The 43,389-nt window shown below is 51.3% G+C and carries 33 protein-coding genes and 1 other RNA gene (1 of these 34 cut by a window edge); 17 read left to right on the forward strand and 17 right to left on the reverse strand.

From position 1 onward, the window contains the following. The 5 genes from KP814_RS11200 to KP814_RS11220 all read left to right on the forward strand — a co-directional run. On the forward strand, positions 1-564 hold the 3' portion of the coding sequence (locus KP814_RS11200; RefSeq protein ID WP_216736850.1) for an ABC transporter substrate-binding protein. The gene continues 222 nt to the left of window position 1, outside the view; 564 of the gene's 786 nt are visible here — the last part of the coding sequence; the start codon falls outside the window, past its left edge; its stop codon occupies positions 562-564. A 141-nt stretch (positions 565-705) separates the two neighbouring features. Next, entirely contained in the window at positions 706-1,098 is a 393-nt protein-coding gene (locus KP814_RS11205; protein ID WP_216736851.1) for a response regulator, read from the forward strand. Next, entirely contained in the window at positions 1,088-2,749 is a 1,662-nt protein-coding gene (locus KP814_RS11210; protein ID WP_216736852.1) for a diguanylate cyclase, read from the forward strand. The genes KP814_RS11205 and KP814_RS11210 overlap by 11 nt, the downstream gene beginning before the upstream one ends. 23 nt (positions 2,750-2,772) lie before the next feature. Next, positions 2,773-5,247, forward strand: coding sequence for an EAL domain-containing protein (locus tag KP814_RS11215; protein ID WP_253938306.1), 2,475 nt, complete (start codon positions 2,773-2,775; stop codon positions 5,245-5,247). A gap of 78 nt (positions 5,248-5,325) precedes the next feature. Next, positions 5,326-5,958: an MBL fold metallo-hydrolase gene (locus tag KP814_RS11220; protein ID WP_216736854.1), complete on the forward strand. Its 633-nt coding sequence runs from the start codon at positions 5,326-5,328 to the stop codon at positions 5,956-5,958. 36 nt (positions 5,959-5,994) lie between these two features. On the opposite strand, the gene KP814_RS11225 is transcribed toward KP814_RS11220, so the two are convergent. Further along, positions 5,995-7,686, reverse strand: a complete 1,692-nt coding sequence (locus tag KP814_RS11225; RefSeq protein WP_253938307.1) for an amidase — start codon at positions 7,684-7,686, stop codon at positions 5,995-5,997. A gap of 176 nt (positions 7,687-7,862) precedes the next feature. Here KP814_RS11225 and KP814_RS11230 point away from each other — a divergent pair, with 176 nt between their 5' ends. From KP814_RS11230 to KP814_RS11240, 3 genes are all read left to right on the forward strand, one after another. Next, positions 7,863-10,421 carry a S8 family serine peptidase gene (locus KP814_RS11230; protein WP_216736856.1) on the forward strand — a complete coding sequence of 853 codons (2,559 nt, stop codon included), beginning with the start codon at positions 7,863-7,865 and terminating at the stop codon, positions 10,419-10,421. Between the two features lie 238 nt (positions 10,422-10,659). Then, positions 10,660-12,552 carry a DNA topoisomerase IV subunit B gene (gene parE, locus KP814_RS11235; protein ID WP_216736857.1) on the forward strand — a complete coding sequence of 631 codons (1,893 nt, stop codon included), beginning with the start codon at positions 10,660-10,662 and terminating at the stop codon, positions 12,550-12,552. Beyond that, the gene (locus KP814_RS11240; RefSeq protein ID WP_216736858.1) at positions 12,542-13,018 is read left to right on the forward strand and encodes a hypothetical protein; all 477 of its coding nucleotides are present in this window, start codon (positions 12,542-12,544) and stop codon (positions 13,016-13,018) included. The genes parE and KP814_RS11240 overlap by 11 nt, the downstream gene beginning before the upstream one ends. Here the strand turns inward: KP814_RS11240 and KP814_RS11245 are convergent. The 4 genes from KP814_RS11245 to KP814_RS11260 all read right to left on the reverse strand — a co-directional run bounded on the left by KP814_RS11245 (position 13,015) and on the right by KP814_RS11260 (position 17,721). Further along, a complete protein-coding gene (locus KP814_RS11245) occupies positions 13,015-13,839 on the reverse strand; it encodes a RimK family alpha-L-glutamate ligase (RefSeq protein ID WP_216736859.1) in 825 nt (274 codons plus the stop codon). The genes KP814_RS11240 and KP814_RS11245 overlap by 4 nt on opposite strands. 50 nt (positions 13,840-13,889) lie before the next feature. Beyond that, positions 13,890-14,360: an RDD family protein gene (locus KP814_RS11250; protein ID WP_216736860.1), complete on the reverse strand. Its 471-nt coding sequence runs from the start codon at positions 14,358-14,360 to the stop codon at positions 13,890-13,892. A 160-nt stretch (positions 14,361-14,520) separates the two neighbouring features. Then, positions 14,521-15,927 (reverse strand): S28 family serine protease, encoded by a 1,407-nt coding sequence (locus tag KP814_RS11255; RefSeq protein WP_216736861.1) that lies wholly within the window; start codon positions 15,925-15,927, stop codon positions 14,521-14,523. A 303-nt stretch (positions 15,928-16,230) separates the two neighbouring features. Further along, positions 16,231-17,721, reverse strand: coding sequence for a YdiU family protein (locus KP814_RS11260; protein WP_216736862.1), 1,491 nt, complete (start codon positions 17,719-17,721; stop codon positions 16,231-16,233). A 276-nt stretch (positions 17,722-17,997) separates the two neighbouring features. Here KP814_RS11260 and KP814_RS11265 point away from each other — a divergent pair, with 276 nt between their 5' ends. Further along, on the forward strand, positions 17,998-18,651 hold the full coding sequence (locus KP814_RS11265; RefSeq protein ID WP_253938308.1) for a DUF4360 domain-containing protein: 654 nt from the start codon (positions 17,998-18,000) through the stop codon (positions 18,649-18,651). 192 nt (positions 18,652-18,843) lie between these two features. On the opposite strand, the gene KP814_RS11270 is transcribed toward KP814_RS11265, so the two are convergent. From KP814_RS11270 to KP814_RS11280, 3 genes are all read right to left on the reverse strand, one after another. Continuing rightward, positions 18,844-19,062: a WGR domain-containing protein gene (locus KP814_RS11270; protein ID WP_127968804.1), complete on the reverse strand. Its 219-nt coding sequence runs from the start codon at positions 19,060-19,062 to the stop codon at positions 18,844-18,846. Between the two features lie 324 nt (positions 19,063-19,386). Continuing rightward, positions 19,387-19,719: a M48 family metalloprotease gene (locus KP814_RS33395; RefSeq protein WP_216736864.1), complete on the reverse strand. Its 333-nt coding sequence runs from the start codon at positions 19,717-19,719 to the stop codon at positions 19,387-19,389. After that, positions 19,685-20,350, reverse strand: a complete 666-nt coding sequence (locus tag KP814_RS11280; protein ID WP_216736865.1) for a M48 family metalloprotease — start codon at positions 20,348-20,350, stop codon at positions 19,685-19,687. The genes KP814_RS33395 and KP814_RS11280 overlap by 35 nt, the downstream gene beginning before the upstream one ends. Before the next feature lie 191 nt (positions 20,351-20,541). Between KP814_RS11280 and ssrA the strand changes: the two genes are divergently transcribed. From ssrA to KP814_RS11320, 8 genes are all read left to right on the forward strand, one after another. Then, positions 20,542-20,895: a transfer-messenger RNA gene (gene ssrA, locus KP814_RS11285) on the forward strand. 573 nt (positions 20,896-21,468) lie between these two features. Then, positions 21,469-21,672: a helix-turn-helix domain-containing protein gene (locus tag KP814_RS11290; protein ID WP_216736866.1), complete on the forward strand. Its 204-nt coding sequence runs from the start codon at positions 21,469-21,471 to the stop codon at positions 21,670-21,672. Positions 21,673-21,678: 6 nt separating this feature from the next. Further along, the gene (gene hsdR, locus KP814_RS11295) at positions 21,679-24,144 is read left to right on the forward strand and encodes an EcoAI/FtnUII family type I restriction enzme subunit R (protein ID WP_216736867.1); all 2,466 of its coding nucleotides are present in this window, start codon (positions 21,679-21,681) and stop codon (positions 24,142-24,144) included. Positions 24,145-24,168: 24 nt separating this feature from the next. Beyond that, complete coding sequence (locus tag KP814_RS11300; RefSeq protein ID WP_216736868.1) at positions 24,169-25,950, forward strand: N-6 DNA methylase; 1,782 nt, start codon at positions 24,169-24,171, stop codon at positions 25,948-25,950. After that, complete coding sequence (locus tag KP814_RS11305; protein ID WP_216736869.1) at positions 25,947-26,993, forward strand: YhcG family protein; 1,047 nt, start codon at positions 25,947-25,949, stop codon at positions 26,991-26,993. The genes KP814_RS11300 and KP814_RS11305 overlap by 4 nt, the downstream gene beginning before the upstream one ends. Continuing rightward, a complete protein-coding gene (locus tag KP814_RS11310; protein ID WP_216736870.1) occupies positions 26,993-28,981 on the forward strand; it encodes a restriction endonuclease subunit S in 1,989 nt (662 codons plus the stop codon). The genes KP814_RS11305 and KP814_RS11310 overlap by 1 nt, the downstream gene beginning before the upstream one ends. Before the next feature lie 26 nt (positions 28,982-29,007). Beyond that, entirely contained in the window at positions 29,008-30,633 is a 1,626-nt protein-coding gene (locus tag KP814_RS11315) for an ATP-binding protein (RefSeq protein ID WP_216736871.1), read from the forward strand. Continuing rightward, a complete protein-coding gene (locus tag KP814_RS11320) occupies positions 30,630-31,487 on the forward strand; it encodes a hypothetical protein (RefSeq protein WP_216736872.1) in 858 nt (285 codons plus the stop codon). Before KP814_RS11315 ends, KP814_RS11320 begins: the two co-directional genes overlap by 4 nt. Positions 31,488-31,672: 185 nt before the next feature. Here the strand turns inward: KP814_RS11320 and KP814_RS11325 are convergent, their stop codons facing one another. The 9 genes from KP814_RS11325 to KP814_RS11365 form a co-directional block, all read right to left on the reverse strand. After that, positions 31,673-32,521 carry an immunity 49 family protein gene (locus KP814_RS11325; protein WP_216736873.1) on the reverse strand — a complete coding sequence of 283 codons (849 nt, stop codon included), beginning with the start codon at positions 32,519-32,521 and terminating at the stop codon, positions 31,673-31,675. 9 nt (positions 32,522-32,530) lie between these two features. After that, complete coding sequence (locus KP814_RS11330; protein ID WP_216736874.1) at positions 32,531-33,670, reverse strand: hypothetical protein; 1,140 nt, start codon at positions 33,668-33,670, stop codon at positions 32,531-32,533. After that, complete coding sequence (locus KP814_RS11335) at positions 33,667-34,632, reverse strand: DUF4123 domain-containing protein (RefSeq protein WP_216736875.1); 966 nt, start codon at positions 34,630-34,632, stop codon at positions 33,667-33,669. Before KP814_RS11335 ends, KP814_RS11330 begins: the two co-directional genes overlap by 4 nt. Positions 34,633-34,707: 75 nt before the next feature. Beyond that, positions 34,708-35,259: a hypothetical protein gene (locus KP814_RS11340; protein WP_216736876.1), complete on the reverse strand. Its 552-nt coding sequence runs from the start codon at positions 35,257-35,259 to the stop codon at positions 34,708-34,710. Positions 35,260-35,267: 8 nt separating this feature from the next. Next, positions 35,268-39,548 carry an RHS repeat-associated core domain-containing protein gene (locus KP814_RS11345; RefSeq protein ID WP_216736877.1) on the reverse strand — a complete coding sequence of 1,427 codons (4,281 nt, stop codon included), beginning with the start codon at positions 39,546-39,548 and terminating at the stop codon, positions 35,268-35,270. A gap of 638 nt (positions 39,549-40,186) precedes the next feature. Then, positions 40,187-40,768 carry an RNA 2'-phosphotransferase gene (locus tag KP814_RS11350; RefSeq protein WP_216736878.1) on the reverse strand — a complete coding sequence of 194 codons (582 nt, stop codon included), beginning with the start codon at positions 40,766-40,768 and terminating at the stop codon, positions 40,187-40,189. A gap of 421 nt (positions 40,769-41,189) precedes the next feature. Then, entirely contained in the window at positions 41,190-42,074 is an 885-nt protein-coding gene (locus KP814_RS11355; protein WP_216736879.1) for a competence protein CoiA family protein, read from the reverse strand. Positions 42,075-42,344: 270 nt separating this feature from the next. Then, positions 42,345-42,566, reverse strand: coding sequence for a JAB domain-containing protein (locus tag KP814_RS33140; RefSeq protein WP_256445996.1), 222 nt, complete (start codon positions 42,564-42,566; stop codon positions 42,345-42,347). A gap of 170 nt (positions 42,567-42,736) precedes the next feature. After that, entirely contained in the window at positions 42,737-43,210 is a 474-nt protein-coding gene (locus KP814_RS11365) for a hypothetical protein (protein ID WP_216736880.1), read from the reverse strand. Between the last annotated feature and the right edge of the window lie 179 nt (positions 43,211-43,389).

Below are 43,389 nucleotides of genomic sequence, written 5' to 3' on the forward strand. Positions count from 1 at the left end.
TATTGGGTCTCCAACAAGGAGAGAGACGCGCTGGTCGGCGTCTATGGCAGCCGCAAGGAAGTCATGCTGATACCTGACTTACATTTCTGTGTGGATGATCCAGTGGTGGCGCTGTTTCTGCGAGGATTGCAACAGGAGTGGCGTGGCGTCGGGCGTGTGCGCAGTGGAGAGGCGGCCTGGATACGCGGCTACGATTTCAAACAGTGGTTCAACCCGGATATAGAGCCTGTGGAGCTGGAAAGCATCGAGCAGGGCATTGGCTTGCTGGTGCGGCGCAGAGTTAAATATGTGATTGATTATTCGGTCAATATTCGGCGCGCCATGCAAGAACTGAAGCTGGATGAGCAGAACTACAAATCAGTGACGGTCAAAAGCGGCGAGAAGCTTTATGTGGGGTTTGCGGATAACGAGCGCGGGCGCTTGTTTGAGGCAATTCTCGCCCGCAAACTGCCGCAATTGTATGAGTCTGGAGAACTGGAGCGCATATACAAAAAGTGGGGCATGAGGCCGCAGTGGCGACATCTACGGGAATCCTGGCCGCAGTCCGCGGAGGAATTGGATTAACACCTTTAAAACAAACAAAAAATTGTCCCGCATCGCAAACGGGGTCTATGCTTTTAGCTAAGGTTCAAAGAAAAATGTCGACGTGCGTCCGGTCTTCGTCCCTGTTGGCTGTGGCGCGCGTGAATGAGCAAGGAGATACCTGTGGCTCCGCCTATTCGGAAAATTGTCTACGTGGAAGATGAACCTGATATTCAGGCTATAGCGCAGATGGCCTTGGAGGCGATCGGCGGTTTCGAGGTCATATTGTGCAGTTCAGGCAGAGAAGCCCTGGAGGTGATTCCTCAGGAAATGCCGGACTTGGTGCTGATGGATGTGATGATGCCCGAGCTGGATGGACCCTCCACATTGCAGGCCTTACGGGAAGTGACGGAATGCAAGCATCTGCCCGTTGCGTTTATGACCGCCAAAGTGCAGAAGTCGGAAATTGACGAATTTATCAGTCTGGGGGCGGTCGGCGTGATCCCCAAGCCCTTTGACCCGATGAAGCTTTCCGATGAGGTTAAGCGGCTTTGGGAGAAGGTGCATGCGGGATGAGCGGGAGAATGCGAAGGAGGATTCACGCTCGCCGATGGAAAAAATGCAGGCTCTGCGCACGGCGTATGCCAGTGCGTTGCCGCAAAAGCTGACCAATGTGCGCGATAGTTGGAGCTCCGTCAGAACGCTGCAAAATTTCAACCGGGAAATTCTGATGCCCTTTCGGCATCTGGTGCATCGTTTGGCTGGCTCCGGCGCCTCCTACGGGTTCGCCCGACTCTCCGCGCTGATGCAGAAGATCGAACAAAAAATCGATCAGCTCTCGGACTTTCCCGAGAACGCCAAGCGTTTGGTGCTGGAAATCGATAACCTGCTGACTCAGGTTGATTCCTCCGCGCAACCAGACGAACAAAGCAACGAAGAGCTTTCTCTGATTTCCTCCCAACGCATTCAACGGCCGGCGGCGCCTAAAGCGTTATTGGCTTTGTCGAAACAGAGCGCCTGCAATTCGCTGCCGGAACAATTGAAACATTACGGTTATGAGGTGCGCGCCTGTTCTGCGGAGGAAGTGATCGAGAGCGCGCTGCGGTTTGAGCCGGATATCGTCGTCTATGAAGAGCTGGGCGCATCCCAGCTTTGTCCGGCTCCCATTGAAATGGGTAAAACCAAAGTACCTTTTGTGTTCGTCTTACATCAAACGCCAAACCTGTTTTTGCGCGTGCAGGCGTATCGGGCGGGCATACGCGAAGTGTTGCAGTCGCCGCCGGATATTTCCCAGTTACTGAGCAAATTCGATCAATGCTTCATTTCTGAGGGAGATGTGCCTTACAGAGTGCTGTTGATCGACGACGACAGTGAACTCGCCATGTATCACGCACAGCTGCTGGAACAGGCGCAGATGAATGCGAGGGTGGTGTCCCAGCCTGAGGATATTCCTGAAGTATTGCTGGAATTTTTTCCTGATGTGATTCTGATGGATTTGTATTTGCCTGGGTATAACGGCATCGAGCTGGCTGTGGCCATACGCCAGGACGCCACGCTCTATGGCGTGCCGATCATCTTTGTTTCGGTGGAGCAGGATATCGCCCGCCACTTGGGCGCCATTCGCGCTGGCGGCGACGATTTTCTTATCAAACCGGTGCCGGCGCCCTTTCTGCTTGCGTCGGTGGAGAGTCGGGCGCGACGGGGCAGGGAACTGCGGGGCATGCTGAGCCGGGATGGCCTGACTGGGTTGCTCAACCACGTCAGTGCGGAAGAGTATTTATCGCAGCAATTGTCCCGGGCTCGCCGTATGGATAGCAGTCTGGCGTATGTCATGGTCGACCTGGATCACTTTAAAAAGGTGAATGATAATTACGGCCACTTGATGGGCGATCGTGTATTGGTGAATTTCGCGCGTTATCTGCAGGGGCGTTTGCGGCGTAGCGATGTGATCGGGCGTTACGGCGGCGAAGAGTTTGTCGTCATATTGCCGGACACCACCAAAGAGCACGCCCGTTTTGTCATCGAGTCCATGCGCATGAGCTTCGCCTCCATCAATCACAATACTGCGGAAGACCCTCTACGGGTGACCTTCAGCGCGGGCATCGCCGCCTTTCCCGATATCGACGACATGACGATGCTCACCAAGGCGGCGGACGACGCTCTGTATGACGCCAAGCAGCAGGGGCGTAACAAAGTCTGCATATATAAACCTAAGACCTCGGATTGATGGACAGGAGCAGTGATAAAGGCATGGACGGTGCACTGATAAACAAGCTGGCGCAGATCCAGCGACATTATCGGCAGTCGTTGGGCGCCAGGGCGGATGCGCTGGAAAAATGGTGGGACGAATTGCTGAAAAAGAGCGATCGTCAACGCCTGAACGATATTTGTATGACGCTGCACAGCCTGGCGGGATCGGGAAAAACCTTTGGGCTTCCCGAACTCAGCGCGGCGGCGGCGGAGTTGAATGCTTATTTGCAGGACTTAATCAGAGAAGGCTCGACTGCGTTTGACAAGCACAACGAACGCATGGGGCTGCTTTTACAACTGATGCGCCGCCCACACACCGGCGACGCCGCGCCTGGAGCTAGCGAGATGGAGAGTAACCCTCGTCCGGGACGCTTGGTCTACATCGTCGAAGACGATCAGATGCTGGCGCAGTGGATGAAAACCCATATCGAACAGCATGGTTACAGCGCGCGTATCTTCAACAGCCTTACGGCGCTGGGGCAGCGCCCGCAAGACGAAACGCCGCCGGCGATTCTGATGGACGTTATTCTGCCGGAAGGGGAAAACGCCGGGCTGGATTTCGCCATCAATCAGAACTCATCGGAGATGTGCGGCGTGCCTTTGGTGGTTATTTCCAAGCGCACTGACTTTGATGCGCGTCTGCAGGCGGTGCGGGCCGGAGTGCGTCACTATCTCACCAAACCTCTGGATTCAGAGAGTCTGCTGGCCAGTATTGAAGACATGGTGGAAGAGACGCCGGCGGAGCCGTATCGCATTCTGCTGGTGGATGACGATGAAGACATTACCGCCTTGTATCGGGCGCATCTGGAAGCGGCTGGCGTGGAGGCCCGCACGCTGAGTGAACCGAGAAAAGTGCTGCAGGTAATCACGGAGTTCAAACCGGAACTCATCGTTCTTGATCTGCATATGCCGGAATGCACAGGGTTAGAAGTGGGGCAGATCATCCGCCAGCATGTGCAATTCGCCAACGTGCCGTTGGTGTTTCTCTCCGCGGAGTCCGATTCCAGCGCGCAACTGACCGCCATCGAACTGGCTGGCGATGATTTTCTGATGAAGCCCATCGACCCTGAAGTGCTGCGTATCAATCTGATAGCGCGCGCGCGTCGGGCCCGCATGGTGAGCATGTATGTGCGCAGCCTGATCAAGGAAATGTCCTTTAAAGAGCAGCACGATGCGCTCACCGGGCTGCCCAATCGATTGCATCTGGAGCGCCGCCTGGAGCTGGCGATTCGCAACGTGCGTTATGGCGTGCGGGATCAGTTTTCACTGTTTCTGATCGACGTGGACAACTTCCAGCATATCAACGACGCCTACGGGCATGAGCTGGGCGATCAACTGATCGTCGATTTGTCCAAACGACTCGAATCCCTGATTCCTCACAGCGCGGTCTTGTGTCGCCCGGGAGGGGATGAATTCGCCATTCTGTTCAAAGGCGTGCGGGATAAGAAACAGGTGATTCAATATGCCGAGCGGCTGCTGGAGGCCTGTGAGACGCCGTTCAATATCGGCATGGATGAAATCAGCATTGGCCTCAGTATTGGCGTCGCCACCTACAGTCGCGAACACAAATCCAACTTCGGCATTGAGCTGTACAAAGAAGCCGACATGGCGTTGTTCACCGCCAAGAAAATGGGCAAGAACGACTTTGTGATCTTTGAAGAGCACATGGCGTCAGAGCTGAAAGCCCAGGTGAGCATGACCAGCGATCTGCGCAAGGCCCTGGTCAACCGGGAGTTTCATCTGGTGTATCAACCCCAGGTTAATTTGTACAACCATCGCATATTCGGCGCGGAGGTGCTGTTGCGCTGGAACCATCCAGTGCGCGGACCGGTGTCGCCAGCGGAGTTTATTCCTGTGGCGGAAGCCCATGGCCTGATCGATCAACTGGGCGAATATGTGCTGCGCTGCGCCATCAAACAGATTGCCGACTGGAAGCGTCAATATGGCCGCGCGGTGCGTTTGGCGGTGAACGTGTCGCCGCGTCAGTTCGGACGATTTGATTTTGTATCCCAGGTTGGCTTGCTGTTGGAGGAGTTCCATGTGGACGGGCGTCTGCTGGAGCTGGAAATCACAGAAAGCGCCCTGGCCAAGGATATAGAGACGGCCGTGTCCAAACTGATGGAGCTGCGTTGTCTCGGAGTGGGCGTAGCGGTGGACGACTTTGGCACCGGCTTTTCCAATCTGGCCTCATTGAAGCGTTATCCGGTGGATTTACTGAAAATCGACCGGTCCTTTATTCGCGATATCCCACATGATCAGGATAATCTGGCGATCGTTACTGCGATTGTGCAAATGGCGAAAACCCTGGGTTTGAAGATTCTGGCGGAAGGGGTGGAGACCATCGATCAGATCCGCGTCATGCGGCAACAGGGTTGCGATCTCATCCAGGGCTTTTATGTTGCTCGTCCCATGCCGGTGGAGCAGTTTGAGGGAGACTACCTGAGCGGCGCAGGTCAAGAGAGCGGGGCCTTATAAATCCAGCGGTTGCGTCGGTGTCCCGGTGTAATAGAATGGGGCAGCGCCTGTTGTAGGACTTGGATTTAGTGAGTAGTCATGAAATACGAAATAGTGCCCGTTACCCCTTTTGTGCAGAACTGCACCGTACTCTGGTGCGAAAAAACGCGTCAGGCCGCCGTGGTGGACCCAGGCGGAGACCTCGCCAAGATTGAAGCCGTGTTGACGCGTAACGGTCTGACGCTGGAAAAAGTGTTGTTGACCCATGCGCATATCGATCATGCCGGCGGCACGGCTGAGTTGGCGGATTCTCATGAAATTCCGATCGAAGGACCGGAGTATGAGGACAAGTTCTGGATCGACGCCTTGCCGCAGCAAAGCATGATGTTCGGTTTCCCCAACGCCAAGCAATTCACCCCGAGTCGCTGGTTGAACGATGGCGATGAAGTCAGCGTCGGTGAGGAAACCCTGCAGGTGTTCCACTGCCCGGGGCATACGCCCGGACATGTGATTTTCTACCATCAAGGCGCACGTTTGGCGCTAGTGGGAGACGTCCTGTTCAATGGCTCCATTGGCCGCACTGACTTTCCCAAAGGCGATCACGCCACGCTGATTCAATCCATCAAAACCAAATTATGGCCACTGGGCGATGATGTTTCTTTCATCCCTGGTCATGGCCCCATGTCCACCTTTGGCGTGGAACGTAGAACCAATCCTTTCGTGAAAGACTAGTCGCGTCTTTTCTGCGCAACTTTTTTCTTGCGACGCTCAGGGCTTTAACAGATCGAAGTACAGCGCTGGACGTCGCAGCTCCACCTTGCTTTCCAGCGCCCGTCCTACGCGCAGCAATGTATGTTCGCGCCAGGCCCCGCCCATCAGTTGCAGTCCGATCGGCAGGCCTTTGGCGTCGTAATCCACCGGCAAGGTCAGCGCCGGCAGGCCGGTAAGATTGGCGGAGAAGGCGAAACGCATCAGCTCCGTCAGCACCTGCAAGTTGGACTCGCCGCTGGGCTCTTTCTGCGGTCGAATGCGCGGAGCGGTCATGGCGGTGGTGGGCGTGACGATAATGTCCACTTTCTGCAGGAGGTTGTCGAAGTCGCGCATGGCCTGGGTGCGAAAGCGTTGCGCCTTGATGTAGTCCGTACTGGAAAACTGCTGCGCCACGGCCAGATTAAGGCGCGTGTCCAGGCCGAAGCTTTGAGGATTACGGCGATACTCGGCGTCCACTGCCGCCAGCATTTCCGAACCGATGGTGATGGCGTGACTGACCCGCTGCAGATCCAGGCCTTCGAGAGTGATTTCCTGCACCTGAGCGCCCAGACTTTTCAGCTTTTCTACGGCCAATTGACAGGACTGCGCCACTTCCCGGTTGGCGTGCCCGAACCAGGGAGAATAGATACCGATGCGCAGGTCGGACAGGTCCTGCTTCATATAGTCGGAAAGATGGGGCGGCGGCTGATCGATGGAGAAGGGGTCCATTAAGTCTGCGCCGGCGATGGCGCTGTATGCCAGGGCCACATCGTCGACGCAACGTCCCATGGGACCGACATGGGCCACGCTCCAACACAGTGGAAAAGCGCCATGCTCGCTGACGCGTCCCCAGGTCGGCTTGAGTCCCACTACGCCGCATAACGCAGCGGGAATGCGGACGGAGCCGCCGCCGTCGGCGCCGAGGGAGATCGGGCACAGACCCGCCGCTACCGCAGCGGCGCTGCCGCTGGAGGAACCGCCAGCATAGTGGTCGAGATTGTAAGGGTTACGGCAGTGGCCATGGTGCACGTTGGCTCCGGTGACGCCAAGGCCGATCTCATGCATGTTGGCCTTGCCGATGATGATGGCGCCGGCGGCGCGCAGCCGCGCTACGGCGGTGGCGTCCTGGTCGACGGAGCAGTCCTGCCCGTAAATCTGGGTTCCTACGGAGGTGGCGTAGGGCGCTGCGTCGAGTTCGTCTTTGATCGCCACCGGCACGCCGTCCAACAAACTCAGGGGACGTCCTTCCTGATAACGTTGCGCGCTGGCTTTCGCCTGCATCAGGATGTCTTGTTCCGAGCTAAAAATGACGGCGCGCAGCGGCGGCTGACCAGAGTCGCTTTGCTGTAGCGCTGCGATGACCTGGCGCGCAACATCCAGCGGCGTGGTCTGGCCTTTGCGATAAGCCTGGATAAGGTCTCTGGCTGAGGTCAGCGGGAAGGCGTCCTGTACGTTTTTAATCGCTTCCTCCGCCATGGCGATGCTGGCTCGGGCGTGGGCCGCTTCCGGCGCGCGTCCGGGAGGATGTCTGGGAAATAGCGTCGGCGTGGTGTTCAGCTCCGCCTCGCGCAGCTTGTAGGCTCCGCCCTCGCGCAGCAGCGCCAGTCCCAGAATACGACGGGAATAGTTGCTTTCGAGCAGGCCCACCAGGGTTTTCAGAGGCGTACCGGCAAGGCGGGGAAACTTCAAAGACTTCAAATCGTAAGACATAAAACTCATTCCGGGGTGAAGCTGCGTTTTTATGCTCTGACGCAATTGGTTATATTTTATATAGAACGCTTTAGTATAAACGCCAAATGATGACGAAGGCGCTGCAATTGGCGCTCACGTCCTCCTGTCTCCTGCTAGGATATACATATATGACCCATTTGCGTTGTGGAATTTATATGCGAAGCCTCTCATTTACCGGCAAAGCTTTCATGCTCACTCTGGCGACGACGTTAACCGCCTGCGGAGGCGGTGGAGGAGGGGGCGGCGATAGCGGTGATACGCCCGCCGCTTTGACCTATACGTTGTCTGGCTCTATCAGTATTCCGTCGTTTACGCAGGTGGATTCGGATTCTTCTGACGTTTCAGTGGGCACTACTTCTAACAACAGTGAGAGTGAAGCGCAGATCATTTCGAATCCGGCAATCGTCGGAGGCTACGTCAGCGATTCATCTGGCGCATACGACGGTGAGCATTCATATCGCCGAGACTTGGTTGATTACTACCGAGTCAAGTTGTTGGCTAGTCAGACGGTTAAATTAAACGCGGAAGCGTCTGCAAAAGGGATTGCATCCACTCAGCGCTTAACCCTGTCTCGGGTCGACGGCGCTACAGACCCTTTAGTTGCAACGAATATTGGCGTTAAAACGCTTACAGTACCCGCTGACGGTGATTTTTATATCAAAGTTGAAGGTTTCTCAGGCCCTTCCAGCTACATCCTGGTAGTTGGCGAGGCAGCTTCAAGCAGTGCGCTCAATAATTATTCTGCGCTATCGATACCGACCCAGGCGGAGTTTGCGCCGGGTGAGGCGATTATCCGCTACAAGGCTGCGAAAGGATATTCCGCGCAGGCGCTGCCGGGATATTTTCTGGAAAGATTCGGCGACGCTAATACAGGCTTGTTCCGCTTCGATGACGCCCAGATAGTGCAGGGACCTGCGCTAAAGTCCTTGGCGCAGAAAGTGGATGAAAGACAGCGCACAATTGAGCTGATAGAAGCTTTACGTCAGCGGCCGGATATCGAGTTCGCCGAGCCCAATTACATTCGCAAAGCGCTGGAAACGCCATCAGACCCACTTTATGGACTGCAATGGCATTATCCTTTGATCAGTTTACCCAGTGCGTGGGATGTCACTCATGGTTCTGGAGTTGTTGTGGCGGTTTTAGATACTGGCGTATTACTAACCCATCCTGATTTGTCTGGGCGTTTAGTGAGCGCCAACGATGATTTCGACTTTGTCAGTTCCCTGTCCTCGTCTCTAGATGGCGACGGCATTGATAGCGACCCCACAGATCCTGGCGATAGCGTGTTTGGAAGCAGCAGTTTTCATGGCACGCATGTCGCCGGAACCGTCGCAGCCGCCTCGAATTCCATCGGAGGGGTAGGCGTCGCCTTTGAAGCTAAAATAATGCCGATACGAGTGCTCGGGCAGGGTGGGAGTGGTTCTGATGCGGATCTGGTGCAGGCGATTCGTTTTGCTGCGGGACTTTCCAATTCTTCGGGGACTATCCCCAGCCGACGTGCTGACATCATCAATATGAGCCTTGGCGGCGCTGGGTTTTCTACAGCTTTGGGCGTCGCTGTTCAGGATGCATTAAATGCCGGTGTGATCGTGGTGGCGGCCGCAGGTAATGAAAACACCTCGTCTCCGTTTTATCCGGCGGCCTACCCTGGCGTGATTTCGGTCAGTGCGGTGGGGTCCGATGGACTGAAAGCGCCTTATTCAAATTATGGCTCCACGGTTGATGTCGCGGCCCCTGGCGGAAACTTCTTCCTTGATCTGGATGGAGACGGCCAACAAGACGGCGTGCTAAGCACATGGGGGAATGACAGCTCAGGCTCTGTCCAGTTCGCTTATTCGCAGATGCAGGGCACGTCCATGGCGTCGCCTCATGTGGCGGGAGTTTTCGCATTAATGGAGTCCCTCCGTGATGTGACGCCATCGGATATCGACAGTTATCTGACAAATGGCGAGCTGTCGGTTGATATCGGCGCTACAGGGAGAGATGACATCTATGGTTACGGTTTAATAGATGCAGCCAAAGCCGTGACGGCGGCAGGAGGCTCGCCGCCGCCAGTTGTGAAAGCATCCGCCAACAATTTGAAATTCACCAATACCAGTTCGACGGTCATCACCCTGAGCATTCCGTCTGGCGTTAGTGGCGTGACCGTATCCACGTCCGCGTCTGGTGACGTCGTATGGCTGAGCGTGGATGACAATGGCGACCTTGATGACTCAACTTATCGCATCAGTGCGGACGCCACCGGTTTGGACGTGGGAGTCAGCTATCCAGGCGAAATTACAGTGGATTATGTGATTGATGAATCGTCTAAGGCGGTCAAACTGTCGATCCCCGCCACGCTGACCCTGGCTGATCCAAATGCTAAGCCGGATGCCGGCAAGCATTATATTTTGTTGGTTAACCCAGAAGACATATCAGATGTTCCATATCAGATCAGCGCCACTGCTTCGGGCGGCGTTTACAACTTCGCCTTCAGCGGTGTGGAAGCAGGAACCTACCTCTTGGTGGCTGGCACAGATTTGGATAATGACGGCAAAATCTGCGATTCGGGCGAAGCCTGCGCCGAGTATCCCGTGCGCAATGCCCTGGAAACGATAGAGATGAATGAGTCCAAGTCAGGATTTTCATTCGCCACCGGCTTTCAAGGCGACATTGGTAGCGCCGGAGCGGGCGACTCACAGGCGCATAAGGAATATCACCTTCTTAACAAGTGAGGACGGGCGGGTGAAAGGAATTTCACCCCTTCCCAGTTGATCTTTGGCGGCATTCCTATAAATTAATGCCCAATTCCAATCTCCGGCGATTGGCCCCTGCGCCCACCGGAGAAAGTCACAAGCGCATGCAGGCGCGTTTCCGGGAAAGGCCGTTGTCCGGCCCAATCAGTCAATAGCGGGCAGGGAGCGCCGCCCGAAAGCGCGTCGGCAAGTAACGAGTTGTATTCAGGAGAAGCTTTTGTCAAACAACTACAACGCCGACTCCATTGAGGTCCTCAATGGCCTGGACCCGGTTCGCCGCCGTCCGGGTATGTATACGGACACCTCGCGCCCCAACCACCTCGCCCAAGAGGTCATCGACAACAGCGTTGACGAGGCGCTGGCGGGACACGCGCGACAAGTGGACGTCGTACTGTACAAAGACGGCTCTCTGTCCGTAACCGACGACGGTCGCGGCATGCCGGTGGACATCCACAAAGAAGAAGGGATGCCCGGCGTTGAGCTGATCCTGACCAAGCTTCACGCAGGCGGTAAGTTCTCCCATAAAAACTACCAGTTCTCCGGTGGTTTGCATGGGGTGGGCGTATCTGTTGTGAACGCACTGTCCCTGAATCTGGAAGTGTTGATCCGTCGCGACGGCAAAGTGCATCGCATTACCTTCGCCAACGGCGATAAAGCTTCAGATCTGGAAGTGATCGACACCTGCGGCAAGCGCAACACCGGCACCACGGTGACTTTCCTGCCTGACCCCAAGTACTTCGATTCTCCCAAGTTTTCCGTTCTGCGCCTGCGCCATGTGCTGCGCGCCAAAGCGGTATTGTGCTCCGGTCTGAAAGTCACCTTTAAAGACGAAAACACCGGCGAGAAAGACGAGTGGTATTACGAAGACGGTCTGAAAGACTATCTGAGCGGCGCCACCAACGAATTCGTCACCTTGCCGCAGCAGCCTTTTATCGGGCAGATGGCGGGCAATACGGAAGCGGTGGACTGGGCGGTGCAGTGGCTGCCGGAAGGCGGCGAACTGATTGCAGAAAGCTATGTCAACCTAATTCCCACAGCCCAGGGCGGCACCCATGTCAACGGTCTGCGCACTGGCCTGCTGGAAGCGCTGCGGGAGTTCTGTGAGTTCCGTAACCTGCTGCCGCGCGGCGTTAAGTTGTCCCCGGAAGACGTCTGGGATCGCTGCGCCTATGTGCTGTCGGTGAAGATTCAGGAGCCCCAGTTCTCCGGTCAGACCAAAGAGCGTCTGTCCTCTCGTGAATGCGCCACCTTCGTTTCCGGTGTGGTGAAAGACTCTTTCAGCCTGTGGCTGAACAAACATACGGCGGAAGCGGAGCAACTGGCGGAACTGGCCATCAACAACGCCCAAAGCCGTTTGCGCGCCGCCAAGAAAGTCGCGCGTAAAAAAATCACCAGCGGCCCGGCGCTGCCCGGCAAGCTGGCCGACTGTAGCGGCAGCGATGCGATGCGCGGCGAACTGTTCCTGGTGGAAGGGGACTCTGCAGGCGGTTCCGCGAAACAGGCTCGCGACAGGGAATTTCAGGCGGTGATGCCCTTGCGCGGAAAAATACTTAATACCTGGGAAGTGGATTCTGAGCAGATTCTGGCGTCACAGGAAGTACACGATATCGCTGTGGCTATTGGCGTCGACCCGGGCTCCAGCAATCTGGAAGGGCTGCGCTACGGCAAGATCTGCATTCTGGCGGACGCCGACTCAGATGGCCTGCATATCGCCACCTTACTGTGCGCGTTATTCGTCAAGCACTTCCGCCCGCTGGTGGAAGCCGGCCACGTCTTCGTCGCCATGCCCCCGTTATACCGCATCGATGTGGCGAAAGACGTCTACTACGCCCTCGACGACTATGAAAAGCAGGGGATTCTCGACCGTATCGCCGCCGAGAAGAAAAAAGGCAAACCCAACGTCCAACGCTTCAAAGGCCTGGGTGAAATGAACCCCCTGCAACTCCGCGAAACCACCATGGCCCCCGACACCCGTCGTCTGGTGCAACTCACCGTGGAAGCCGCCGACGACACCGAAGAAAAAATGGATATGCTCCTGGCCAAAAAACGCGCCTCCGACAGACGCGAATGGCTCGAAAGCAAGGGGAACCTGGCTGAGATTGCAGTTTGATTCTTGGCTAGTCACCTCGGAGTGGAAAGCGGATTACCCGCTTTCCACTCGACACTTTTTCTGCTTGTTCAAGCATCCAACAGAAAAACGAATAGCTACCCTGTTTTTTTCTATGAAATCAAAGACTAGATTAATAACCGTCAACGACGCTCGATATGTCTGGTTGGTCGATGAAGTAGAGTGGAACCTGCTCAAGTTAAAAGTCTGGCGGGAAGGGGAAAAGAGCGCCCCTTGGTTTACATTGGATAAAGACGTGAATATTCCGTGGCGATTTTCCCCTGAGATTGCCGAGACTACTCCTGACATTGCTTTTTCAGTGGCGCCCAAGCTGGTGGCGGAAGCTATCAGGCAGATCGGCTCGCAATTTGGCTTCCCTGGCGAAAATAGCAAAACTTTAAATCTGTGCGTCAGCGCTGACGGCAAGTCCATTTTGCCGTTATCAGCAGAGGCGTCGCTAAGCTTCTAAGCACCCTCAACTCTCTCCCTCAAAATCCTCGCCAGCGCTTCCAGAGCGTCTTCTGGAAAGCCGCTTAAGCCGGGGATATCGTTGCTTTCCAGCAGGATAAATTCGCCGTCTTCGGTTTCCAGAAAGTCCAGGCCGAGTATGTCCGCATTCAGGTGGTCCATTGCGATTTGGGTTTGTTCTCGCAAATTGTCTGGGACCGGCATCAGTTGAAAGTCCAAGGTTTCGATGTTGGCTTTCCAGCGGGCGCCGCGGCGGGACATGGCCCACATCCTGTCGCCGATAGCGAGACAGCGGATGTCGCGGACGTAAGGGATGTAGTCTTCCAGCGTCACGTAGTCATTGGATATGAATGTCAGGTCCTTGATGTCCGACCAGGAGGTTGCGTTTTCCGCCAGGGCTTTGCCGTAACCGCCGTGGAAATTGCCGACCTTAACCACCGAGGGCAGGGGAGGATCGACTTTATCCAACAGGCTCTCGCCGATGGCGATAGTATGCGGCGACACGGTCAGGCCTGCTTCCTGCAGTTCCGCCAGCATGGATAAACGATCATAGCCACGCAGCAAGGTGCGTGCTGGATTTACGCAGGGAACGCCGGCGAAACGAATCAGTTCAAGGACGCTACGATGGGACTCGTCCGGCTTAACTGCGCCAAGACGCCACAACACCGCGTCCGCCCGCACGACGCCGGAAGCGTCAAACACCCAAAGCCGGTTGTCGTGATACAGCCATTTGCTGGTTTGCAGGCGCCGGTAATGCACCTCATGACCGGTCAGGTATTTTGGCCAGTATTGCTCGCCGTTCACCACGATGATGGAAGCCATAGAGTCCTCGAAACTTAGTCAATAACACTAAATTGGATGGTTGGATTTATTTAGCTGGAACGCACAACGACGGTGCCGGCGAGCTTGTCATGGAAGCCTTGCTTTTTCGGGTCCCAGGCGACCCACAGAAAACCCAGGCCCAGAGGCAGTAATGACAGGTAGTAAGCGAAATAACGCCCGATCATTTGGCCCTTAGATGGCTTGGCGCCTGTTTTTGCGTCGACGATGACGGCGTTAACCAGCATTTTTCCTGGCGTGGCGGAGCGGTAGATCCAGAATAAAATGACCGCGAGCGCCGGGAAGACATAGTTGAGCAGCACATCAGCCGTGCCCGCGATAAACGTCTCACCATCGAAATAACTGAAGCCGTATAGAGAGATCAGAATCGGATAGGAGATCGCCATCATAATCAGCGTATCGATAATGCTGGCGCCGGTTCTCGCCCAGAAACCGACATAGTCCATATCTTCCTGGTGAATTTCTGGAGTCAATTCCGCCTGAGGAGCTTGGTAGGGATTCATTGAGTTACCTTATACATCCGAGTATCTAAAATTGAAGCTGTTTAGGATAACAGGTAATGAATCTCGGTGGATGGATTGTAGGAGAGGGGAGAGCGCCTTTATTAAGGTATGAGGATAGAAAAGCCCCCGGCGGACCATGCCGCCGAAGGCTGAGGATAGATTACAGAGGACGGCGTTGCAGTCCCTCTTCTTCCGATTCAAGGGCGCTGTCTTTGCTGATCGACAGGCTTCTCAGCATTAGAGGCGGATCTTGCGGGGTTACGCCGGTCCAGTCCTCCAGCATGGAGTAGGCTCGGCCCTTATCACGCTCGTTCAAAGTGAGGATGTCGGAGCCGTGATTGCCGCCTTTCACCATAAAGGTGCGAGTGCCGCGACGGTTGGAGTCCGGGATAAAGAAGGCCGCCGCAGACCATGGGTCGATTTCACCGTAGATCATGATCACGTTTTTGCTTCTCATCGTCGCAAATTCGGCGATATCCCACATGGCTCTGTGATCGAAGCGCTGGGTCGGCCATTCGCTGACATAAGCGCTGTAATCGTTTGGATCGTACATCAGCAAGTTACGCATATGGCTGGTGAGCAGACGGGGATACCCCAACTGGGTGATCGCTTGGTAGAAATAGGCTTCATATTGCTCAAGGCCAGAATCCGTAACGAAGGTCAACGGACCCCAGGCCAGCATGAAATCGAACAGCTCCTGGTCACTGGCGTCTTTAGCGGGAATATCTTTGCAGTATTCCAGATCTCCGTACTGATAGAACTGGAAGTACAACTCGCCGATGGTCAGGTCCAGTACGCGATCCAGACCGCCTTCGAGATTGAACTCCAGGCCGTTTTCAGTTGCATAGGTCTGGATGTAAGCCTTCATGGTTTCCCGGCGCTTCAACACTTCGCGCTGGTAGCGCTTGAGCGTTTCACGACAGGCGCGTGGGCCGACTTCTTCCTGGAACGTCACATAGCGGGGGTCCAGACGGCCAAAGCTCTGCGGCGCTACATTGGCCACGGTGCCGTCTACGTCATTGGGGAAAAAGCGGCGGTGATACATGGCTGTCATACCGCCTTTACTGGCGCCGCGAGAAATCCACTTACCACTGTAGAACGGACGAATCGCCTGCACGATGCGATGATGATCTGAAGCCGCCTGCTTGATTGTTAGATACTGCCAATCCAAAGGATCTGGTCTGGATTCCGCAAAGTAGCGGTGCTCAATTTTTAGCTGGCTGGCGTTGAGCACTTTGGTGAGGTTGTAGCGGTAGGTGCTGACGGAAATGTTATAACCGTTTGTGGCCAACACCATCGGCGCTTCCGCAGATTTATGCAGCAACACCATGCGCTGCTTGAAAGTTCCCATGGCGGGGTTAGCGTGATCGATGGGCTGCTCGTAACGGATCAGAATGTAGCGGTAGCCTTCCGGTGGGTTGTCCAGCTCTTCCGCTTCCATTCCAGGCACGCCATTGAGGTATTCCAGAATGTCCTGGTCGGGCGCTTGATTGGCGTAGCCGGCGCTGGATAGAAAAAGGGAGATGAGAAACGCGAAAAATAACGAATAAGGTGATTTTCTAAGCATATCCTTTGTCGCCTTGAAAAATGAGTTCCTTTTCCAGGCAGGGAGGCGGCTGTTTTAAACCTGCTCCGAGGCGGTCTAACGCGCTAAGCGCTCGTCATTCCTGCAAGAGTGGTTAGATTATTATTCTTAAGATTAAGAATCCTCAGCTGATCCGTGCCCGGGATTTATTATTGAGAGTAGGGTCCTTGGTTGTCTGGGTAGCCATGCTCCTTTAGCTGCGCGATAGGAACGCCATTATAGCCATGAAGAACGACGGATTTAAACGAGTAAGTCAGTAAGCGGCCGCATACCATCGCGGCTGCTTCATGATGAGCAGGTTAGACAAATGCCTCCCGCCCAGTCTGGCGGCGCGTCGGCGTATCGTTCTGCGCCGGGTTGTGCGTTGAAGGGATTTTTAACGATGCGAAGCAGGTTTTGCACCAGCAGGTAATCGCCCTGATGCGCTTCCCGGATGGCTTCTTCAAGCATGTAATTACGCAAAATGTACTCAGGATTAACCTGCTGCATGGCCTGTGTTCTGTCCGGAACAGTGGCGGCGGATGTCTCTACCTGTTTTCTATAGTCTCTCTTCCAGTTTGAAAAAGCGCGGCTATCGCAACTCAGGTCAGACATGAAAGCGAGACTGCTTTCGCTGCCATCGTAGCCACCCAAGGCTCGCATAAAGCGATTCATGTCAGTGCTGTGAGTAGTGAAGAGAGTAAGCAGTTCGTCTATGAGTCGACGTTGCTCACTATCTTGAGCTCCCAGAGTCGTCGCACTGAAGCCCAGACGCTGCGCCATTTTTCCGTAAAAGGCGGCGCTGTAGCGCTCGGCGAAACCATCAAGCGCCGACTTTAATTCTTCCAGCGGAATCAACGGCAGTAACGCTTGAGCCAAGGCGGAGAGGTTCCACAAAGCAATACCGGGTTGTTGCTTGAACGCGTAACGCCCAGCGGTATCGTTTTTATTGCTGATGTAGTTGGGATCGTAGCTATCCAGAAAGGTGAAAGGGCCGTAATCAAAGGTTTCCCCGATGATAGACATGTTGTCCGTATTCATCACCCCATGTACGAAGCCATAGCTTTGCCATTGCGCGACTAAGTCAGCCGTGCGGTTGCGGACTTCATTGAACATGGCGAGGTAGGGATTCTCCGCTTCTTGCAGGCCGGGGAAATAGCGCTCGATACAATAATCCGCCAACAATTTGAGGTCGTCATGCTGGCCTAGATAATAAAAATGCTCGAAGTGACCAAAGCGAATATGGCAAGGGGTGACGCGCAGCACCATCGCGCAAGGTTCCATGCCGTTACGCATGGTGTATTCCTCACTGCCTACCAGACATAGCGCGCGGGTGCTGGATATGCCGAGGCCGCTCATCGCGGCGCTGACCAGATACTCTCTGATACTGGAACGCAGCACGGCGCGACCGTCGCCGAAGCGGGAGTATGCAGTACGCCCGGCGCCTTTCAGATGCAGATCCAGACGTTGGTTATCCGCAGCCATGACCTCGCCCAGCAGCAGACCGCGCCCATCTCCCAATTCCGGGTTGTAATGCCCAAACTGATGCCCTGCGTATTTCATCGCAATGGATTCACCAGCCTCAAGCGCGTCGCCGCCACCGCAATAGCGCGCCAGTTCTTCAGGATTAATGTGGCGCCGGTCCAGCCCAAGAGTCTCCGCCACGTCTCCGTTAAAGCTGATTAAATGCGCGTCTTCCAGCGGCGTCTGCGCTACTTTTTGATAAAAGTGCGAAGGCAGACGGGCGTAGCTGTTATCGAAGGTTAGAGCGTTCAGGGACTTGGCGGCGGACGACATATGCAGACTCAGAATGGGCTTGGGGTGATGGCGCTTACCTTAACATAAGCGCATTTTCCGCGCGCCCTTCCGGGAAAAACAACTAAGTAAATTTAACTTGGTAAAATTAACGGAGGCGCCTTTTTACCCTAACGGATTATGCTGGCGTTGAAAGTAAACGTAGCGTCAAGCCTCGCAGGGTGCGCAGGCGAACACTGCGCCTGCGCAACGCCTCCCTGTACGCCTTTCTCTGCGTACTTTCAAAACATACCGATATCAAAAAATGGATTACATAATATGAAAAAAGGAATCATGGCGGCGCTGACTGCGGCGGCATTTTTTTCTGGCGGCGCAACGGCGGATAATGCTCTCTTAACCACTCACCCCAACCTCATTAATGAGGATATTGAAATCTACGACTTCGCCTATGGCGGCTCGGGTTGCCCATCCGGTTCCGCCAGTGCGGTAATGTCCCCCGACTACTCCAAAATCAGTATGTTCTTTGACCAATATACTGCAGACTCCACCACCGCAGATTCCGGCCGCGTCCGTAAGAGCTGTAACCTGGGCGTCGCCGTTCGCGTCCCCCATGGTCTGACCGTGGCGCTGGTGGCGCTGGACTATCGTGGATACGTAGACAACGCGCCGGGCGCTTATGCATCGCTACAGGCGAGTTACTTCTTTGCGGGCGAGTCCGTCGGCTCACGCCTGAACAAAGAGTGGATGGACCCGGAAAATCCGGTTGTAGAGGACTTCCTGGTCGAAGATAACTTCCGTATTGGCTCGATTTCCTGGTCCCCCTGTGGGGAAGACGCGATTATTCGCGCGAATACCAGCATCAAAGCCTATAAAGCAGCGGATGGCGGCAAAGCGGAGATCCAGCTGGATACTGTCGACGCCTCTTCCAAGATTGAGTATCAATTGCAGTGGGATACCTGCCAGCAGCCTTGAGGGCGCTTGCGGGACATAACGCTGAATAAGCGCGGTTTCTGGCATTAGAAGATCAGGAACGAATTGATCCGCCCGGGGCGAAACTGCAGGAGCAGTCTTTCGCCCCGGGCGGTCTTGCCTTTGGCTCGTCAGTCATGAATGTGACGGCCGTGCGATGGCTAGTACGGGATTTTATGGGGACAGTAACGGACGTTAGGGGAAAAGCTTGTAACCGCTTTTCCTTCTGGCGCGAAATATTTTTCTCAACTCTTCCTTGAGATGATCTGGATTATTGCAGTAAATGGGTTTACAGCTTCCGTTGCGCGCATCCAGTTTGCCGGACACGCACAGAATCTCCAGGCGGCCGAACAGGTCCCGTTGAATGCTGGCCCGGTAAAATCGACGTTGTTTCGGGTGTTCCCATCGAATCATCTTAAATACTCTAAAGTCGGTTATATTCGGCGGATTTGTATCGGCGACATTCGCCGGATGTGCATAATCTTTCCCTTTATGCATCATCGGCGCCGCTCCGATATCCGGCTGATCTAAGCCTGACGTCGCTTGCGGACAAGGCTCATCAACGCAACTGAGGAGCGTTCCCAACAGGGTCCTGTCTATGGACCATGAAAAGGGTTGCGGAGTTTATCTAAACCGGGGCGAAAAAGACACCCTCTCAACGCTTAAACCGCTTAATTTTTATTTGCTTTGGTTACTCCATAAACAGCCTGCCAGTCACTTCAGCAAAGGGACAATAGCTCAATACCAATAGCCATGCCAATACCGTTTTGGCCGATTGGCGCGACCTCTTAACAAGCCCTGTGGACAGGGCTCTGAGTGGGAAAATACCAAACCTTCCTCAGGACTTTGCTGCATCAGATCAAGCAGGCGTTGTATTCTCTTTTCAGTCGGTGGATGCGTCCTGAACAGGGAGGGCTGAGACTCCCCACGCCCCGGAGCGAAGATACGCTCCATCCAGCTTCCCTGCCGCTCCTCAATGGCCCGTAAAGCGGAGGCCAACCCGGCAGGGTCTCCGGTCAATTGAGCCGCCGTAGCGTCAGCCAGGTACTCGCGGGTGCGCGACAGGCCCAATTGCAGTAGAGAGAAGGAAAGGATAAAAGAGCAGAGTCAAAATGATTGTCCAATCGACGGACATCGCCCCCAGCCAGATCAGAGGAAGGTTAATCAGCAGTAAAAACTGACCAATATGAGTCAGCAGAAACACCAATCGGCTGATACTGTCGGCAATCATCATGACCCGCACATCGCCATTGCGAATATGCGCGATTTCATGCGCCAACACACCAGCCAGCTCCCGCTGAGAAAGAGAGTGCAGCAGGCCCTGTGAAACCACAATCGCAGCGTCGTCCCTACCGCCTATTGCAAAGGCGTTCAGGACACTGCTGGGCGCAATGTAAAGCTTGGGCGTATTCGATAGCTCCGCGCGTTCGTTCAGAGCCTGAATCAATCGATACAACCCCGGAGCCTGGGCGAAAGGCAGATATTGCGCTTTGTAGGCGTGAATCAACATGTCCGGGGCCAGCCTCGGCGTAACCAATAGCGAGACGATGACGACGCCCGCCAAAGCATAAGCCGCCATCGCCCCAAAAAACCAACTCGCCAGCACCCAGGCCAGAAAACTCATGCCACCAAGAATCAGCACGGAATGAACGGCATTAATCATCCGATGCCGTTTAATCCGCCAACTATCCACGGAAAGCACTGCAACGCCTCCTATTTATAGCGAACCGTTACTTAACTTGAGAGCCTTACCTATATATCAGGCCGACGAAGCGGAATGAAAAGTCCCACGATTGAAAAACAGACGACGAAGACAGAATAAGGCGCAATGCAAATGGGGACTGGAAAAGCGCTCTTGAAATCGGGTAAAGTACGCCCCATATTACGATCATCGGGGACGACTTGGTTTCGACGCCGGTTACAAACCCTGAGGTGCATGTCGAGTGGACAGTAACACTCGTACTCCAATTACTGTAAAAAATAGTCGCAAACGACGAAACTTACGCTCTAGCAGCCTAAGGGCTCTAGCACTCATGCCAAGGTGCTTGTACCGCGGTTTTTATGAGTGTCACCCATAACAAGCTAGCCTGTGCAGCTGCTCCAGTTGTACACGCGAAACTTCAGGAGATCGCCTTTTACACCCTGCCCTTCGGGTCGTAACGGGTTAACTGAATAGAGGGTCCTAAGCATGTAGAGCCAATGGCAGAGGACTGGCGGACGCGGGTTCAATTCCCGCCGTCTCCACCAAATTTGAAAGGCCAACCTTCTCGGGTTGGCCTTTTTTATTGCCTGCTCCTGCGTACTGTCGCGGGCTCCTGCGGGTTCTCGCGGACTTGGCGGCTCATCCCAAAACCGGGTGTTTGCCCCTGTTTCGCTCTCTCCCTGCCATTTCTCTCTCCACCCTCGCTCTCCGCTAACCTTGAAGTCCGCGACTTCCCCAAACCACTTTTCCTTTGTAAACAGCTAGTTACGCGGCGGACTAATCGAGCGGTTTGATTGCGGCATTGGGTAAGCGGGTTCAACAGCCGCAAAGTAAGAAAATTGTCCAACTCCATTCCACTCAGCGCTACCAATATGGACGGCGCGACTAGCATCGATAGTCATCAAGCGATAGCTACGCCGAGTCACACTAGCTCCCCCCATGGTAACGCTGGCGATAAAGACCTCCTACTTTGTTGGCGAGCAAGCATAGCATTACAATAGCGATAGAATTCGCACTGATAATGGCAATCTGCTCTCGGCCATAGCCTATTAAATGCGTGCCAGATAGACTATTAACGATTATAAGCAACTTTAGACCACCAGCCAGATACGAATCCCATGAACACCGAACCCTGGGTCACCGCCCTCGACGTTGCCCAACACTTGGGCGTCGCCAAAGATACCGTCTACCGCTGGCGCGAACGCAAAGGTCTTCCCGCCCACAAAATCGGCCGGCTGTGGAAGTTTCAGCTCTCCGAGGTGGATGAATGGGTGCGGTCCGGAGGCGCTGATGAAGACGGCAACGAGCAAACGAAGGAATGAGCAGCTATGGATAAACACCAGCTCAGCGAACGCGATATTTGCACAAAATTCATCACACCAGCCATTTTGCAAGCCGGTTGGCAGCAGAATCAGTTTCGTGAGGAAGTAAACCTGACGGACGGTCGCGTCATGGTGCGCGGCAAGATGGCGGCGCGAGTGAAAAATCCTGAAGCCAAAGGCGGTCCCAAGCGTGCTGATTACGTGCTTTACGCCATGCCTAATGTGCCGATTGCAATTATCGAAGCCAAGCAAGCCAAGTTTTCCGTGGGTCATGGTATGCAACAGGCATTAACCTATGCCGAGATGCTCGACGCGCCTTTTGCCATCAGCTGCAATGGCGAAGGCTTCTTATTGCATGATCGTACAGGCCTTACCCAGCCCGTTGAGCGCGAAGTTGATTTAACCGAGTTTCCATCGCTTGCGGATCTTTGGCGGCTATACCAGCAGTGGAAGGGGCTAACCGAACCTGAGGCGGTGAAATTGATTGAGCAGCCGTTTCACACTGATGGCAGCGGCAAAGAGCCTCGTTATTATCAGCGGGTTGCCATTAACCGCAGCATTGAAACTATTGCCAAGGGCCAACAGCGCATATTGCTCGTCATGGCGACTGGCACCGGCAAAACTTACACGGCCTTTCAAATTATCTGGCGCTTATGGAAGGCTAAAGCCAAAAAGCGCATTCTGTTTCTGGCTGATCGCAACATTCTGGTCGATCAAACCATGCAGCAAGATTTCGCCCCTTTCGGCGAGGTCATGCACAAGGTCACCAACCGCGAAGTCAAAAAGAACTACGAAATATATCTGGCACTATATCAGGCCGTTACTGGTCGCGAAGAGTGGAAGCAAATCTACCGTCAGTTTCCTTCCGACTTTTTTGATCTGGTTGTCATCGACGAATGTCACCGTGGCAGTGCCGCCGATGATTCTGCCTGGCGTGATGTATTGGAGTATTTCAACAGTGCCACCCACTTGGGCCTCACGGCCACACCCAAAGAAAAATCTCGACTCGACAAGAACAAAGAAGTTCGCGTAATCGACAATCCGGAATACAACTACAAGTACTTTGGCGAACCCATTTACACCTATTCGCTCAAGCAGGGCATTGAAGATGGTTTTCTTGCTCCCTACAAAGTGATTCGCATCGCCACCGATGTCGACGCCGTGGGCTACACGCCGGAAAAAGGCAAGGTCGATAAGCTGGGCCAATTAGTGGAGCAGCGCCAATACAACACCAAAGATTTTGATCGCAACTTGGTACTGGAAAAGCGCACCGAACTAGTGGCCAGTAAAGTCTGGGAATATTTAAAAGCTACCGACCCCATGGCCAAAACCATCGTCTTTTGTGACGATCAAGACCATGCCGAACGCATGCGACAAGCACTGGTCAAACTGATTCCAGCCGCCGCCAGCAACCGCCGCTATGTCATGCGCATTACCGGCGACGATAACGAAGGCAAAGCGCAGCTCTCGTATTTTATTGATAACGACGAGCCATACCCGGTCATTGCCACCACCTCCAAATTGCTCACGACCGGGGTGGATGCCAAAACCTGCAAGCTCATCGTGCTCGACCAGAACATCAACTCCATGACCGAGTTTAAGCAAATCATTGGTCGAGGCACCCGCCTGCGCGAGGATTATCAAAAGCTCTACTTCACCATCATGGATTTTAAGGGCGCCACCCGCCTGTTTGCCGACCCGGACTTCGATGGCGAACCGGTGGTGATTTACGAACCCAAGCCCGATGAACCCGTAGTGCCGCCTGAAGATATGCCGCCCGATACCACTCCCGGCATTGGTGAAATAGACCCGCCCCCATACGATCCCTGCACAACTGGCGATTTTGACGATGGCAGCGATACGAGAGGTGGAGGCCAAGGCCGTACCAAATACGTTATCGATAATGTGAACGTGCGCGTGGCGGTTAGCCGCGAACAATACCTGGATGCCGACGGCAAGCTGATCACCGAAGACTACCGCGTACTGTTAAAAGCCGATATTAAAAAAGCTCTACAGGCCGAATTTGGCAGCCTTACCGATTTCTTGCGCCGTTGGAATGAAGCCGATCGCAAACAGGCTGTATTGGAAGAACTGGCCGACCACGGCGTGCTACTCGATATTCTGCAACAGGCTGTACCCAACGGTGGAGAGCTGGACGCTTTCGATTTGGTTGCCCATGTTGCCTTTAACCAAAGGCCACTGACCCGCCGAGAGCGCGCCAACAAAGTCAAAAAGCGCGATGTCTTTGGCAAATACGGCGAGCAAGCCCGCGCCGTGCTCGAAGCCCTATTGGAAAAATTCGCCGACCACGGCGTGCAAGACATTGAAGATGCCAAAGTGCTTGAGCTGCCGCCGTTTGATCAGTTCGGCAGTAAAACCCAAATTCGCCGAGGCATTTTTGGCGGTGTTGATCAATACACCCAGGCCATCCATGAATTAGAACAAGCGCTTTATGACGATCAAAGCGCCTAAAAGAACTATTAGATAGGAAACACCATGAACCTCAGCAGCACCATTAAATCCATTCAGGACATCATGCGCAAAGACGACGGCGTCGATGGTGACGCCCAGCGCCTAGGCCAGCTCACCTGGATGTTATTTTTAAAAGTGCTCGACCAGCGCGAAGAAGAATGGGAAGACGATAACCCTAAATACACATCTCCACTGCCCAAAGACTTTCGCTGGCGCAACTGGGCCGCTTATGTGCCGGGTGCCAATGGCAAGAAAGCCCCACAAAAAGCCGCCAGCGACATCATTGGCTTTGTAAACAACCAGTTATTCCCTGCCTTAAAAGAACTGGATGCTAATGCCAGCGCCCAACACAAAGTCATTCGCAGCGTGTTTGAAGATGCCAACAACTACATGAAATCCGGCACTCAATTACTGGCTGTAATTGAAAAGCTCGAAGAAGCCATTAACTTTCACGACTTTAAAACCCGTGCCCAAATTGGCGATGTCTACGAGCAACTACTCAACGACCTGCGCGGCGCCGGTAATGCCGGTGAGTTTTACACCCCACGCGCCATCACCGCCTTTATGGCCGACCGCGTTAACCCACGCCTGGATAAACGCGAAACAGTCATGGACCCAGCCTGCGGTACCGGCGGCTTCTTAACCGCTGCTATTGACCACCTTCGTAACCAGCGAACCACTAAATCTGGTGCTGACGACCAGAAAGCAATTGAAGCAATGATTCGCGGCATCGAGAAAAAACAACTACCGCACCTGCTCTGCACCACCAATATGCTGCTTCACGGCATTGATGTCCCAAGCCAAATTGAACACAAAAACACATTAGGCAAGGGGTGGAATGAGTGGAGCAACAACGACAAAGTGGAATGCATTATCACTAATCCACCCTTTGGTGGTTATGAAGATGATACGGTGGGCGGCGACTACCCAGCCGACCTAAAAACCCGCGAAACCGCCGACATGTTTATGGCGCTGATCATCAAAAAACTGTTGAAAGAAAACGGCCGAGCCGCCGTGGTTCTGCCCGATGGCTTCTTATTCGGCGATGGCATTAAAGGCACGCTAAAAAAACTGCTGCTGCAAGAGTGCAAGCTGCACACCATTATTCGCCTGCCCAAAGGCGTGTTTGCCCCTTACACCACCATTAAAACCAACCTGCTGTTTTTTACTAAAGGCGCGCGGGTAGACGATGGTAGCGAACACTTTCACACCGACACCATCTGGTTTTACGAGCACCCCTATCCACCAGGCTATAAAAGCTACAGCAAAACTAAGCCCATTCGTTTGGAAGAATTTAAACCCGAGCAAGACTGGTGGGGTGATGAAAGTGACGACTTTGCCAGCCGCGAGGAAAACGAATTCGCTTGGAAAGTGGATTTCAAAGCCAAACGCGAACAGGCTGAAGCCGCCGCACAGCCACACTGGGCCAATGCTGAAAGCTTAAACAATGAGGCCAGCGCTCTGGATAACCGCATCCGTTATTTGCGCGATTCCATAAAAGGCGTCAGCGATAAAACTCAGCGCCAAAGCGTGGAAGACGACATCGAAATCTTAAAAGCCGAAAGCGAAGGCCTTCGCCTGAAAGCCCGTGATGCCCAAGCCGCGGGCGACCGCCTCTATTGGCCGATTTTTAACTTGGATTTAAAAAACCCCAAGGCGCCGGAAGAAGAAAGTCACGACCCGGACGAGCTGCTGATTAAATACAAAAAATTACTAGGCGAAATTGAAGAAACCGAAAACCAGCTCAAAAGTGAGTTGGCGGCGGCTTTAGCTCATCACTTTAGTGCGGAGACCGAAGACGCATGATCAAGCAGGTATTACCCGACAATTCGCCGTTGCTGAGTGATATCCGCACGCTGATCGAGCAAAGTCGCCAGCAACTCATCAGCACGGCGAACAGCGCCCTCACCAACCTTTATTGGCACATTGGCCAGCGCATTCACAATGAAATACTCAAAGGCGAGCGCGCTGCCTATGGCGAGCAAATTGTCTCAGCACTGTCGAGACAATTACAAAGCGATTATGGTCGGGGTTTTTCCAGCAAAAACCTGCGCCATATGCAGCGTTTTGCCGAAGCCTTTCCCGACGCCGAGATTGTCTCGACACTGTCGAGACAATTGTCCTGGAGCCATTTCTTAGAAGTGATCTACCTCGACAACCCTCTGCAACGGGATTTTTATTGCCAAATGTGCAGCCAGGAACGCTGGAGTGTGCGGCAATTACGCGAGCGTAAAAACTCCCTGTTGTTTGAGCGAACGGCGCTGTCCAAACAGCCCAAAGCCTTACTGGAACAAGAGCTAGAACAACTGCGTGAAAGCAAACAACTTGCATCTGCATTCGTTTTAAAAGACCCCTACCTGCTGGATTTTCTCGGCCTGAATGACCGCTATTTAGAAAAAGACCTGGAAGACGCCATTCTGCGCGAGCTGGAGCAATTTTTATTAGAACTGGGGGCAGGCTTTAGCTTTGTCGCCCGCCAAAAGCGCATCCAACTGGATAATGACGATTTTTATATCGACCTGCTGTTCTACAACCGCCGCCTAAAACGCCTGGTGGCCATCGACCTGAAACTGGGCGACTTTAAAGCCGAATACAAAGGCCAGATGGAGCTGTATTTGCGCTGGCTGGCCAAACACGAACAAGAAGAAGGCGAAGCCCCACCGCTGGGCATTATTTTATGCAGCGGTAAAAAACAGGAGCAAGTTGAATTGTTGGAACTGGATGCCAGCGGCATTCACGTAGCCGAGTACCTCACCGTGTTACCACCCAAAGAAGTATTACAAGCCAAACTGCACCAAGCCATAGAACGCTCGCGGGCGCGGTTGGAAAACCGTGGGGAGCAAGACTAATGGACGCACAACAGTTTTTGGCGGAGTTTGGGCATATTGCCAATGCGCTGAACGGGATAGTCAAACTTCGAGAGTTAGTCCTGCAACTAGCGATCTCAGGCCGTTTAGTAGAGCAAAATAGCAACGACATTTCTTCCGATGAATTAATCAGCGTTAACAAGAGAAATAAGCGAGAGTTAATAGAAAAAAAATTGCTAAAAAGAACGGCGGATCCAAGATCTATTCAGAAAAAGGAACAACCTTGGGAGCTTCCTGAAAAATGGACTTGGGTAAGGCTGGGCGCTGTTACAAATTATGGCGATGCACCAAAAGTTGAATTTAAAGATGTAACGCCAGATACATGGGTATTAGAGCTGGAAGATATTGAAAAAAGCTCGTCAAAACTTTTAAAGAAAGTTTTTGCTCATGAACGAAAATTTAAAAGTACGAAGAATGGGTTTCCTATTGGAGCAGTTCTTTACGGAAAACTTCGACCCTATCTCGACAAGGTATTGATCGCTGATACTGAAGGAGTTTGCTCGACGGAAATCAGCCCAATTTCATTTTATGAAAATATTAATGCGTATTATTTGAGATGGTATTTGAAATCGCCGTTCTTTATCTCTTATGCAAATGGATCAACCTATGGCATGAACCTTCCGCGTCTTGGTACTGATTCAGCACGTGAGGCTCTATTTCCTTTTCCCCCACTCGAAGAACAATCCCGCATTGTCGCCAAAGTCGATGAGCTGATGGCCCTATGCGATCAGCTAGAAGCGCAGCAACAAAAACGCCGCACCCTGCAAAACCACCTGCGCCAAGCCACCCTGCAAGCCGTCGCCGCCAGCCAAAGCCCGCACGAGCTGCAAGAAAGCTGGCAGCGCCTGCAAGCCAACTTCGGCCAACTATTTTCTGCGCCGGAGGATGTCGTTGCTTTCAAAGGGCTAATTCTCGACTTGGCCGTTTCCGGAAATTTATCCAATATAGAACACCGGCATGACTCAACAGGCGAGCAGCTACTGGAGGCGATTGCGCAGCGAAGAATTGCTTGGTTACATGAAGCGGAAGATCAGGAGAAAAAAGAAGCGCAGACCATGCTTAAAAAACTGCGCACCCAGCAGGTAAATCTTCCTGAGATAACTCTACCAGAGCATTGGGCTTGGGCAACCTTTTTGCAGGTTTCACAGGCCGTGGTCGACTGCCACAATAAGACCGCCCCTTATGTTGCAAACGGTATTCACTTGGTTCGAACAACCGATATTCGAAACGGGGAGATGAATCTAACGAACACGAAGAAAATTACCGAAGAAACTTTCGACTACTGGGCGAGGAGAATGCCACCGAAAGCTGGAGACATTTTTTTCACCCGTGAGGCACCAATGGGTGAAGCTGCAATCGTTCCCAAGAACGAAAAAGTATGTCTTGGCCAGCGCACAATGCTTATCCGCTTGTTTCCAGAGTTTTTTAACAATCGCTTTTTACTTTATGTGATTCGAAGCCCCAGCTTTCAAGCTCGAATGATTGAGGCGGCTATCGGAATGACCGTAAAACACCTGCGCGTTGGTGGTGTTGAGGATCTTGTAGTACCAGTTCCTCCTAAGCCTGAGCAGGACGCAATAGTCAGTATCATTGATTCACTCTTCAACATGTGTGATTACTTTGAGAAACAGCTATCGAAGAAGCAACGTCTTGCTGAGAACTTGGTAACAAGTTCGGTTTCCACCCTCACCGGCATCGCTATCGAACAAGAAGAGGAACCTATGAAAGCCCCACAAACTGAACTGGTGGCTCCAGTGCGTTTAGGCACGCCGCCGGATGTMAAAGATCAAGCCCACCTAGCCACGATTTTGGCCCGCCATAACGGCGAGATGAGCGCCAAAGATTTATGGCAGCGTTTTGGATTAGATAAAACTATTGATGAATTCTACGCGCAATTAAAAACTGAAGTGGCCCACGGCTGGCTGTTGGAACCCGAAGTCGCCGAAATGCGCGAGAAGGCAGAAAACTAAAAGGACAGGTAGTAAAAGGAAAAAGTATGCAGCTTCGATTTTTAGCCATTCCCGAGTTTCGTAACCTGCGCAATTTAGAGGTCAGTTTTGCCAGTGAACTGGAACCGGTTTCAGGCACATCAACTGGCCAGCAGCACAAACGCATTCGCAGCCATGCGCTGATTGGCCAGAACGGCACCGGAAAATCCAACTTAATCGAAGCGCTGATTACCCTGTTTCGCGATGTCGATCTCGACCGCGAAGCGGCCTTTGATTACACATTGGAATACGAGATTCGCGGCCACATCGTGCGCATCGAAGCCGATACTGCCAAACAAAAGCGCCCTTATGTATGGGTGAATGGTAAGAGTGAGTCACAAGGTTTTCTGGTAAAGCACGCGAGAGAATATTTGCCCGCACATGTATTCGCTTATTACTCAGGCAAAAATGAACGAATAGAGTCGCTATTTCGCACTCACCAAGAGCGCTACAAACAATTACTTCGGCAAGATGATGACGACTTGATGCGCCGCCTGTTTTATTGTCGAGGTGGGCATAGCCAATTGGTATTGTTGGCCTGTTTGTTATCTGACGATCCAGTATTTAAAAAGCTATTGGGCAATTTGCATATCGAAGCGATTGAATCCGCTTTGTTTGTGCTTAAAAAGCCATACGCTGCGAGAGATCTGGATGAGAAGGACATTGAGCTTGGTGATCCTCGATTCTGGTTTAGGCGAGGAACAGTAGTAAACGGGTTTCTCGATAAACTCTGGCAAGTGGCCTGGGCGCCGGTTCAGGAAACACGACAGGTTGCCGTTGATTTTCGACGCCGCCCGGAAAAGCAAGAGTTGCTTTATTTGTTTGTTCCCGACAATCAAAAACTCAAAAAATTAGGCGAAGAAGTCGGCACCCCTGAGCGCTTTTTTCGCTATGCCGAAGCTGCCTATATCGGTGACTTGCTGGAAGAAGTTCGCATTACGGTTAAAAAATCTAAGGGACACGGAGGGGACGTTGAATTCAAACAACTCTCCGAAGGTGAGCTGCAAATGCTCACTGTGTTGGGCCTGATGCGCATCACCCGCGAAGATCACTGTTTGTTTTTGCTCGACGAACCAGACACCCACCTAAACCCCATCTGGAAACTGCGCTACTTCGATGATATTGAAGGCGTATTGAGTTCAGAAAAAACTTCACTGGTACAAGGCGAATCACAAATTCTGATCACCACCCACGACCCAATGATGGTGGGCAGCCTTAAACGCGAGCAGGTGCATATTTTGCGCAAACAGGGTGACCGCTCCGTGATTGAATCCCCCGATGAACACCCACAGGGCATGGGTGTCACTGGCCTGCTAAAAAGCGAGTTATTCGGCCTGTCATCCACACTCGATATTGAAACCGAGCGCCGGCTGTTCCGCCGCAATGAGTTGTTCGTAAAGTCCCCTCGAACGCCTGAAGAAGATGCAGAACTTTCGCGACTTTCTGCCGAACTGGCCGATCTGGGATTTTCGACCGCCGATTTTCGCGACCCGGATTACGCTCTATTTGTTCGCAAAATGGCTCAGCACCGTAAATTTCGAAAGCCGGTATTAACGCCCGAGGAACAAGCCGAACAAGATCGTATCGCAGACGACATCATCAGTGAAATCCTTCGCGAGGAAACCGGCGAATGATATTTATCGACTTGGAGCACAAAAAGCCCACGGATACCGATATCCCTAACTGGGCACCCTGGACACAAGCGCAATGGGATGCCTGGCTGGCAAAATCCAATCAGCTCGTTGGAGAGTTAGCTGCGCTTGAAGCCGCCGGAAGGCACAATGAACGCAATGCACTGATTGACGCCAACAGCGCTCACTGGGGAGCGTTAAAAGCATGGCTATTAGCGCTGTCTGGCGGTAAGTGCTGGTTCTCGGAAGTGCGTGAGTTGTATTCACATTATGATGTCGAGCATTTTCGTCCCAAAAAGGAAGCAAAAGCCTTAGACGGAGCCAATCGCGACGGTTACTGGTGGTTGGCTTTTGACTACATGAATTTTCGTGTGTGCGGCAATGTGGGTAATCGTAAAAAAGGTGGCTGGTTTCCTTTACAGCACGGCTCTTTAGTTTCAACTTACGCTGCACAATGTGAAGAATCCGAAACTCGTTATTTACTTGACCCCATCGATGACGATGATGTCTCGCTCATTGCGTTTGATGAGGAAGGGAAAGTGATTCCTGCTCCCGGAACCTCTACATGGGAACAACAACGCGTCGAAGAAACCGTAAAACGACTAAAACTTAATGAACATGTCCCGCTAGCAGAAGAACGCCGTAAAGTGTGGCAGAAAGTGGATGGCTTGATCGAAGATTTCAACAAGGCGAAAACGCGGTGTGCCGCTGGCAATAATCCGGCTGCCAAAGCAAAGCTAATAGAGGTGCGTGCGAAAGTAAGGGAGATGACCAACCCAGCAGCGGAGTTGTCATCTGTCGCTCGCTGGTGCTTGTTACTTCGCAACGATCCACAACTGTCCAGGCTTGTGGGATGACGCTATGCCCCATCAACCTCAACGACCTCTTGCGCCAACGCACAGTTAAAGGCGAGCGTATCGAATACAAAACCGGTTGGAACCCCGATGCGATCATCCGCACACTGTGTGCCTTTGCAATTAGATATGCCCCCGCTTTCTAATCCATTCGGAACTTGAGAAGTTCAGAGGCATATCGTTAGCGGCTACACACCAAATAGAGTTCCTTCGATACAGTATTTAGGCAGGTAATCCGACTCGACAGTCAAGTCGTTCCCTGCGTCAAACCACAGTACTGCCATACCTAGGAGTTCCATTGGGATAAAGCTTTGAACTGGGGCTACGTCTTCTTCACATCGTGCCTCAAAGAATTCGATAAGAGCTTTGAGGTTTTTCTCTAAGACTTCATTAAAATCCAGGCCAAGATTGGTTGCCAGGGCCAGCAATAGCTCAATCTTACCCATAGTTATATCCAGTGCTTTATCACTTCCTTCTGCAACGGCCAGCTCTGACGCCTTATTAATCAGCGGAACAAAATCATCGCGCCTGAAATGAAAACTCTGCAAAGCCTCCACTAATACATACTCTGCTTCAATACTTTTTGTTGCGCTTGAGCGCAACAGACTTAAGGGGAAAGAAGCTAAGCTATTCATACTTTCTCTATCGCGCGCGACTACTGCGGTGAAGTAAGCTTCTTGCCAGCGTTCAGGAAAAATTCTGCCATTTTCTACAATGCCTGCACCATTGAGCTGCGCTTCCCCACAACCTGATAGTGATATATCAATAGTGGTGTCTGGATTTTGCGCTAAGGTAAAATAAGCAGCATATGCCTTTGCTGAGAGCTTGATGGCTTCAGCCCCGGCTTGATCATATGAACTATTGTCCAGTAGGGTTATTTCCCGCGCTTTCGCCAAAGACTCTTGAGCAACGCTAAGTACATTGTCGCTCTTCCTATATAAATTCTTACACCCATTTCTCATCAACCGATCAGCGCCGTCAATGTATTCAATAACCCAATCTTGGCGCATAGTAGCTTGTCTTTTGTTTTTAATCATAATTCCCACTTAAATATCATTATCTAGAATAGATTTAAGCTTTAATTTATCTATTTGATACTCAGAGACCTTTACACTATCCACGGCGGATGGGTCATTCTCAATAGGGGTTTGCACTCTAAGATAACGAATGGATTTGTCATCCTGAGAAGCAAACTTTATTGCTCGTGCTGCATAGACTTCTTTCCTTATTGCGCTATTCTTTTCATCAGAAAAGTTTGATGACACGCGCTTACTCGCCATACTCTGAGTTACATTAGCAGCATACTCCGTAGTCCCTTGCTCGTAGTCAATACCGTTGATGTTCCGAGTACCGGTTGTTCCGCCTGCACCCTTGGCTTCGATGATAATGATTTCACCCGCATCGTTCTGGTAAACCATGTCGAAATTCCCTGAGAGCGAGGGCGCGTTTTCGATATCCTCTGGGTGGATACGCTTGAAATCCGGGAATTCTTTTTGGACATGGACATCGGCGTAAAGCTCGCCAATTTTTCCTGATACGGCAGCGACATTTTTGCTGTTGTATTCGGTCATATCCCAGTCGGAAGGCTTTAAGTCCTCGACTTTCTTACCAAGCTTCTTCGCGGCTTCTTCCTTGAGCGCTTTTCTTTCATCTCGTAGCGTGTCGCGTTCGGCTAGAAGTGCGTTAAGGCTCGCAGCGTAAGGATGATTATCCGGCAAGCTCATGTCGTAGGCCGTAATCTCTGTGGAGACGGCCTTGATCGCATTCTTTTCAACAGAGCAGATTTCCTTTCCATTGGCCTTCGCCTTGTCTATGGGCTCCCCATCAACGACAACCGCATGCACGAACTCTTCCGATGACAATTGCTTTTTAGCTGGGTACTTAACTGCATTTTTCCGGGTTAGCGTGATCTTATCTTCATCAAGATCAATATCGTCGTCGGTAAAGGTATACTCCGGCCGACTACTTTCACCAGTTTTCAGCAACACCGTCGTGGGGCTGTTCTCGGTTGGCTTGCCATCTTCCAATACTTTCTTGACCGCAGATTTGTGATCATCTGAAAGCGCCGACATATGCGGCTCAATGAATTTGTCCACCTTGCTCGTCTGTACGCCGGACTGAGGGCAGTTGCCCGCCAGGGAGCTTACATGCAGGTCATCCGCACCATTTAGGCTGTTATCAGTCATGCTTCCAACTTCCCATCCATCATGGACTGTCGCCCACTGTAGTAGTAAAGAGCCTCTAATCGAAAGCTGATATTCCCCAGCTCGGAGTTCTCCAGATAGTCCGTTCTAATCCATTTCTGGCTATCGTCCTGGAGGAAGCCCCAACCAAACAGGATACAAGCGCTAATAAAGTGATAGGCGTCTTGCCGGCTTTTAGCGCCAAGTTGATGCATCTGGGAAATGGAGGCATCAACAAGCCTGAACAGCTGGTCTGGCGCAATAGATTTAAGTCGGTCGGGATACTTTTCCAGAAATGTTGTCGCCATCTTTCGTACGAACTCTCGACGGACAGCGTGTGTAAACTGCTCACACTGATCCTGGCGTATTTTGAGAAGGCTATCTGTTGTCCCAGAGCTTGGCTGTTCTGACGGGTCGTAGACGCTTACGTGTGAGTCTGATCCATCAACATTTCTCGAAATAAACTGTAGTTTTCCCTGTTTACGCTGAAATATGCTGACCTTTTCTGGCGCGTCACCTTCCATCCAGAAAACGCCGGTGTCGCCCATAATGCGATTAAGTTGCGCCGAGTCGCAGAGTGGCAGCAACACTCTCATATAGCGCGGATCGCAGTAGCGAAAGTACCAGTTCTCGTTATTAGGGCCGCGAACTTTTGCAAGACGGCGGAAGTGCTGAACAAGTTCCGTCATGGGCTTATTGCTGGCTAAAAAAATACACCAGCTGTTGCCCCAGCCTTCCTGAAATAACCACTGGGTGAACGGATCACTGCCTAACTCGACGATGTGGGGAGACGCAGCTTTTAACGTTTCTCCAATCCCGTGCCAAAAGAGCGTCGAGCTGTCACAGGAGCTTTGGGTTATTTGCGGATAAATACGCTCGTCAATGGCGCAGTCGACTAACGCGTAGTAATGGCGAAAGCCGGGGCAATGGCCCTTTAAAGTGGATAAATTGAAAAAGTCCTGCATTCTGTACAACTCTTCCTGATTTTAAAGTGTCGCCGAAAGTTGGGCGTTTAAGAACAAACGCCCCAGTCGTAGCTCCTATAGGTCTCCGTCACCCGGTAGTAAACTATCCAGATCGAAAGTCGAACTAGCTGCCGGCTTTGCTTTAGGGACAATTACAGGGTGTTTTAGATAGACTTCCTCCCCCATTTCACGGAGCCAGTTCAGCCAGATGTGATTACTGAACTTGATCTTGAGCTCGTCGTTTTCATTTAGGTTGGAGGTGTTACGTATCGCCTTTAAAAACACGGGCTCTAGCTCTGGGACCTTGTAGTTTAACGATCTGATGTGTTCCAGAAATTGAGGGGGAAGCAATAGATTATGGGCTTCAACATAGTGAGCCAGTCCCTCAGGCCAATACCATTTTCCATCAGTCAGTTCTGCAGCACCAAGCGGACCACTTTCTGAGTATTCACATTCAAAGCGGCAGCGTGCGTACCCAAGCCAACCATCACAGCGCGCGGCATTCTTCAGGTAACTTATGATGCCTTCTTTGTCAGAGCCGATATCTCCGCACAGAAAGCTTGGAGTGACTCCGTTTTCATAATTATTCGACCAGAAGCCGATTTCATTCAGAGTGGTGACTATCATGTTTATTCCTATGCGACGGTAGAACATGAACCATTGGGCGTGAAGGTTTCAAATCCTTCCCCTACAGGACGCAAACAAGAATTTAACTCTTCATTCGTGAGGGGGCTACCTTTCGCTTCGGTGCGCTGGACAACCTTCTGTTCATCTAGTACTCGTACATCGCCATTGTTATCTAACTTCATTCTCCCCGTACCGCCAGTGACAGGTACGCCCATGATGTTAGCGATATCTTGTCGTGCAGGACCAGGTGTTCTACGACAAGCAATAACTTCAATTTCATCGGGCTTAAAGCCAATCTCCTTCAGCTTATTTCCTAATGTTACACCGTCATGGCCTGCAATGGCGTCTCCTGTACCATGCGCAAGTAACGTTAGTTTTTTAACATTGCGCAAGCTATCAATATTGTCTCTGCCGATGATTGGGACATTACGTGTGTCGACCAGTTTTTGAGCCGACCATGCAACGATGCCATCCTTAGGCTGCAGCACTAATATCGCATTCTTAAAGCGGTCTTCCATAATGTCATAGTTATCAGGTATGACATCTGGACAATCTCCAGGCTTAGCGGTCAAACCAAAGGGGTCTACCCAGTGGGTCGGGTTGGGGACATATAGATAGTTGTTGGCGCCACCAACCAATCCCACCGGGTCTTGGTTGATGAATCTCGCGCTGCCAGGGTCGTAATATCTGTGCCGATTATAGTGAAGACCCGTCTCATCATCGAAATACTGGCCTTGGAAGCGCAGGGAGTTTTCAACCTCTTCGGTTTCTTTTAGCGCCAGGTTGCCATAAGCCTTGTAACGCACAGACCAAACGATTTTGCCTTTGGCGTCCGTCATTTCCTGCGGCGTACCGAGGTGATCGAGGTGATAGTGGTAGACTTTTTGATCTTGAATGAAGGCCAGCGGTCTAAACGAGTTAGGCTCGTAAACGTAGATTTTACTCAGATGCTTACGTTGCTCTGACAGGAGAACGTCGCCATTCCATAGGAACACTGTTTTCCCAAAAGCATCCTGCTTACTGACGCGACGACCGAGAGCGTCATACTTGTACTCAGTTCTTTGCCCGTCTTTCTCGACAGCAACCAGTTGATTTTGCTTGTTGTAGAAGTAGCGAGTCTCAAGCTTTCCGCCTTTTCCGCGCTTCTCCCTGATCAGATTGCCGGCTTCGTCATACTCAAAATGGCGATCGCCATGGAAGTTAAGACGGTTGCCTTTTGCTTGATTGGCTCCATCCAGAATGTTGCCTGCAGGATCGAATGAAAACTCCTCATTACAGAAGCTTTCCACTGCTTTCAAACGATCCAGGGCATCGTAATGGTAGTGGGTCGCCCCTTTTTTGAAATCTTCAATTAATGCCAGGTTACCGCTAAGGTCATACCCATAATCGCGCTCAATGATGCGCTCTTTAGTCTGGCGGTTGCTCGCATGGTGACGGACCAATCGACCCATCAAGTCGTATTCGTAATGTGACTCAACAGATCCCTGTAGTCTGCGGGTTTCGCGACCATATTCATCACGTTGCACTTTGGCAAGCGTTGCTCCGTTGACGCTAGCTTGATTGAACAACCCATTTGAGGCATACGCAAACTCTAATGTGCGACCGTCTGGTAAAGTAGTTTGCGTCCGGTTGCCAAGCGCATCATATTCATGACGAAGAACATGATGGTCTTGCCGCTCTTCGGCCAACTGTCCCAATCTGTTATAAGCAAACTGAATGCTACGATTGGAATTGACGGCCTTAATTACCTGACCACTGGCGTTATAGCCAAAGCGGCTGACTTCCCCATCAGGACTGTGTTTTTCCAACAAGCGTCCTATTCGGTCGCGCTTGAAGAAAGTCGTATGTTCAGCTTGCGCCACCTCATCGGTATGGAGGCCTTCAATATGAGCTTTCAAATAGCCGGCAGGGTCGTATTGATATTGCTGCACGCGCCCATCGAATCCAACTTCGCGAATCAGCCGCTCATTGCGGTCATAGGCGAGCTCATAACGCTCACCTTTTTCGTTGATTAATCCTACTAGGTTGCGCTCTTTATCATACTGATACTCGAATACCTTCCCTGAAGGATCGATCTTTTTACGAACTTGAGATAAGCCGTCGTATACATATTCAGTACAGCGACCAGCGCCATCAATAACATGAGTCAATTGGTCATTGGCGTTGTATCGCAACTGAGTTTTAGAGCCATCAGGGTATACAACCTCTGTTATATTGCCGTTTAGGTCGTATTTGAATCTGCTAACGCCCCCTTTTGAAGTGGATGCTTTGCTGATTGCGCCGCTCTCGTTATAGGCATAGGTCGTGGTTTGATTGTTATTGGTTTCACTAACCAATTGCCCCTGATGATTCCATCGATACTCTTTCTGATTGCCAACTGCGTCCGTGACCTTGTTTAGACGCCCTTGGCTGTTATATTCATATTGAGTTTTATTGCCGGCTGGATCGATAAAGGCGGTTACCAAACCACGCGAATCATATTCTCTGGTCCACTTATGCCCGAGCGCATTAGTGATGCTGATAGGTTGGGCGTCTGCGTTGTAATCGATCTTGTAAATACCGCCATTCGCATCAACCAGGGTCGTCAGCTTTCCTTGGTCGTTATAGCCGTAATGAGTACTGTGTCCGTTGGGGTTGGTTTCCTCGATGAGATTACCCGCTGCATCATATGCTCTGCGGGTGACGCCGCCCTCCGGATCAATCTCTTTTGCTACTTGCCCTCGCTCGTTGTAATGGTAGGTGGTAACGCCGCCATTACTGTCGGTGGCTTGAGAAATGCGGTTTTTCAAGTCCCATTCAAAGCGATAGTCATAGATGCCGTTGTCGCACCACTGACGTAAGCAGCGAGCGGATTTGTCATAGCGATTCCACTCAAAATAGACGCTGAAGCCAGTCTTGAGGGTGTGACGGGTAATCACGTGATTACGATAACCAAAGGTTTCGCTATTGCCAGCGGGATCGGTTACTGCAATCAGGTCTTGGGCTTCGTCATATTGATATTTAACGAGGCTATCTACGCGACCGTCGTCATGGACATTCTGGACTTCACAGATCAGACCGTATGCGTTATGCAGTAGATGCAACCGTTTGCCGCCGGAGGTGGTTACAATCGTTACCGGACGCTCATGCTCCTCCAACTCTACCCAATAGCTGACATCAATACGGTTACCCAATGAGTCCAGCACAGACTCAAGTCGATATACGCCGTTCTTGCCTGAAAAAGCCAGATTGGGTTTGCCCAGTTGTTTCAGTACGAAGTGGCGCTCGCCCAAGCGATGCAGCTCAAAGTGCTCTGCACTGTTTCGGACCATCTCGCCTTCTGATGGCAAAGGGAAATCGATGTAACGCCCTTCATCCGTTGTAAAGACGATACGGCCATCAACTTCTTCTAACTGCTGGCTAAGAAAGTGTGTCCAGCCATGACCTAATCCGCGCTGATTATGGTTGGAGGATTTGTACGTTCTTTTCCAAATCAGAGGGAGGGGGCCAGAGAGTTTAAAATCCAGTTGGTCTAATAACTCTTCGCCAGTGACCATACTGATGGGGTGGCCGTTTTTGCAGGAATTGACGTTATCCTGAGAGGTTTCGCCATTGTCGTTTACGCCCGTTTTATTACTGGTCGCGGGGGTATCTTCAGACTTGGGTGCGTTTGCTGGCGCTGCGGCCTTTTCACACTCCTCACAAAACGGCAGCCCTTCCTGAGCGGTATTCTTTAATGTCTGCGCTTGCGCTTCCTCATCGGGCCCTTTCGCCTGTGCTGGCGCAGAGCTTGGTGCGGCGGCGGGCGCTGCAGCGGCGGAAGCTTGATGGCTACTGGACGCTCTTTTCTCACTAGACCAGCCGGGATTGCCGGCTAATTGCGTGACCTCCATGACTTCTCCAGTCACCGCTGGCGGCGGTGGTGGGGCCGGATTGGCGCGAGCAATCAAACGTTCAGCAAGTCTCACCTCTGAACTGACAGGTACTGGTCCTTCTTCGCTCTCGTTGATAACTGGACAGAAAGGCTTCTTCTTGTCAGTAAAAATCAACAACACCTCACCACGCTCAACGCCTCTGACAAAATCATCCTTCCACTTGCGGAAGTGGGGTGAACCACGCCCAGGAAAAGCGCCAAACCCCGAGCGGAAGTGATAGCCGCATAAATTGCTGGCGACATCGCTGACCTTGAAGTCGTTGCTCAAGCAACGGTCGGCAAAGCTCGCTGCAAAAAAGGGAGACTCGATAAATGGAAGATCGGCGACAGTGATATCAGACCAATGCTTAAATGCATAAGAGCGGGTGGAATACATGCAGGAAACATCCCTTGTATTACGCCTTTCCTAACCAAACAAGGTGAAGATGACGCAGAATCAAAATTGTTACGTATTTTTACAATACAAGAATATTTTACTATCCAGAGGCGTCTGGATGTATAATCCAATCGGGATAGGAGTTCGGAACTAGCCGACAATACTAGCTTGACGACGCGATCACAAAATAAGCATCATGAGACTTGCTTTAACTTGCATTCTAGGATGGGCATTGCATATGGACTCGCGCAGTCAAAAATCTCCCCAACAAATAGTCGAAGAAGCAATTCTACGGTACCTCCCTGAATATGTGCCTGATGCTATCCAAAGTGGTGTTTCTGAAACGCAAATACTAAGCGGCAGCATCTCTCATACAGAAGCCAAAACATATCGCGAATTGAGTTTAAAAGAGATCACGCGTCTAATGAGCCAATCGTCAATGGAGTACCAGCTAAAAAGGATGAAGTCCCGAGGCTGGTGACTTTTGCCTATTAGAAAGGTTAGCGAGTGAAACGACGGGACTTGTCGATCCCCCTCGTCAAAGTATTTTACATTGTTGGCTCAGGCAGCTTCCGTGGCCTTGCTCTCAACTCCCATTTTATTTGTAGGCATGGAGCTAAGAGCAGGAGAAATCCCCACTATGACCGAGGATGGAACCAATCTTTATATAATCTAATATTTGGATCACTCTGATAATCAAGCTTTGAGTACCCTATCACTCTTAAATCATTAGGATGGATTACTTGATCCGTTTCCAGGGCAAAAATAGGACCCCCTCCATCGTTTACAACTACTCCAGCCCAATACTCTCCCTTATCTTTTAAGCGAAAAGCATTATCTTCTCCTCCTGACTCACGTCTCCAATAGTCTTTACTTCTAGTTCTAGTCCTATCATACGCCCTCCAAAACTCACCTCTTGGAACTCTTACTTGTAAGAGTATTCCTATTGCAGTGCCATTTGAGTTTTCAGGTACAAAATTCGAGTATGCTGTCGCAATGTCAGGGGCGGTGGCGTATTTAATTTTCCTAATTGAATCTCGACTTATTGTACGTTCATAAGTTTTTGCACCTAAAGAACTCGTGTTTGCTGCTATTTGAGGGTTTAAGCCGTGGGTTAAGATGGATGGCCAGTTTGAAGCATAAGTTCCATGCGTAAAGTAGTAGTAATTTTGGTCTTGAATCTTTATTGATTCGACTATAGATTTAAATTTAGCTTGCACATGTAACTCCAGCAATATAAATACAAGATGAATCCCGATTTTTATAGATTAAGGCTACCAAATGGAAAGAACCACTCTTCTGTATGCTTCCGATTAGCTGATCGCCAGTTTTTACATAATAAAATATTATTGCCTGCCTGCCTGCCTGCCTGCCTGCCTGCCTGCCATACTACAGCGATATCCATCGCCAGTGACGTTACTTACGTGATAATTTTAAATTTTCCCTTGTTGTTATATCTTTAGTTGTTGTTTGAAGGTGAAATTATCAGTATAAGCATTAAGAAATCCAATCCTACAGATGTAGGATACTATCTAAGCATTGTGTTCTTACTTGCCGATTACTTATATAAATAGGCTAGGGATAGTTTCGAGACAAAAGCTAAGCCTCAAATAAAGCTGATTGAGCGCTAGATGGAGTGAGCTATCTTGGTCTGCAGTCTGCTTCCTCAACTTCCTGCACGCATCTGGGGCACCGGCTGCCATAGCTGGCTGAAAAGTTGTAGTTGTGCCCACATTGCGTACACGTGAAAGTGCGTTGATGAGCGTTACGTGTTGTAGAGTATGGAGTGTGTGTTCTGTCGTGGTAGGTCACTTGAGAAAACAGTGAGTTGTGGGATGATTTTTTTTCTAACGCCTGCTTGGCGTTAGTAATTTCTCTATACTGCTTGGGATGGAAAAGCCATCTTTTTCCTTCCGCTGAGTCCAATAAAAAAGTTTTAAGCACGTCCTTAAATGTAAGCGAGTGCTCTTTTTCTTCCCAAAACAATGACTCAAGCTCAGTTAAGTCAACGGCGAGAATACCTATTGGTTTTTCTACAGGCTCTTGAATTAGGTCAATACGCCTTTCTGGATATTCGAATTGAAGCCCCAGGGGAACCACTTTTTTCTTTCCCTGAACCTTTCCAAGTACATCAAAGTCAACCCCATACATCTGTTGGCTGACGGAGATATCTTCCAAAGCCACTTCCCGTGACTCTGTTATAGTTATCCACTCTGACATTCCGTTTACGGAAACTAATCTTTCATACAATGGGAGCTGGATATTACAGATGTCAAAAGAGTCCATTAGCTGACGGGCCATCATGGCAACTGAGACATAAAAAGAATACTCACATTGCGTGATCTCTTCTTCAGGTTTATTTTTTGTGAAGTGAGCGAAGTGCCAAGTGTTTTTATGGCCTTGACGAGCTACCAACTCAATACGGCATGAGGGGCAAATACAGCCTGAGTGGATTCCTCGAGGCACTTCATGTACATCAACTAATTTCGAAGAATTGACTTGCAAGCCAAAAGGAATTCGGTTCATCGAATTCAAGGTCTCCCATCCATGTCACTTCTAGCGTTGAGTGCTATCAACAGCCAATCCGAATAGCGCTTACGAGATAGTTATACTCCCACGTTATTATCTGGGTGTTAAGTTTTTTCTCTTTTTGTCATGCTGCCTTTTCCCTCTTACAAGAAATAGCTAGTACGCCTTGGTAACGCAACACTATGTTGGAAACGACACCACGTCCATTGTTTGGAAAGAAATGCATGTTCCGGAATAACTCGAAGCATGATGTTGATAGGGAATTGGTTAATCTGGCTCGGATATCTTCCGTGGCCGTTTCCCGAGTATGCCCTGGGCTGCCATACTTACTACTTGATCTCCTCCCACCACGATATGGTCGGCCAGTGGTATTTCAAAGAGCATAAGCGTCTGTAGCAACCGGTATGTAATGAGCTGGTCGTTTACGTTCAAATTGGGACGCGTGAGCGATGAATGGATGATTTCATTCGCTGAAAACTCAGATGACATTAGCCACCTAATAAACCTCCGGCTATGCCGGAGGTCATTCAACTTTAAGAAAGTTCTGTATGGCAGTTTGCAGACATACAGTCATTCTAAAAATCACTGCTAAGCGTCTATCCTGTTAGGCAGACGCTTTGAGAGTATGCTTTTTGACTATCAAATAGTGCCGGTAGGTTTTAATAAAATTTCAAGTAGAGTACACAAGGCGTAGATTGACGGTAGTCAGAAAACACATTCCAGCCTTCGAAGTGGTCTTTGAAGAATTCCAAAGTGTCGTTTTTTAAATGGCATTCAGTGGAACTATTTGTTGATTCAAAAGCACTATCTTTATCCCGGGTAAATTGCAAATCCTGCTGGTAAATTCCAATTATCTTACCTTCATCATTTCTAACGATTAGATCAACGTGATGGTTTTCCTTTTTCCCTTTTTTGACAAAGCTGGAAAATTCGACCCTTTTTGAGTCACTAGATTGTTTGGGATACGATAAAAAGCTATCTGCTTCCTTGCTTTTATACCCAGTCCCAGGCAACAACGTCACTTCATCAACAACCTCGCCTGAGCTACTTAGCTCAAAGTGTAATGTTTCAGAGGTGTCATTTGTAAAACCAATATATGTCTTGCCGTGCCCTTCGCCTGCCATGACTTGCATAGAAAGTGAGCACAAGAGACCAATACCTAAGGAACCTCTGAATAACTCCCAGAATCAGTCATAATACGGCAGTCCAACTCAGCAGGAACACTTTTCATGGATCAGATGACTTTCTCCGAAGCCGAATACCAGAATAAAAAGCGTAAGACCCGCCGGGAAATCTTTCTGGAGCGGATGGA

Source organism: Hahella sp. HN01 (assembly GCF_018986435.1).
Taxonomy (GTDB): Bacteria; Pseudomonadota; Gammaproteobacteria; order Pseudomonadales; family Oleiphilaceae; genus Hahella.

Coding starts and splice junctions, on each gene's coding strand:
- KP814_RS11355 (WP_216736879.1), bottom strand. CDS start 42,074: ATGAACCGAATTCCTTTTGGCTTGCAAGTCAATTCTTCGAAATTAGTT.
- hsdR (WP_216736867.1), top strand. CDS start 21,679: ATGGATAAACACCAGCTCAGCGAACGCGATATTTGCACAAAATTCATC.
- KP814_RS11260 (WP_216736862.1), bottom strand. CDS start 17,721: ATGTCGTCCGCCGCCAAGTCCCTGAACGCTCTAACCTTCGATAACAGC.
- KP814_RS11265 (WP_253938308.1), top strand. CDS start 17,998: ATGAAAAAAGGAATCATGGCGGCGCTGACTGCGGCGGCATTTTTTTCT.
- KP814_RS11270 (WP_127968804.1), bottom strand. CDS start 19,062: ATGATTCGATGGGAACACCCGAAACAACGTCGATTTTACCGGGCCAGC.
- KP814_RS11345 (WP_216736877.1), bottom strand. CDS start 39,548: ATGTATTCCACCCGCTCTTATGCATTTAAGCATTGGTCTGATATCACT.
- KP814_RS11305 (WP_216736869.1), top strand. CDS start 25,947: ATGATCAAGCAGGTATTACCCGACAATTCGCCGTTGCTGAGTGATATC.
- KP814_RS11245 (WP_216736859.1), bottom strand. CDS start 13,839: ATGGCTTCCATCATCGTGGTGAACGGCGAGCAATACTGGCCAAAATAC.
- KP814_RS11215 (WP_253938306.1), top strand. CDS start 2,773: ATGGACGGTGCACTGATAAACAAGCTGGCGCAGATCCAGCGACATTAT.
- KP814_RS11220 (WP_216736854.1), top strand. CDS start 5,326: ATGAAATACGAAATAGTGCCCGTTACCCCTTTTGTGCAGAACTGCACC.
- KP814_RS11315 (WP_216736871.1), top strand. CDS start 29,008: ATGCAGCTTCGATTTTTAGCCATTCCCGAGTTTCGTAACCTGCGCAAT.
- KP814_RS11210 (WP_216736852.1), top strand. CDS start 1,088: ATGCGGGATGAGCGGGAGAATGCGAAGGAGGATTCACGCTCGCCGATG.
- KP814_RS11365 (WP_216736880.1), bottom strand. CDS start 43,210: ATGCAAGTCATGGCAGGCGAAGGGCACGGCAAGACATATATTGGTTTT.
- KP814_RS11290 (WP_216736866.1), top strand. CDS start 21,469: ATGAACACCGAACCCTGGGTCACCGCCCTCGACGTTGCCCAACACTTG.
- KP814_RS11250 (WP_216736860.1), bottom strand. CDS start 14,360: ATGAATCCCTACCAAGCTCCTCAGGCGGAATTGACTCCAGAAATTCAC.
- KP814_RS11255 (WP_216736861.1), bottom strand. CDS start 15,927: ATGCTTAGAAAATCACCTTATTCGTTATTTTTCGCGTTTCTCATCTCC.
- KP814_RS11340 (WP_216736876.1), bottom strand. CDS start 35,259: ATGATAGTCACCACTCTGAATGAAATCGGCTTCTGGTCGAATAATTAT.
- KP814_RS11230 (WP_216736856.1), top strand. CDS start 7,863: ATGCGAAGCCTCTCATTTACCGGCAAAGCTTTCATGCTCACTCTGGCG.
- KP814_RS11225 (WP_253938307.1), bottom strand. CDS start 7,686: ATGTCTTACGATTTGAAGTCTTTGAAGTTTCCCCGCCTTGCCGGTACG.
- KP814_RS11330 (WP_216736874.1), bottom strand. CDS start 33,670: ATGACTGATAACAGCCTAAATGGTGCGGATGACCTGCATGTAAGCTCC.
- KP814_RS11325 (WP_216736873.1), bottom strand. CDS start 32,521: ATGATTAAAAACAAAAGACAAGCTACTATGCGCCAAGATTGGGTTATT.
- KP814_RS11335 (WP_216736875.1), bottom strand. CDS start 34,632: ATGCAGGACTTTTTCAATTTATCCACTTTAAAGGGCCATTGCCCCGGC.
- KP814_RS33140 (WP_256445996.1), bottom strand. CDS start 42,566: ATGTCATCTGAGTTTTCAGCGAATGAAATCATCCATTCATCGCTCACG.
- KP814_RS11300 (WP_216736868.1), top strand. CDS start 24,169: ATGAACCTCAGCAGCACCATTAAATCCATTCAGGACATCATGCGCAAA.
- KP814_RS11320 (WP_216736872.1), top strand. CDS start 30,630: ATGATATTTATCGACTTGGAGCACAAAAAGCCCACGGATACCGATATC.